This window comes from Leptolyngbya sp. DQ-M1 (genome assembly GCF_039962505.1).
In the GTDB taxonomy this organism is placed as follows: Bacteria; Cyanobacteriota; Cyanobacteriia; order Leptolyngbyales; family Leptolyngbyaceae; genus Leptolyngbya.
Genome location: NZ_JAMPLJ010000012.1, coordinates 1 through 50,458, shown reverse-complemented (window position 1 = coordinate 50,458; position 50,458 = coordinate 1). Strand labels below are relative to the sequence as shown.

Sequence of the window (50,458 nt, the reverse complement as noted above, 5' to 3'; positions counted from 1 at the left end):
GATTCTGCCATTTTTGACCGTGTGTTTTGGCTCGCAACTGGGACAGGAAAGCATGACAGCGAGAAAAACCTAAACATCGCTTATCATTCTATCCTTACTTGTTTAGGACTACCCGCAATGTTAATTGGAGCGAGTAAGCATTTGAGATCGCGATCGCAACTGCTGTCGTTCTATTTGGCTTAAACTCTGGCGCAGCACTGGCAACAGTGGTAGGTGTCTCGATTGAAGTTCCGGTGATGCTAATGCGGGTCGCAGTCTATAAACGGACAGCAGCCTGATTTCCCCGTGAACCCGAAAAAGCGACCCTGCCCCATCTGCGCTGTGTTGGGTCACGCCGCTAGATATGAGACTTCGATTTTGGCGAATCTCGGTCTAGACGTGGTGTACTACTGTTCAACTCCTTGATTGCAGAATCGTTGAATAGGAGCGCAGGAGATTGCAATTGAGCGAGCGGAGCCTGATTTGTTTTTGTGTTGCTTGCGAGTCGATGCGGACAAACTCGTTGCACATAAGCTAAAGCTTTTGGATAGCGGGTATGGTGGATCGATCGCGCTCCATCGATGCCCCACGCTGCTTCAAAACTCATCCCAGGGACTCCATTCCGTTTTTGAATTCCTAAGCGATCGTAGATATCAATTCGCGTTCCATCCTGGGTGTGCGTTGTTCCATCGCCACAGTAATCGGCACGAATCATCCGTACACAAGCTTGATGATACTCTTTGAGCGATTGCCCTTTGATCGTTTGCCAAGGTCTATAGCCTAAGCGAACACACTTTGCTAATGCACCACTTAGGCAGCTAAACGTGATGCGGTTTTCGTTCCCTTGGTAAGTGCCGCTGCGATCCCAGGTTCCTCGAAGTGCAATTGCTTTCGCCGCAAAGTGATCCGTGGCTCGACAGTAGTTTTGCCAAGCCTGGTTTTTGGTTTGATAGAACACGGTGTAAAGGTAAGTTTCTTGCTGTGGATCTTGCGGATCGAGTTCAATACTGCGAATTTGAAACTTCAAGCGATGTCCTTGGGCATCGAAGCCAACGATCGTACTTCCCGGTGCTAGAGCATTGATCGAGGCGGCAGGGTTCGGTTGAGATTTAGCAAAATCAACAATGCCAATGTTAATCGCGATCGACAAACAAAACAGAGAGCTAAACCAAGATTGAAGCATAAGCTAGAACTGCATAAAGCGATTCAGAAGCCCATCCCTAGAATGAATCAAGGGATGGGATTGAGTGATGAGTGTTAAGCCTCAAGCAAATCGCCTGAGACTGAAAACTAGAGGTTAGTCATTTACGGTCGCGTTATCCTGATTCACCGTCTCCTGAGCCTCAAATTGAAGAGACGGCTCGGCATGATCGACAGTAGAACCATCCAATGATGTACCGTTTAGGTTAGAACCATAAAAGTCTGAACTAGCAGGATCTTCAGGTTGAAGAGATGATTCGACACGATCGACAGTAGAACCATCTACCGATGTACCGTTCAAAACGACTCCATAAAAGTCTGAACTAGCAGGATCTTCAGGTTGAAGAGACAGCTGGGCACGATCGACAGTAGAACCATCTACTGATGTACCGTTCAGAGTGACTCCGGCTTTTGCGATCGATGCAAAAGACAAAACACCCAGAGTTGTCAGGATAGCAACAGTGCAGAATTGACGCTTCATAATTGTCCTCTTGTTGTGGTCATAAAGTTGAGATTTAGCGAAGCTTGAATGTAAGCTGTTCGCTTGATGTTTCTCAAGATAGAGAATAATCGGGGAGAACTAGAGGAGAAAAACTAATTTATGCCTGCTCGATTGTTGCGTTCTTGTAAGAATGCTTTAAGACGCGGGATGACCTACCTTACAATCACTTTAGGGTTAGGTGAGCGATAGGTATGAGGGTTTTAGTAGTTGAAGATGATTTGATCGTGACAGATGCGATTATACGATCGCTGAGCGAACACCATTACGCAGTAGACACAGCAGAGGACGGCGCGATTGGGTGGGAATGCGTTGAGAGCACAACTTATGACCTGATCCTGATTGATGTAGGATTGCCTAAATTGGATGGGATCACGCTCTGCCAGAGAATTCGCGATCGCGGTTGTGGAACCCCAATCTTATTGATGACCGCCAAAGATGACAGCACCTATCGGATTCGAGGCTTAGACTCAGGAGCAGATGACTATTTAGCAAAGCCATTCGACTTGGGAGAGCTTCAAGCCCGAGTTAGAGCCTTGTTGAGACGGGGAACGGTAGCAGCAAGCCCAGTTTTGACCATTGGAAAATTACAGCTCGATCCGCGATCGTGCCAAGTCACCTATGCTGAGAAACTACTGCCGCTGACACCGAAAGAGTATAGTTTGCTCGAATTGTTTCTACGCCATCCTAGTCGCGTTTTTAGCTGTGGAGACATCATCGAGCATCTTTGGACGTTTGACGATCCGCCTCAGGAAGAGAGCGTCAAATCTCACATTAAAGGATTGCGGCAGAAGCTAAAAGCAGGCGGTGCAGTCGATTGGATTGAGAACGTGTATGGGTTAGGATATCGATTGCGCGAAGGCATTGAAGCCAATCAGGAACAATCCGCACAGTCCTATGACAATCAGGTTGCACAGCTTTGGGAGCAGTATCGTGGGTTAATGGCAGAACGATTTGCGGTGCTGCAACAATCGGCCCATACTTACCCCTTACCAATTGAACTGCGAGAAGCAGCAGAACGCGCTGCTCATAAATTAGCGGGGGTTTTAGGGATGTTCGATCGAGATGAAGGAACACAGATTGCTCGACAGCTTGAAAAACAGTTTGAAGGACAAGCCGAATTACCAGCGGAAGAAGTGCGATCGCTGGTTCGACGCTTGGGTGATATTCTGAATCTTTCGGCTCCGGTCGAAACGAGTGGAAGCCCCCTAAATCTTCCAAAAATAGATGAGTTTGAATCTGAAGTCCCCCGCGATGGGAAAGATTCTAAATCATCTCTCCGCTCTTGGACGGTTCTGGCAGTCGATGATGATCCGATCGTTCTTGCCACCTTGAAACAGCTTCTTGAACCTTGGGGAATGTGCTTAACAGGAATCGATAATCCACTGCAATTTTGGACGGTTTTATCAGCGATCAATCCCGATCTGCTGATTCTGGATGTCGAAATGCCGCAGATGAATGGGGTTGCACTTTGTCAGGCGATTCGAGCAAATCCAGCTTGGCAAAGTTTACCGATCGTCTTTCTCACTGCTCATCAAGATACTGCAACCGTTCAACAAATCTTTGCAGCCGGAGCCGATGACTATGTTGTCAAACCGATTGTTGGGCAAGAATTACTTTCACGGCTCACCCAACGGTTAGAACGATTGCGACTGCTACAAACACTGAGCACCAAAGATTCGATTACCGGACTGGCAAATCAGTTTTATTCGAGTCAAGCGATCGAAGCTCAATTCCGCAACCATCAAACAACTTACCTTGCAATTCTCTACATTCCCATGCTAAGACAAATCAACATTCAGCAGGGACACACGATTGGAAATCAGATTCTCAAGCAAACTGGGCAATGCTTGCAAGCTAGTTTTTGTAACGGCGAAATTCTCGGCTATTGGAGAAACGGTGAATTTATAATTGCCAGTTCTCAAACCACAAAAGCAAAATTTCAGGAGCAATTATCAGAAGTCATCGCAATGCTGCAACGACAACCGTTTGAAGCTCCGAATCTGATTTATCGTTCTGCCGTAGTGAACTATCCAACCGATGGACTCACGCTACGATCGCTCTATCAAACTGCAAGTCTCTGCTTAGAAGGATCAATTCATGAGTGAAGCACTAACCCCTCAAGCTCAACACCTGCAACGTGAAGACTTAATTACGGTTTTAGAAACCGCTGTGGATTTAATTGGTATTGCTGACGCAACAGGACGCACTCTCTATTTCAACCAGGCTGCACGTCGAGTATTAGGATTTGGGGATACCGAAGACTTATCGCAAAAAACTATTTCAGAATATCATCCGCCCGAAGTCGCTAAAGTTTTGTTGGAAGAAGCTTTTCCGATCGCGCTTCGAGACGGAATCTGGACTGGAGAAACAGTTCTTCTCACACGAGATCAACGAGAAATTTCAGCTTCTCAAATCATTGTCACGCACAAAAATCCAGATGGATCGCTCAAATTTGTCTCCACGATTTTGCGAGATATCACCGAGCAGAAAGCCATTGAAGAACAACTGCGTCGTAGTAATGCTCTACTGAAAGCACAACAAGAAGCGTCGATCGATGGCATCTTGGTGGCAGATGAACATCGCAATATCGTGGACTACAATCAAAAGTTTTGCGAAATCTGGCGACTGCCTCAGATTTTACCAACTCAAAATTCTCGGCAGGTTGCCGAAATGGTTGCAAATCAGCTTGAAGACTCAGACGCTTTTTTAGCACGCATCGAAGCGCTTTATCAAAACTTAGACGAAGTTCTTTACGATGAGCTTTCGTTGAAAGATGGGCGGACGATCGAACGTCACAGCAAGGCCGTCAAATCTTCTACTGGTGAGTACTATGGGCGCATTACCTTCTTTCGAGATATTAGCGATCGCAAGCAAACCGAGGCGGCTTTGCAACGCAGCGAACAGCACTTTCGCAACATTGTAGAAAACGCAAATGATATTTTATTTGTCAATACACCAGAGGGAATTTTTAGCTACGTTTCGCCAAACGTCATCAACGTCATGGGCTACTTGCCTGAAGAAATGATTGGGAAACCATTCCCTCAATTTCTGCATCCTGACGATGCTGAACTGTGTTTTAAGCTGAACCAACAGATGGTCGAGACCCGTGAACCGCAAGCCGGGATTGAATGTCGATCTCTTTACAAAGACGGCAGTTACCGATGGCAAGTCGTCAACGTTGCACCGACTCTTGGAGTGGACGGAGAATTACAAATCATTGGCGTCGCGCGAGACATTCACGATCGTAAATTAACCGAAGAAGCCTTGCGTCTGAGTGAAGCGCGATATCGGGCTTTTGTGACGGCAACGGCTCAAGCTGTTTGGATGACCAACGCGGTCGGAGAAGTGGTCGAAGATATTCCGCTTTGGTGTGCGTTAACTGGACGCAGCCAAGCCAGCGCAAATGGATGGGGATGGCTCGAGAGCATTCACCCAGACGATCGAGCAACGACCGCAGAAGTTTGGCTAGAAGCAGTTCGCTCTGGGAAAGTTTACGAAGTAGAGCAACGCATTCAAGTGGCATCCGGCGAGTATCGATTGTTTTCAGTTCGGGGCGTGCCCATCCTCGATGAGCAAGGCAACATTCAAGAATGGATCGGAACGAAAACCGATATCACGGAACAAAAACAAGCTGAAGCAATATTGCTTCAGCAGAATGGGCTGTTGCAAGCTCAACAACAAGCCTTACAGGAGAAAGAAGCACAATATCGCACGATCTTTGAGGCAATTACTGATGCCTTGTTCATCCTGGATCTTGACACAATCACTGTAGTCGAAGTGAACCCTGCTACTTGCCAAATGCATGGGTACTCATACGAGGAATTTTTAACGTTACATCCATCGGAGTATATTCATCCAGACAGCATATCGGTATTTCATAGCTTTCTCGAAGCAATGACCTTAAAGCAGCCGTTCTGTGGTGAAGCAGTTGATGTTCGCAAGGATGGCAGCCTGGTTGATGTTGAAGTTAAAGGAACCACCTGTTTTTACAATGGAAAACCGCATGTTTTAGCGATGGTGCGAGATATTAGCGATCGTAAAGGTGCCGAAAGAGCGCTGCAACGTCGAGCGAGGTTAGATCATTTACTCAGCTATCTTTCTCGGCAGTTTATTGACCAGGATGCAGAAACCGCGATTCATCTTGCTTTAGAATCGATCGCGCGTCATATTGGCGCAGAACGAGGCACAATCTTCGAGTACAACGCTGACCAGACGAGATGCCAATTAGTGTACGAATGGTGTGGTGATGGAATTACGCCGCTCACTCCCGAAGCAAGAGTGTCGAGCGTGCCTGAGCATCCACATTTGCATCAGCACTTTTTATCGGGACAAGCCTTGCATACGGTTGGTGTTCAGACGATGCCAGAAACACCAGAGCGAGAGCTATTTACCCGTCAGTCGATTCAATCGGTGCTGGGAGTTCCTGTGATCTATCGAGGGCAGGTGACTGGCTTTTTGGGAATAGACACGGTTCATTTTCAGAAAGATTGGAGCCAGGAAGATATCAACTGTCTTAAGCTTGTGAGCGAACTGATTGCGATCGGACGAGCAAGACACAAGGCTGAAACCGATTTACGCATTGCTAAGGAAGCGGCTGAGGCAGCAAATCTAGCAAAGAGTACATTCTTAGCTAACATGAGCCATGAGTTACGCACACCCTTGAATGCAATTCTAGGCTTTTCGCAATTGATCGAACGCGATGCTACTCTTCCTGATCGCCAACGCGATTCTCTTGCCATTATCAATCGCAGTGGTGAACACTTGCTGAATTTAATCAATGATGTGTTAGAGATGTCAAAGATCGAAGCAGGACGAACGACTTTGAATGTGGTTTCTTTTGATCTGCATCATCTTTTACAGACGATACAAGAGATGTTCTTGATTCGAGCGAAAGCAAAGAAACTCGCGCTGAACTTTGCGATCGCGCCCAATCTGCCTCAGTACATTCAAACCGATGAAAACAAACTGCGCCAAGTCCTAATTAATTTGCTGAGCAATGCCCTGAAATTTACAGACAGTGGCAGCATTACGCTAGAAGCTACCGTGCAGTCAGAATTAACGCTGCAATTCAAAGTTCAAGATACGGGACAGGGAATTGCTCCAGAAGAATTCGAGCAGCTATTTCGCCCATTTATCCAAACCAGTAGCGGTTCTCAACTACGAGAAGGCACAGGGCTTGGGTTAACCATTAGTCGGCGATTTGTGCGATTGATGGGCGGAGAGATGCACATTGAATCAACTGTGGGACAAGGATCAACGTTTTCCTTTGAAATTCAAATTGAGATCGCGAATCCAGCAGAAGTTGCACCTACCTCGACTTCAAAGCGAGTGCTGCAACTAGCACCAGAGCAACCCCGATATCGAATTTTAGTTGTTGACGATCGCTCTGAGAATCGAGATTTCGTCGAGCAATTGTTAACAATGGTGGGATTTGAAACCCAATCAGCCGTGAATGGAGAAGATGCGATCGCACAATGGCAGCAATGGCAACCTCACCTGATTTTGATGGATATGCGAATGCCGATCGTGAATGGCTATGAGGCAACTCGGCAAATCCGGGTGCTTGAATCGGCTCAAACTCGACCCAAGATTCTGGCATTAACCGCCAGTGCCTTTGAAGAACAACGCGCTTCAGTTCTGGCGGCTGGCTGCGATGATTTTCTAGCAAAACCCTTTCGAGAAGCTCACTTATTTGAGAAACTCGCGAAGCATCTTGGGGTGAACTATCTGTATGAAGAAGAGAACGAACATCCGATTGATTCATCGCCTGAGTTAACGTTAACTCGTGTAATGCTTGCGACAATGCCTCAAGATTGGATTGCACAACTGCATCAAGCCTCGCTTGCTGTCGATGCTGACCGAATCCTGCAATTGGTTCAGCAAATCCCAGAGACGAATCAACGAGTTGCGATCGCCCTAACGGAGTTAGTTCAAAAGTTTTGTTTTGACGAAATTACTGAGCTTTCTCAATAAACTATCTCGATCGCAACCATCCAGCCGATGTTCCTCCTAGCGAGATTCAGCACGATAAACTGTTTCAACAGTTTTGTCGTAAAGTTGATTGATTTGTTGAAAGAGTGGATTGCTAGGATCGATCGCGGATTTGCAATCTGAAATTTCTTCAACGGTCTGTTTAATAAGGAAGCGGTACAACGTTAAGGATCTTTAATCGGTTCAGCCTTGGTGCTTTGAATCAGAGAGAGTGCTGTGACGGACTGAATCGAGGTTGAAACTACACCGCCGAAGAGTAGCAAACTGATAGTTGCTCAAAGGAAAAGAGAAGCATTCATAATGATTGAATCTGTGGCGATGGATTCAGTGTAGCGATCGCACTCCGATTCATTCGGCTAATACCAGATTGATTTGTGGATGCGACAGATTCTCGCCCCCTAAATCCCCCAGAATGGGGGACTTTGAGTATGATCTGTCGCATTCTATGTTTAATTCGGTATAAGTTGCAGAAATTGCAACATCGACCTAAAAAATGAATGCTAGAACACCGTCCTAGCATTCATGTCTATGCTGCACAGGTTTAAACGTAAGGGTTAAGCACTCCGCCAGCGACGAGCGAATTCAGTTAAAGTAGCCGTCGAAATTTGGGTTTGCAGCCAATCTAAAGCGCGGGTTTGATGCGGCTTTTCAGTCGGATTGTAAGCATCGAACATCTTCCACAAGTAGCGTTGATCGACTAACTTTCTGAGAGTTGCCCAGGTGAGGTTGCCCACAATGCCATCTGCGGTTAAAGCATTGTTACGTTGGAACTGGATCACGGCTGCCTGTGTTTTCGCACCAAAACTACCATCGACAAGCAGCTTCGCTCCGGTTTTATTTAATAATTGTTGCAGATCGTAGACGGCTGCACCTGTGCTATTGAGTCGCAGCACTGGATCAGGAGAAACGGCTTGATTTTCCCACCGTTGAGTGAAAGCGCGAAAAGTCGGATAAGATAGTTGGGTTTCTAACCAGTTGACAGCTCCGGATTGATGCTGGTATTTGAACGGCTCGAAATAGCGGCAAACTGCTTTGAGATCGATCGCAGAGGCTTGTAAGTTCACTTGAGTTGATTCCATGATTTGCTTCCTTGGTGTTGTACACCGGATAGTTGAGTGAATGTGAAAGGACAATAGCGGCTACTTGAGCCAGGACAACGATCGCACAATCTTCGTTGCTTCATTTGGCGTAATCGTATTGCGGCACTGAGCAGATGCACCTTTGTAATAAGACTTCTGCACTATTTCAGCTCCGCTAATGCGATAGAACGGACTCACTCCCGCCCAATCTGTTAATAAATTGGGCTGTGGCGAGTTAAGCTGCTGCGATGAGGGCATTTTGAATTCGCCATTTTGCTGACCAAACAAGAGTGAAGTTTCACCAAATAATTGAGTATTGATTTTGACTTCATATTCGGCTGGAACCCCACCGATACCACCACCGGTGGCTTCGATCGCAAAACAGCGATCTTGTTGCGCGTTACGATAAACAATGCCGTATTGCGGCCCAAATCGACACGTGCCTTTATCCGAACGAGGTGCATTGGCAGGGCAAGGTTTAACCTCGACTTTGCTAACGGTGTAACCCGCAGGGATGAAGCTGGGGACTGCGATCGCGATTCCTAATGACTTCAATGAGGCTTGCTGCTTCGGGGTTAGGCTTCCTGATTGATTCGCAGGCTGACCGAAAGCAATCCCCACGCCCGGAGAAATTTGATCAGCGACGATCGCAGTTCCATTCACGATGGTTCCGGGTGCAACTTCTGGAGCCGTCGAAGGATTACTCGGATAAGCTGAACCATCAAATTTCAAGCTGTGGTAGCTTGGCTTTCCACCCCCGCCTCCGACAAACAGCACGATATCCCGCCAACCTTTCGTTTTTTGGGTGCTAACGACGATCGGGTTATTGACGATCGTATGTCGTGAAATCAGGCTGTAACCCTGTCCCGTTGTTCTGAAAATCAGCATCGTACAGCCACCCGTGCCACAAGTTGTTGATCCAACGAGATATACGATCTTTTCATTGCGTCCATCACCATCTAAGTCGATCGAGTTGTAAAGATAGCGAATAGTCGTAACATCTCCGCTTAGCTCTCGACGAATGGCTTCTTCTAACCCTGGGTGGGATTGAGTTTCTGAAAATTTATAGTTCAACGCTCGAAAGCGAATTCCATTGACGTTTGGCAGAGCTTGCATCGGTCGATTTAAGCGCTGTGCAACCTTAAGCGCATGATTGCCTTCAGAAAGTTGCGCTTGTGCTAAAGCAGGAATTTTTGGAGATTCATTCAAGCCTAAACCAAGCGCAACGGTAAACGACATCAGAAAGCGGTATAGTTTCATAGCGATTTTTAAGAGAGTGCAGAAGGCTTACCGTTTTACTGCTTCAATGATGCTAAGCATTGAGGGTGTTGGGATTACGCGCGTAAGTTCAAAGCCGTTTGATCGTAACAACGATCGATACTCTGCTTCAGTGCGTTCCCGTCCGCCCGTCATCAACAGCATAATCACGTCAATGAGTTTTACTGGAGCAGGTTCATTTCCGGGTGGAATAATGCCTTCAACCAGCAGCAGCTTGCTCTGATCGCTCATCGCGCGATGACAATTTCTCAGAATGATCGAGGACTTTTCATCGTCCCAATCATGAATAATCCATCGCATCAGGTAAGCATCGCCCCCCGTTGGCACAGACTCAAAGAAGTTTCCGGCAACGGGTTGAATATTCTCATCTACACTGACAGTCGCAATGATTTCGGACAGATCAAATAAGATGCCTTTGAGGTGAGGATGTGAGCGCAAAATTGCCGAAATCAAACTTCCTTGCGCTCCACCCACATCGACGATCGTTCTAAATTCAGAAAAGTCATAGCTTGCAGCGACCGCTTCGGCGATCGCAGTCCCCATACTGGTCATCGATTGCGAGAATACCTTCCCCGCCTCAGGATGTTGAGCATAGTAATCCCAGACCGGCATTCCTGCTGCGGCATCAAACGCAACCTCGCCCGTTTTCAGGCTGTGCAACCCGTTGCTCCAGCCTAAAGAATGGTCATCTCCCATCTGTGCCATTGCAGCATATCGCATTGAGCCAGGACTATCGCTCTTGAGTGTTGCACCCAACGGAGTCAGTGCAAAACATTGATCCGAAACTTCGGTAAAGATGCCGACACTGCCCAAGGCGCGTAGGAGTCGGTAGAGCGATCGCGGATCAGTCTGTGTTCCTGCTGCAAGTTGAGCAATCGTTTTCGGCTGATCATCAAACAAATCCGCAACGCCTAACTTTGCAGCAAGATGAATCGATCGAGCAACCCAAAAGCCACCGATCAAACTCAGCATTGTCTCTTGCGGAGCAACTTCTACTCTTTCCATCGTCATCATGATTCTTTTCGCTCCAGTTAATTCCTAAGCTTCAACAAGTTGGGACGCAGCCTGATTCAGAAATGCCTCATAGCTAGCAGCTTGAGCAAATTGCAGGTATTCCTTTGCCATTTCGGGGGTGAGCAATTCGAGCATGAATTTGTTCTCTACCCAAAATTCCATCACTTTAAAGGGACCGCGATCGCACAATCGCACTAGCCATCCTTCGCGATCGGCGATTTGTGTAATCTGTACTTGCGAGACCGAGACCGAAAGTGCAGCATGAACAGACGTAAAGGTTTGAGCAATTCCTGAAGAAAAGCCAACTTGTTCTGACTCGGGAGTCAACTGAGTATCAGCCGGATAAAGCTCGATTCCGGTTCCAAAGCCATCATCGACGATTACGATATAGCTTCCTTCATGGGGAGGAAAGGGAAAACAACGACCCTGCAATACTTCTGCTAGAACATTAGCAACGTGCAACGGATGGTTAACGGCGATTGAAATGTGATGAAACATAGTGACCTCTAATTCCTGGTTGGTTGATGTCCCTTACAGTAGGCAACGATCGAGGAGAAGTCGGGGAATTTTCAACTCGTTTCGTTCATGAATCGGGGAAATCCGTTTTTTTGCTGAGATTACTTTAGAGACTGGTGATCTCACCTTAAGATCTAGTGAGAGTTCCAATGAAATTCTGCAATGCCTGAGCCTACACCAAAAGCCGACATTCTAGTCATTGACGATACGCCGGAAAATCTCAATCTGTTATCAACCCTGCTGATTGAACACGGCTACAAGGTTCGCAGCGTTACGAAGGGTTCGACGGGCATTCGAGGCGCTCAAGTAATGCCGCCGGATTTGATCCTGCTCGATGTGAATATGCCGCAGATGAGCGGATACGAAGTTTGCCAACACCTGAAAGCCGACGATCGTACCCGTGATATTCCCATCATTTTTATCAGTGCTTTAGAAGCCGTGAGCGACAAAGTAAAGGCGTTTCAAGCAGGCGGTGTCGATTACATTACAAAACCGTTTCAGATCGAAGAAGTCTTGGCTCGAATTGAAACCCATCTCACATTGAGACGACTTCAGAATCAACTGCAATCTCAAAACGAACAACTTCAGCAAGAAATTCGCGAACGCTTGCGCGTCGAAGACGAACGCAAACACGCAGAGGAAAAATTTGCCACCATTTTTCAACAAAGCCCTAATCCGATCGCGATCGTGACCGTTCCTGAAGGGCAATTAATTGAAGTAAATCCTAGCTTTCTCAGCATTAGTGGTTACACACGAGATCAAGTCATCGGCAGTTCGATTACAAAGCTACATTTAGGTCACGATTCAGCCACTTTTCTGCGTCGTCTTCAAACCACAGAAACCTTTCATAACTTAGAATTTGAACTGCTTACCCACTCCGGCAATGTTAAAAGTATTTTGCTATCCTTCGATCGCATTGAACTAAACGGAACAACTTGCGCTTTACTGATTGCAAACGACATCACCGAGCGTAAACGTCTCGAAAATGAATTTATTTCCTTAGTCAGCCATGAGCTACGCACTCCTTTAACCTCAATGATGGGAGCGCTTGATTTACTCAGTAGTGGGCAGTTAGGCAGCTTGACTGAGCAAGGGCAGCAAGTTCTCAGTATTGGCATAAAAAATGCAGAACGCTTGATCCGGTTAATTAATGACATTCTCGACCTCGAACGGATTCGCTCTGGCAAAATCACGATGAATCGGCGATCGTGCAATCTCGCTGACTTGATGACTCAGGCAACTGAAGAAATGCAAGCAATGGCGGATCGCTCTGAGATTCAATTGAGTACAGAACCAATGTCGATTTTGCTCAATGCTGATCCCGATCGCATTGTGCAAACCTTGACCAATCTTCTGAGTAATGCAATTAAGTTCTCATCCGCCCAAACAACAGTTCAGATGCGGGCTTGCAGTTCAGATCACGCTTCAAGTGTCTGTATTAGTGTTTGCGACCAAGGGCGAGGCATTCCCTCCCACCAGATCCAGACTATCTTTGAGCGATTTCAGCAGGTAGATGCCTCGGATGCTCGTCAAAAAGGCGGAACCGGACTTGGACTTGCCATTTGTCGTAATATCATCGAGCAGCATGGGGGCAGAATTTGGGTAGAAAGCACCGAGAACCAAGGCAGCACATTCTATATTGAATTGCCACTCAACATTTAATTAATTCAACCGTGTTTCCCCGACTTCTCCCCGATTCAGCGATACCTTATAAGCATTAGGTTGTTAGAGGATTGCGATGCATAAGCAAATTTTGATTGTGGATGACGAAGAAGATGTGCGAGCGATCGCAACACTCGGTCTCCAAATGGGAGCGGGCTGGGAAGTTCTCACTGCTAGCTCCGGAGCACAAGGAATTGCGATCGCAGCTCAACATCACCCCGATGCAATTCTGCTCGATCTGATGATGCCGAATATGGACGGTCGCGCCACTTTACAGCACCTCAAGCAACAACCTGAAACTCAATCCATTCCTGTAATTCTAATGACCGCTAAAGTGCAAGCCTCGGAGCAGCACAATCTCTATGATTTAGACGTTGCAGCTATTTTTACGAAACCCTTTCGTCCGCTTACCCTTGCCCAACAGATTATTGATGCTTTGACTTGGCGCTAAGTCGTTTGAGTGCCTTCGCATACTAACAGCCCGGTTTCGGAATCAGTCCGAAACGACGGGCTTTGTCTGTTTAGCCCCAAATTTCAGTCATCACGACCCTAACCAATCACCCCGATTTCTCCCTGATCTAGCGCTAATCTGTCAGCATTTACTTTCTCAAGGAGTACTGTAATGAACCATGCTGACTTCATGCAAATTGCATTTCAAGCAAGCTCTTTATGGGAGCAATTCAATCATCATTGGGGGCAACCTCCCCTAGACCATCAAACTCAGCAGACCGATGCAATTTTACAACGGTGGTGTGAAACTGCCGCTCAAGGGAATTGGGAAAAGTTTGAGAAACGGTTAGCGTGGGATGGGTTAGACAGCGCAACTGTAAAGGCTGTTTTGGCAGCATCCACAGTCAATCCAAAGGACGAACCAGTAAGCCTCTTACCTAACTCCGGCTGGATAGAAACACTCCAGGCGATCGTCCGAATGGCTTTAGAACAAAGCTTGAACGATCGTAAAACCATCGCACTTCCTATAGAGCCAGAAAAACCGCTCCCGTTTGAAGATATTTTGCTCCCTGTTCTTTTAGCTGCTCGTCAAAAGCTATGGGCACAGATAAACCCAACCGCCATGCAGGTTCTATCCGAAGGTGCTTATCTTCAGATAGAACGCCAATTTTTGCAACAACTAATCGCACTTTGCACTCCTACCTTGGATGCTGAGTTTTCGCGCTTTCGTCCACTCGGACAGACCTTACTGAATCGATTCATCACGCCTCAAGAACAGCTCAGTACAACTTATTACCGTGCCTTTGTTGAAAAGCAGTTATCAGATGGACTGCTCACTCTGTTCCAAACCTACCCTGTTTTAGGGAGATTGATTGCGACAACGGTTGATTTTTGGGTGAGTGCGATCGCGGATTTTCTTCAGCACCTCAATACCGATTGGGCTGATTTGCAACATACCTTCGCAGATTCAGCACCCCTCAGACAAGTGACGCAAGTGGAATCGTCGCTTTCTGATGCCCACCATCAAATGCGAACAGTGATCGCGCTGACCTTTGATTCAGGATTAAAACTAATCTATAAACCGAGAGATCTAGGATTGGAAGTTGCCTATCAACACCTCCTCGCTTGGTGCAATGAACAGAGTGAATTACTTCCGTTCAGAGTGTTGCGCGTTCTCGATCGCACCACTCATGGTTGGGTCGAATATGTAGAGCAGTTACCGTGTCAGGACGAACTTGCTGCCCAGCGTTTTTATCAGCGATCGGGAATGTTGCTCTGTCTGCTCTATGTCTTACGAACGACCGATTGTCACTATGGTAATTTGATCGCGAGCGGAGAGCATCTCGTTTTAGTTGACATGGAAGCATTGATGCATCCTACTGCTGATCCCTTGGTTGAAAGCTGGAACTCAACCAATGCTCAGAATGGCAGTGATCAACGGTTTTGGGATTCGGTGCTGCGAACAGGACTTTTGCCTCAGTGGGAACTCAATAAGCAAAATCGAGTTGCCTTTGATATTAGCGGTTTGGGCAGTGTTGATCCTCAACAAGCACCACGAAAGATGCCTTGCTGGAAAGCAATTAATAGCGATGATATGCGGCTAGTATATGAATTCGTGACCTTGCCGCTAGAAGCAAATGTGCCAGTTTTAAATGGGACACCGCTCTCCCCTAACAATTATCTTCCCCAATTGCTCGAAGGGTTTGAGGAAATGTATCGTTTCTTGCTACAGCAACGCGCATCATTGCTGGATAGTGATTCGCCTTTAAGCAACTTAAAGCACCAACGGGTAAGATTTGTCTTCCGTGCGACTCAAATTTACGATGCGATTAAGCAAAAGTCGCTATCTCCTCAGTTTCTCCGCAACGGCATCGATCGTAGTATTGAACTAGATGTTCTTAGCCGTGCTTTTTTAGTATCACCGACTAAGCCAAAAGCATGGGCGATTCTACAGGCAGAACGGAAATCATTAGAACAGCTTGATATTCCCCATTTTGAAGTAAGAGCAGAAGACGTTGCGTTAATGTCGGGTTCGCAAACTGTTGTAGAACAATACTTTCAGCATTCTAGCTTTAGCGAGGTAGAAGCGCAGCTTCAGCAACTGAGTGAGGGTGATCTAGCGCGGCAAGTAACATTGATTCGGGGTGCCTTTTGTGCGCGAATTGCCCGTGTTCCAAACCGCGATCGCACGTCTCCGATCCAGACGATCAACAATATTGCATCTCCTACGGCTGAATTGTTTTTACGCGAGGCAGAAGCGATCGCAGCGGAAATCGAGAATGCTGCGCTGCTCGAACCAGATGGCAGTGCCAGTTGGATTGCCCTAACCTATTTGCCTGAAGTCGAGCGATTCCAGTTCCGTCCTCTGGGAGACACACTGTACGATGGCAGGAGCGGAATTGCCTTATTTTTGGCGGCAATGAGTATGATAACAGGACGATCGCGGTATCGTTCCTTGGCACTCAGCGCACTAGGATCTCTGCGATCGTGGATGCATCATTCCGATATTGAGCTTTCTCAAAAAGTCGCAAACAGCTTGGGAATCGGTGGCGCAACAGGTTTAGGGTCTTTGATCTACGCCTTAGTTCGGATCAATCAATTCTTGCAAGAACCGACGCTGTTAGAAGATGCAGAGCGGATTGCGCGCTATATCACTCCAGAACTGATCGCAACAGATCATCAACTAGACATTCTTGGAGGTGCGGCGGGTGCAATTTTGGGATTGCTCACACTATACGAGGTCAGTAGCGATCCGAAAGTCTTAGCAGCAGCAGAATACTGTGGTCATCACCTCCTCACGCATCAAGTTAGCATCAATGACTTGCCTAAAAGCTGGAAAACAATTAGTGAAACACCGCTGACTGGCTTTTCTCATGGAGCAGCAGGCATCGCCTATGCTCTGCTAAGGCTTTATCGCGTCACCCGAAATCGCTGCTATTTTGAGGCTGCCCAAGAAGGGATAGCCTACGAGCGGCATCACTTCTCCGCACAGGTGAGAAATTGGGCAGATCTGCGGCACAAGCAGCCCAACTTCATGACGAGTTGGTGTCATGGCGCTCCAGGAATTGGATTGGCTCGGATGGGAAGCTTATTGATGCTAGAAACCGATTCAGAACGGAATGAGGCACAGCAAGAGATTAGAATTGCACTAGAAACGACAATGAACTATCCACAGGCGATCGATCATCTTTGCTGTGGCAATTTTGGTCGAGTTGAGGCACTATTGCTAGCTGAACAACTTGATGCCCGATCAGGCTGGAAAGAGAAAGCTAAGCAACAGGCAGCTTGGACAATCTCAAAATCAGAGCAAGCTGGCGGATATCAGCTATTTTTAGATTTGCCAACGATGTTTAATCCTGGTTTCTTCCAGGGAACGGCTGGGATTGGCTACCAGTTGTTGCGCTTAGCGAATCCAGAAGCATTGCCATCAGCGCTACTGTGGCACTGAACTCAACCAAGTAGCATTTCTTCAAATGACCCGAATAGCAAAGCTATTCGGGTTTTCTATTGCAGTAGTGCTTTCGGGGCTTATTGCCTCCCCCAGAACTACTCTTTTTAACTGAATTATCTCCTCTAGTTCTTCCCTTTCCTTCTCTATTGTTAAAAGCATCGAAGCCAAGAGGTTACGCAACAGACAAAAACCATCTGCAACTCAAACGTTTCGATATTCACTTACACACACATTCTGTACAAGGAGTTTCATCATGGCAAAGAGCCTAGAACAGTTCAATCAAGTTCTTCTGAACGACTCGACGATTCAAGAGCAACTGAAGGTTTCAATTGACCAAGCAGGGTTTGCAAAGCTGATGGTTAAGCTAGGAGCAGAAAAAGGCTATAGCTTCACCGCTGCTGATGTAGAAAAACAGATTTCTGCGGGTCAAGCGCTAGGAGTACGAGATCTCTGCAACGAGGAGTTAGAAGCAGTTGCCGGAGGACTGCAAGCTGCCTATACCGGAGGCTGTGATGGTCGGGGCTGGACAAGTTTGTTTGGTTGGTGCCGCGAAAACTAATTGATCGAAGATCGAGCAGTAGATATCCCTCGATCTTTCCTTTCTCCCCAAGAAGCTTGTTTATCTAATTGACTGACATACCCATTCTGTACAAGGAGTTTCATCATGGCAAAGAGCCTAGAACAATTCAATCAAGTTCTTCTGAACGACTCGACGATTCAAGAGCAACTAAAATTTACGGCTGATCAAGCAGGATTTGCAAAACTCATGGTTGAGCTAGGAGCGGAAAAAGGCTATAGCTTCACCACTGCTGATGTAGAAAAACAGATTTCTGCGGGTCAAACGGTAGAAGTGCGAGATCTCTGCAACGAAGAGTTAGAAGCAGTTGCCGGAGGATTGCAAGCTGCCTATACCGGAGGCTGTGATGGTCGGGGCTGGACAAGTTTGTTTGGTTGGTGCCGCGAAAACTAATCGATCGAAGATCGAGGGGTATCTACTCCTCGATCTCTTCCCAAGAAACCTGCCTATCTATTGGAGACTTAATCGAAGAGGATCTGACCTATGCCCTGCTCTATGGAAGACTATTTAAATGTTGTCGTTCCCTATCTCCCGTCGGAGTTGGTTTCTGCCTCAGCACTCTCTAATATTCGAGCATTATCCAAAGTGCTTCCACCCTTTTCCCTTGCGGGATTTGAGTCACGCTTAGGAACTGCCCAACCTGTTGTAGATCTATTAGTCAGATTTCCTCGATTGAAGTTGCCGCTACCGCAAGCGTTTCTAGCTCATTCTGCTTGGCGATCGCTGCACAATCTCTGTCAAGACTGGGTGCAACCCACCTCTGAACTCTACGATCAACTGCAACACATTTGGTTAGAATTTGACCTTGATCGGCCTGCTGCATCAGTTCCTATTCCCTGCCTATTTCTATCTCTCAGCGATACTGTTCAAGATGCGCGATCGCTCGTTAAGTTAGCTCACCGCCTTCCAGAACACACTATTTCCGCTAGCATTGCTGCAAATCTCACCCGATGCGCTCATGCCTTGCCCACTAATGCCCGAATTGAACATTTAGGAGCAATGTTATCTCGTCCCAACCAGGCAATTCGCGTTGTTGTAAGCGGAATTCGGCTCCAGCAAATCCCAGAGTATCTTACCAAGATTGGCTGGCATGATTCCACAAACCGTTTGACAGCATTAATTTCAAATCTACTGGAACAAGTCGATTCTGTTGCAATCCTTGATCTCGATGTAGGTGAGCAAATCTTGCCAAAAATCGGCATTGAGTGTTTTAATCGTCAACCCTCGCCGCACCCTAGACAACAACAATTTCTAGACTATCTGGTTGGACAAGAACTATGCACCCCGGAGAAACAAGCTGCGATCGCACAATGGACTGGCCTCTCTCAAAACATTCCTCAAAACGATGCTGCACCCAGCAACCTCATGTGGGGAGATTTATTCTTGCGGGGTAAAGCACACAGCATTTTCTGGCGCAGCGTTAGCCATATTAAATTGAGCTATCACCCTGAACAGCCACTAGATGCCAAGGCATATCTTGCTTTTGGTCACAATTGGTTCGATGCTAGCGTCCCCCTCTCTGCCTGAGCTTCAATCTATGAAATACTACAACGTTCGTCAGCATAGCCAGGAAGACTGTGGAGCCGCTTGTCTTGCCTCGATCGCCAAAGCCTACGGTAAAACTTTCACTCTTGCACACGTGCGGGAAGCGGTTGGGACAGGACAGTTGGGAACAACGCTCTTGGGCTTAAAACGGGGTGCTGAAACGCTAGGATTCAAAGCACGAGCTGTTCAAGTCCAACCCGAATCGCTCCGCTCGATCGGAACATTCCCCTTGCCTGCGATCGTGCATTGGAAGGGGTATCATTGGGTGGTGCTGTACCAGCAGCGCGGCAAGCGATTTGTCATTGCCGATCCTGCGGTAGGCATTCGCTATCTTTCCCAATCCGAACTCAGATCGGGCTGGACTGATGGAGTGATGTTACTGCTAGAGCCAGATTTAGAACATTTCTTGGCGCAGTCCGATGATGCAACAGGGAGCTGGAATCGTTTTCTCAAAAATACTTGGGAACATCGCCAGTTGATTGCAACAGTGCTAGTGATGAATCTCTTTTTAGGTATTCTCTCGCTCTCAGCCCCGTTCCTGATACAGATTCTTACCGATGATGTGTTGATGCGAGGAGACCTGAAACTACTCGCGATCGTCGCGATCGCAGTCATTGTTCTCAACTGTATTAGCAGCAGTTTAGGATACATTCAGTCCTTGCTGATTGCTCACTTTACTCAGCGGCTAGAACTGGGGTTAGTGCTAGATTTTAGTCGGCAACTGTTGCGGTTACCTTTGCAGTATTTTGAAACTCGGCGGAGTGGAGAAATTGTGAGCCGCTTGCGCGATATTCAAGAGATTAATCAACTCGTGGGTCAAATTGTTGTGGGGTTGCCAAGCCAGTTATTTATTGCGATCGTCTCTCTGGGATTAATGTTGCTCTATAGTGCAAAACTGACGGCAGTTGCCTTGGGTCTTGCGGTAGTCATGATTCTTTCAACGGTGATGTTAGTTCCACTGTTACAGGAGAAAACGCGCAGTCTATTGGTGCTGGAAGCAGAAAATCAAGGGATTCTTGTCGAAACGTTCAAAGGGGCACTGACCCTGAGAACGCTCAATGCTGCTCCTCAATTTTGGGATGAATTGCAAAGCCGATTCGGGCGACTCGCAAATCTAACATTTCGGACACTTCAAATTGGAATAATTAATCGCGCACTCTCTGGTTTTGTCTCTGCTGTAAGTAGCATCATCTTACTCTGGTTTGGCAGTTCATTTGTAATTGCGAATGAACTAACTATTGGGCAACTCATTGCTTTTAATAGCATGAACACTAATTTCCTCGCATTTATTGCTGCATTGCTGGGAGTGATTCATGCTTTGGTTCAGGCACAAACAGGTGTGCAGCGCTTAACCGAAGTCATTGCAGCCACTCCTGAAGATTTTGATGCGTCTAAAAAACCTGCTGCAACGCTCTCGTCCACAGCAGATATTGTTTGTAGCCATCTCACATTTAACTATCCAGGTCGGCTAGAGCTATTAGAAGATTTCTCACTGACTATCCCAGGCGGGCAAACGATCGCGCTCATCGGCAAATCAGGCTGCGGCAAGAGTACGCTTGCAAAACTGATTGCCGGACTCTATCCAGTGCAATCGGGCAACTTACGCATCGGCTTATACAATCTGCAAGATCTATCGCTCGCCTGTGTGCGGCAACAGGTTGTTTTAGTGCCTCAAGATGCCCATTTCTGGAGTCGCTCCATCTTAGAAAATTTCCGCCTTGCGGCTCCTCAGGCGACCTTTGAGCAGATTGTGCAAGCTTGCCGCATTACCGAAGCCGATCAATTTATCAGTCAACTCCCGGATAAATACCAAACGGTGTTGGGTGAGTTTGGTGCCAATCTTTCTGGAGGGCAACGGCAACGACTCGCGATTGCACGCGCCTTGTTAAGTGATCCGCCGATTTTGATTCTAGATGAATCAACCTCTGGACTCGATCCAGTCAGTGAGTCGCAAGTATTAGATCGCCTCCTGCTGCATCGAACTGGCAAGACGACTATCTTAATTAGCCATCGTTCCAAGGTCATTGATCGCTCAACCTGGATTGTTTTTTTAGAGCAAGGCAAGCTCAAACTGCAAGGCTCACTCAATCGCTTGCGATCCACACCAGGCAGTCATCTAGAGTTTTTATCCTCTGCTGAAAAAAGTATTGAATTGATGAATGGAGTCCTCCGATGACCCAGGAACAATTAAATGAAAAATACAATGGGTTACGACCTGCTTACAGTGACGAATTTCTTCCTCCCATTGCACGATCGCTGAAGTTTGGTGCATTCATATTGCTGGGACTGTTGAGTGTTGCAATCGCTCTAGCAGCAACCGTTAAGTACAGCGTTGCGATCAAAGCTGAGGGAACAGTTGTGCAGCAGAAAACGCGGAGCGCAGGTCAGAGGCCCTCTTCTTTAAGAATCAAAGCTTATATTGCAGCCCAAGATCGCTATGGCGTGGCGGTGGGTCAGGCGGTACAACTGCGGGTGAATGCCTGTCCTTACTCCGACTATGGACTGCTAAAAGGAACAGTTCAGTCGCTATCCTCTGATGAAGTTTCGATTGCACCCCGCAATGCTGAAGAAACTGCTCAACCTAGCTACTTTGAAGTTACGATTCTACCGTCAGCAACTTCTTTGACGCGGCGCAACTCCGTCGAAGTTGTGCAAGCTGCTAGTCGAGCTTGTTCAATTCGATCAGGCATGAAGGTAAAAGCGAGCATTCTAGCCCGTGAGGAGACAATCTTAGAATATGTGATGCGTCGAAATGGGTGGTTCTGAATCTGGTATAGACTCAGAACCTACACCTCATTCTTACCCAACCAATACTTTCCAAAGCAACGCTCGATCGCTCCAGGCAGAGCGCATTAAATTCCAGCGAACTTCATGGGTGGTGTGACCGAATAAGTTCATCATCGTTTGCAACATTTCAGGCGTAGAAAGGGTATTTGCCAGAAAAGCGCTCCACTGAGATCGTGGCAACTGAAAGAAGGAAGCAAAGAAAGCCTGTAGCGTTTGCTCATCAAACCGCATCAGATTTTCTAAACCAAATAAATAGAGGGTGCGTTTACGCATCTCATCGCTTGACCACAGCGTTTGCCATGCAGATGTAGCAATTCTCGCGGGAGGATCGTTCAGATTTTCTACAGCGTGGGCGATCGTCTTCGCGACTCCCGGCGCACGTCGTAGCAGCGCACCCACCATGTACCCGGATGCAGGATGCACCATACTCGCTGCCCCACCGAACCCGATTACTGATTGTTCGAGAGACGGTAACGGCAAATTCATGGGAAACAGACAGTATTCAACGTGCTGTATCTCTTTCACCTGCACATCCCGAAAGGCAAGCCGCTTCTCTAACCGCTGCTGCAACACCTCAAACGTCACAGCAGGACTGTTTGCCAATGAAGTCTCTTCTACAAAAAAGACATCATTTCCTAGATCCATCGCATAAAGGAAGGTAGGAGGCGCTTTTCGTTCATCAGATGACAGGTGATCTGCCCGATAGTCCATCAAGACAAACTGCTGAGATTCGATCGGCGGCGAGGAGAATCTGCCGACGATGCCGTAGGCTGCCTGGTAAGCGATGCGGTCACTTTTGGGTCTTTTTAATAGGGCAGGTTTGTGCCCACTGGCATCAACCACAATTCTGGCGGATAAAGCAATTCCTTCTGGGGTTGTGACACAAGAGCGATCGGCGAAATGCTCCAGAGCGGCAGCAGTACCCTGATGCCAAATCATCTTGCCGCGATCGCAGCGCTCCAACCAGTAGTTTTGAAGTTTGACGTTATCGAATAAGCCATATTCTCGCCCAAGCGCGATTTTTTGTTGAGCTACATAAGCCACACTATTTTGCCAACGGTGACTCAAAAGATGCGTTAAGTTCATCGGCTCTAATTCATCGCACCAAATCCCATAGGTGTTTGACCACGCAACCGGAGGCGGGACGGGCGCTAAACCTGCAACGTTCAACCCTTCATCACAAAGCGCGGCAGCGATCGCCAGTCCTGCGGGCCCAGAGCCAATCACTAAAGCATCAAACACCAAAATTTAACCTCCACTTCCCGGAACAGGGCTACTTCAATATAATTCAAGCTTGCGATACTAAAACTGTGACGGCCGCCGCGCTTGCTTTCGCTCGCTCTCTAGCCTGCTCCACAGTATCGCCCAGCGCCAAAGCAACCCCCATCCGACGATTCCGATAGGCACGAGGCTTGCCGAACAGACGGACTTTACTGGTTGGGATCTGCAGTGCTTCGCTAATTCCGCTAAACCGGGGATTATCGCCCGCCGTATTGGCTAGAATCACAGCCGATGCCGCCGGTTGGATCAGGGTAATCTCGCCGATCGGAAGCCCAGTGATGGCTCGCACGTGCAACTCAAACTCAGACATATTCTGGCTTATCAGAGTCACCATCCCGGTATCGTGGGGGCGGGGACTGACTTCACTGAAGTAAACGGTTTGTGCTGTTTCGCTAGTTCCTTGAATGAAGAGTTCAACGCCAAAGAGGCCCCATCCTCCAAGGGCGGTCGTAATCTTCTCGGCAATCTCCTGACACCGTTCTAGAGTCTGGGGGTGCAGAGCACAGGGTTGCCAAGATTCTCGGTAGTCACCACCCACCTGAATATGACCAATGGGTGGACAGAAGTGAGTGCCAGAAGCCGAACGAACCGTCAGCAAGGTAATCTCGGTGTCAAAGGGGACAAATCCTTCGACAATGACTCGCCCGCCTTTGGTGCGTCCCCCGGCTTGGGCATACTCCCAAGCAGGTTGAATTTCTGCCTCAGTGCGGATGGTACTCTGACCTTTGCCGGAGGAACTCATAACAGGTTTAACGACACAGGGTAAGCCCAACTCTACGATTGCCTGCTGGTATTCGACTTCTGTTTCAGCAAAGCGATAGGGCGAGGTTTTCAGCCCTAGCTCCTCGGCGGCTAGACACCGAATCCCCTCTCGATTCATGGTGAGCTGAGTTGCCTTCGCGGTGGGAACGACTCGCCAGCCTTCCTGTTCTAGCTCAACTAGGGTCGCTGTAGCGATCGCCTCAACTTCCGGCACAATCAGCCCCGGTTTTTCCTGCTCAACAATTCGCCGCACTTGGGTTCCGTCCAGCATATTGATTACATGCGATCGGTGGGCGACCTGCATCGCGGGCGCATTTGCATAGGCATCGACCGCAATGACTTCTAACCCCAGACGCTGGGCTTCAATTGCAACTTCTTTGCCCAGTTCGCCGGAGCCAAGCAAGAGAAGCCGTTGAGCAGTGGGAGTCAGGGATGTACCCCAAGGCGACAGATCGGTCATGATGAAACACTGAAGAAGGTTTGCTTTCTCTTCATTATCTAGTAAAGGGGGAGGTCAGTGGACAATCGCCGCATACGGTTTGAGCAGAATTAGATCGGTGCTGAGGTTTGCTACGCTTTCCGAGCGCGATCGACCATGGCTGGAGACACTCTTAAATTGCAAGTTGTCAGGCTAATCTAAGAGATGAGACTGCCTTTTGTGAGACTGCCTTTTGTAGGCGAAATAGCGACTTAAATCTTTGCTCCTGATTATATAAATCACAATCATTGCGCTAAGAGCAGACAGGATCAAACTCCCAATTAGCAGAGCAGTAGAAAGCTTTGAACTCAGTGCCACCACCATTGCAATTAGAAGCACAACCAGCACACTACAAATTTCAATCAGCAACCACTTTGCCCATTTTCGTCCTTGTAGAACAAAGTACATCACGACAAGCGTAAATAAGATGCGACCAATCGCCCATCGATCCTTTGCCAGGATCACTAAGGCACCATCCAAAATGCAGAGCAGTACGAACATTACGAGTAATCGATTGCGAGCTTGCAGTGCAGGTTGATCAAGCTGGAGCATGGTTTTAGTAACAAAGTGAGGACATTGATCGTTACTGTACGACAGGATGAGTCTCCTGATCGTGCTGCCGATCAAAAATGATCCTTCAGGTGAGTAAAGCGATCGAAATAGCTCAAGTAAGGGATCATCTTGAACATTATGGAATGTGGAGTAGAGCCGAGGAACATCAACTCATACCAAATTGATTTGTGGATACGACAGATTCTTGCTCCCTAAATCCCCCATTCTGGGGGACTTTGACTATCATCTGTTGTGTTCTATGTTTAATTTGGTATCACACAGCTTTACAGCAGTCGGAGTTTAATAGTGCATTCGATCGTTAATTAGTTTTTAGCAAGTTAAATTATGATTCAATTCACCACGCATTTCTAAGCATTCCGTTTGAGCAATGGTCTGAGACGTGTTGCAGAATTCAAACAGTCTTAGAACACCACTACCTGCCACCGTTGACGGTTGACTTAGGCTATATCAAAGGGTAAATCCGATGACAATTGTTAAAAATTAACTCAGAAACTTGATGGTGACTGTCTAATTAACTAAAGTGAAGTTAACGATTCTATGAGCGATTTTGGAGATATGTAAAGTTGTACTGGATACGATAACAAGTAATATTGTTCTCAATATTAGTTTAACCCGATCGCCTCAGGATCATTGCTTCGCGCTTCACCTACAAAAGTGACCTGTGAGATAAGGATTAAATGCTATGAAACATCGAGAAGGAACTCTTGCCGGGTGGCAGGGGGTGAATCTCTATTATCAAAGTTGGCATCCTGACGAACCGAGTCAGGCAGTTGTAACGTTAGTTCATGGATTGGGTGGACACAGTAATGTGTTTCAGACTGCGGTGGAGTATTTACTCCCTCAAGGCTATGAAGTCTATGCTTTCGATTTACGTGGGCATGGACGATCGGCGGAACAACGAGGACATATCAATGCCTGGGCGGAGTTTCGAGAAGACTTACGCATCTTTCTGCGCTTTGTGCGATCGCAGCGTACAAGTTGTCCGCTCATTCTATGGGGACATAGCTTAGGGGGAACGATCGTGCTGGATTATGTCCTGCGCTCTCCCGACGAAATTCAAGGCTTGATTGTGACGGCTCCTGCATTGAGCAAAGTCAGCGTTTCTCGCACGAAGCTCGCGATCGGGCGATTGATGTCGCGATTTGTGCCGAGATTTAGCTTACGGCTTGGGATTCACCACTATGTTGGATCACGCAATCCAAAAGTCGTCGAAGCTTATCGACAAGACCCGTTGCGGCATGAGTATGGCAGCGCTCGACTTGCAACCGAGTATTTCTCAACGGTTCGCTGGATTTATCGTCATGCGTCTGAATTGAAAATTCCGCTGTTGATTCTGCATGGAAGTAGCGATCGGGTCACTTTGCCTGAAGGCAGTCGTCTCTTTTTCCAAGAGGTGATTTTTCCAGATAAAGAACATCGGGAATATCCGGGGAGTTATCACGATCTATTCGTGGATACGGACTATGAACTGGTGTTTTTAGATCTCGAAAACTGGTTGAAGCGGCATTTGATTGGGGCAAAGACCTGTCAGCCGTTTTTAACTGAAGCTTAAGCGTGATTCACTGATGGAGGAGAAGAATTGTTTTCTTCTTGGAGACGATGATTGATGCTGAGAAACTTAATCCAGAAACCGCTCTGTTAGGACATACTTTACCATCATTGTTATCAGATGCCTGCAATCTGCGCCCGAATGCAACTGCCTTAAATCAATGGACAGATGCAGGATGGCGATCGCTCTCGAATCGAGCTTTTCAGATGCAGGCGGAATCTTTAGCGCTGGGCTTGCTCGATCTCGGATTGGAGCGGGACGATCGAGTGGCGTTGTTAATGTCGAGTGATGTGAACTTTGCGATCGCAGATATGGCATGTGCGATCGCCGGATTGATTGATGTCCCGATTGATCTGACTCAAACCCCGGAAACGATTGTTTTAATTTTGAAACAAAGCGGCTCAAAGGCGTTGATCGTTTCAAATCTAGATTTGCTTCAGCAGGTGCTACCTTACCTTGATCCGCTGAAATATATTCTTTTAGCTGAAGTTCCCGAAAACTGGCAATCCAATGATCCACAGCGCCTCTACTCGTTTGATCAAATCAGTTGCGTGACGCATTCGATCGATCGAGTCAATGCACTGTATCGATTGCTTTCTCCCCAAGACTTAGCAACGATCGTGTATGTCCCTGGAGCCGATGGAGAATGGCTCGGAGTCATGCTCACGCATGAAAGCCTTGCTGGAAATGCCTTGGCTGCGTTCGCAGCTTTATCGCGGCTGCAATGGGGAACAGCAGAAATTTCTCTTTCATTTCTGCCTCTAACTCATGTGTTCGCTCGATGCCTGATTTATGGTCATTTTTACTATGGACATACAATTTATTTCTCGACTGCCAATCGCGTGTTTAAACATCTGCAAGAAGTCAAGCCGACGATTCTGGCAACTGTTCCTTTATTGCTAGAGCGGCTTTATAGCAAAACGTTGGAACAGTCGGAGAAATTGACTTCTAAGCGGGAACGAATTGCATTTAAGCTGGCATTGCAGCTAGCAAAACGACATCAGCTTGGACAGTCAAGAATTGATCCGCTCTTGCAGAAATTTGTAGCTCGGTTTGGGTTTTCACGGTGGCGATCGCTGTTTGGAAATCGATTAAAGTATGTACTTTGTGGTGGGGCAGCGTTGAAGCCAGAGCTAGCGACCGTGTTTGCGGCAGCGGGCATTGATATCTATCAGGGGTATGGATTGACACAGGCAAGTGCGGTGGTGAGTTGTAATCGCGATCGTGCGAACCGTGCTGGAACAGTCGGGAAAGTGATTCAAGGCGTGGAAGTCGCAATCGCGCCTGATCACGAGATTCTAGTGCGGGGAGCTTATCTGATGCGCGGGTATTATCAAAATCCCAAAGCAACTGAAGCAGCGATCGATCCTGAAGGTTGGCTACATACGGGAGATTTAGGAACGTTGTCAACCGATGGATTTTTGCAAGTGACTGGACAGAAAAAAGCGCTGTTTAAGTTAGCGAATGGAAAGTATGTTGCACCGCATCCGATTCAGGCACGATTAAAACGATCGCCGTTGGTGAAAGATGCGATCGTGGTTGGAGCAGGACAAAAGGTGTGTGGAGTGCTGATTGTTCCAAACATTGAAGCATTGCAGCATCAGAAATTAGTAGGCGATCCAGCAACATTACTTAAGCATCCTTGTGTGCAGCGATTGATGAGCGCGATCGTCGATGAAGCGAACTGTCATCAGCCTTATTGGGCAGCCGTGAAGCGGTTTCGATTAATCAGTGATGCGACGAATTTAACTGAACTGACCAAAGAAATTCGATTGTTGTACAGTGAAGATAAGACTCAAGACGCTTCAGACTTCAATCTTCAAGAGTTAGACTGTCCGATCCTTGCGGTTGAAGCTTGTCCAACCTTTGCTCGATCGCTGAATCCTCGATTTACAACCTCTTAATCGGGAGAATTTTAATCTTATGTTTCAACCATTCCGAACAGTCGCAGTATTAGGCGCAGGTGTGATGGGAAGTCAGATCGCAGCACATCTGGCAAATATTGGATTATCTGTGCATCTTTTAGATATTGCTGCTCCAACTGGAGCGAAAAATGATGTCGTTGAAGGTGCATTTAAGAAGGCATTGAAACTATCGCCACCGATTTTATTTACGGAAAAGACTGCAAGAAAAATTATGCTGGGTAACTTTGATGAGCATTTCGCTCGACTGCGTTCGGTTGATTGGGTCATCGAAGCCGTGATCGAGGATTTGCAGATCAAGCAACAGTTAATGGAACGCTTAGAATCAATTATTCAGCCCGAAACGATCGTTTCGACGAATACCAGTGGAATACCGATTCGCTGGATTGCCAAAGGACGCTCAGAAGCATTTCGCAAGCGATTTTTAGGAACTCACTTCTTTAATCCACCGCGCTATCTAAAACTGCTAGAACTAATTCCAACTCACGACACGGATGCGGCAGTCCTCGATCGCATGAAATGGTTTGCTGAGTTGTACTTAGGAAAAGGCGTGGTGATTGCCAAAGATACACCGAACTTTATTGCGAATCGGATTGGCATCTTTGTCACGCTGTTGGGATTGAAGGCTTGGACTGAGCAGAGTTATTCGATCGAAGAAATCGACACGTTAACCGGAACCCTGATTGGTAGGCCCAAATCAGCCACATTTCGGACAGCAGATTTAGTTGGGCTAGATACCTTAGTTGCTGTTGCCGATCATCTCTACCAAGCTGCACCCAATGATGAGCATCGCGAGATGTTCCGTGTGCCGGATGTGTTGAGAAAAATGGTTGCAACTGGGACACTAGGCGCGAAAAGTGGACAGGGATTTTATAAAAAGCAGCGGGGACAGATTTTATCGATCAATCCAAAGACGTTTGCTTATGAACCTGCTCAGCCTTTGAATTTGGGTGAATTGGATCAGATTGCAATGTTACCTTTGCACGATCGCATCCGCAGGCTTTATACCAGTCCAGGACGCGCTGGGGACTTCTTCCGACAAAGCACATTAGAGATGCTGAACTATGGCGCACATCGGATTCCTGAGATTGCTGATGATCCGCATGAAGTCGATCGAGCTATGCGCTGGGGTTTTGGTTGGGAGATCGGGCTGTTTGAACTTTGGGATTTGCTTGGATTTGAACCGGTGTTAGCAGATATGCAAGCTGCACAGATGACGATGCCTGATTGGGTTAAACACTCTTTTTATCCAAACGTTGTGATTGAGGAGAAACAACCCGTTTGGCAGAATGCGGAAGCTGCTTTGTTAGACATGGGCGATCGAGTGCTATTGTACGAATTTCGATCGAAAGGAAATACACTAAGCAACAAAGTGCTCGAAGGCTTTGCAGTGGCGCTATCAATGCTAGAGACTACTGACTACAAAGGATTGGTGATCGGGAACAATAGCGATCATTTCTCAGGCGGGGCAAATCTCGTAGAGATGGCAACGATCGCACAAACCGGAAACTGGAGCGCGATCGAGACTTTAATCTCAGGGTTTCAAGCATTGCTTCAGCGAATTCACTACTCGCCGAAGCCGATCGTGGCAGCAATTCAGGGGCGCGTGTTAGGAGGTGGATGTGAGTTAGTGATGGCTTGCCCGAAAGTCGTTGCTGCGGCTGAAACCTACATTGGACTGGTAGAAGTTGGAGTGGGATTGATTCCGGGGGCAGGGGGACTGATGCGAATGGTGAGTCGAGCCGCAGAACGGTCTGCAACAGAAACGCCAAGCCAAGTTCTACCTTTTTTGAGAACCGCGTTTGAAACGATCGCTACAGCTAAAGTTTCCACCAGTGCCGCAGAAGCACAAATGCTAGGTTTCTTGCCGTGTGATGCACGAATTTTAATCAATGGAGAACATCGATTAGAAGTTGCAAAAGCAGAAGTCTTACATCTCGATCGTATTGGCTATGTTCCACCTGCTCAGAACTGTTCAATTTTTGTACTTGGACAAGCCGGACGAGCCGCATTAGAACATACGGCTTATGTGTTTGAACAAGCTGGATATGCGAGTGAATACGATCGCTATTTAGCCTCTCGATTAGCGTTTGTGATGACGGGCGGAGAACTAACTGCACCTGCCTTTGTGTCTGAGGATTATCTATTACAACTCGAACGTGAATCATTTGTGCCGCTGCTGCATCAAGCAAAAACTCAGGCACGAATTGCACATTTGCTCAAAACGAAAAAGCCGCTCCGCAATTGAGGAGAACATTATGCAACCTGCTTATATTGTTAGTAGTGTAAGAACTGCGATCGCTAAAGCACCCCGCGGAAAGCTGCGGAACATGCGATCCGATGACTTGGGCGCGATCGTACTCAAAGCCGCACTCGAAAAAGTTCCTGATCTCGATCTCAATCAGATTGAAGATGTGGTTTTTGGGTGTGCCTTTCCCGAAGCAGAACAAGGATTCAATTTAGGGCGAGTGATTGCTCAACGGGCTGGATTACCTGACTCTGTAGCAGGAGCAACCGTAAATCGATTTTGTGCATCGGGACTGCAAGCGATCGCACTGGCACATCAAGCAATTGTGACCGAACAAGCAGCGGTAATGGTTGCGGGTGGTGCAGAGTCGATGAGCTTAATTCCGATGGGCGGGCATGATTTGTTGCCGAATCCAGCTTTAATGTCAGAGCTACCTGAAGTGTATTGCACTATGGGAGCGACAGCAGAAAACGTCAGACAGCAGTATGATGTTTCTCGCGCCGATCAAGATGCGTTTGCACTGCGATCGCATCAACGCGCCATTCAAGCGACCCAAGCAGGGCGATTTCACGATGAGTTAATTCCGGTTCCCATTCGCGAAACGATTTACCAGGATGGTAAGCCTGAAGTTGTAGAAAGTATTCTGCAAACCGATGAAGGACCGAGACCAGATACGAGTCCAGAAGCACTCTCAAAGTTACCTGCGGTGTTTCGAGCTGGAGGAACAGTCACAGCCGGAAACTCTTCTCAAACTTCAGATGGTGCAGCAGCGACGATTTTAGTCAGTGAAGCGAAGCTAAAAGAATTCAAGCTTCAGCCTTTAGGACGAATGTTAGGATTTGCTGTTGCAGGTGTTCCGCCTGAAGTCATGGGCATGGGTCCGGTCGTAGCAATTCCCAAGGTTTTACAGCAAGTCGGACTGGGATTAGAAGACATCGGATTGATTGAGTTAAACGAAGCGTTTGCTGCACAATCCTTAGCCGTGATTCGCAAGTTAGGGCTGAACGAGGAGATTGTGAATGTGAATGGAGGTGCGATCGCATTAGGACATCCTTTGGGATGTACGGGAGCGAGGGTGACAGCAACCTTACTACATGAGATGAAACGCCGAGGTGTTCGTTACGGATTGGCTTCGATGTGTGTCGGTGGTGGAATGGGCGCGGCGGCAGTATTTGAAAGTTTGTAGCGCCTCTGATTCGGAGAATAAACTATGCTTCTCTTACAATTTGCACTCCTGATTGTCTTGCTACTGACGCTCGGATTTATCGGTGTGCCGCTTTGGGTGTGGTTAGGATATGGCGCGATCGCGCTTTTCATCTTCAATGCATCACTCTGGCTCTCGGGCATTTATGCTGCGATCGGGCTAATTCTAGCAGTGCCTCAAATTCGGCGACGAGTGCTAACAACACCAATCATGAAAGTAATGCGTGTCCCTAAAATTTCGGACACGGAACGTGCCGCGATCGAGGCTGGAACCGTCTGGATTGAAAGAGAATTCTTTTCAGGTGCGCCGGATTTTGAACGCATGAATCAGGCTATCTACCCCGAAGTCACACCCGAATTGCAGACATTTTTGGATACGCAGGTTGAGCAAGTTTGCCGAATGGCGACAGATTGGGACATTCATCAGCGCAAGGATTTACCTGTAGCAGTGTGGGACTATCTCAAGCAGGAGCGATTCTTTGGCATGATGATCCCGATCGAATATGGCGGCTTGGGATTCTCGAACTTTGCCTATAGCAGTGTGATGGCAAAACTTGCTTCTCGATCGTTTATCTATACTGCGACGGTTGGTGTTACGAACTCTCTCGGCCCCGCTAAGCTATTGCTAAATTATGGAACTTCAGACCAAAAAGATTACTACCTCCCTCGACTCGCAGAGGGTGACGAAATTCCTTGTTTTGCTTTAACCGAACCCACTGCTGGATCAGATGCCGCCAGTATCACCGCTAAAGGCATTGTATTTCGAGGAGATGAGGGTCAATTGTGGGTGCGATTGAACTTCCGCAAGCGCTATATTACCTTGGGCACGATCGCAACTTTAATCGGACTCGCCTTTAAGCTATATGATCCAGACAATCTACTCGGCAAAGGTGAAGAGGTAGGAATTACCTGCATTCTGATTCCAGCGAATACAGAGGGCATGATTCTAGGAAAACGACACGATCCGATGGGAGTTCCGTTCTACAATTCCCCGGTTGAGGGTCGAGATGTGATTGTTTCAATTGATCAAATCATTGGAGGTGTAGAGCAAGCTGGACAAGGTTGGAAGATGCTCATGCAAACCCTAGCGGCAGGGCGAGGCATTAGCTTTCCGGCAAGCTGTACGGGAGTTGCGAAGTTAGTTGCTCGTGTCACAGGTGATTATGCCAAAGTCAGACAGCAATTTGGTCGATCGATTGGTCAATTTGAAGGCATCGAAGAACCGCTCGCGAGAATTGGCGGACTGACTTATCTACTAGACGCGACTCGAATCTATACAGCGGGTGCGGTTGATGCGGGTGAAAAGCCAGCAGTTGTTTCTGCGATCGCGAAGTATCAATTCACCGAAATCACGCGCAAATTAGTCAACGACGGCATGGACATTCTTGGCGGCTCAGGTATTTGTCGCGGGTCAAGAAATCTCCTAGCAAACTTCTACATTGCGATGCCGATTCCGATCACGGTCGAAGGCTCGAACATTCTCACGCGCACCTTGATGATCTTTGGACAAGGTGTGATCCGCTGTCATCCTTATCTCTATGCGGAAGTGATAGCAATTGAAGCGGGAGATACGATCGCATTTGATCAAGTCTTGTGGAAACACATCGGTTCGATCGTTCGGAATAAAGCTCGATCAATTCTACTCAGTTTATCTCGTGGCTATCTTGCTCTAGTACCCGGAACCAAATTCACAAAGCGCTACTATCAAAAGCTGGCTTGGTCTTCTGCTATGTTTGCGTTTCTCACTGATCTTTTGTTAATCGGTTTGGGGGGTTCGCTCAAACGCCATGAGAAACTGACCGGAAGGCTGGCGGATTGGCTATCGTGGATGTATCTTAGCATGGCAGCATTAAGACGATTTGCAGCCGAAGGAGAGCAGCCAGCAGATTTGATCTTTGTACAATGGGCAATGAACTATAGCTTTGCTCAAATGCAACAAGCTTTAGAAGGGATTCTAGCGAACTTGCCAATTCCGACGATCGCCCGATCAATCCTCCTGAGCTTTGTTAGAATCAATCCGCTCAGCACAATTCCGACTGATACACTAGGAAGTCAAGTTGCACAAGCACTACAAACGACTGGAGAAAATCGTGACCGCCTCACGACTGGCATTTACATTCCCACGCATCCTGATGAAGCATTAGGACGATTAGAGCAAGCATTTCAGCGTTGTGAGCAGGCTGAAGCCGTGATCAACAAGGTCAAGCAAGCCAGCCGCTCAGGACAGTTACCCCAAGAAAAAGGAGAAACATTATTCGAGACAGCGCTGAAAATCGGAGTGATAACGCAAGTAGAAGCAGACTTAATGCGATCGGCAGAATCTGCACGATTCGATGCCATTCAGGTCGATGCTTTTACCCTGCCGGAATATCAGGGAAATGGCGCAGCATTCGCAAGCGGTTTCTCTTCGCACGTGAAGATCACAGATTCCGCTAAACTTTCACTCACGTAAAGCTGCCGTCTAGCTCCTAAGGCGTTTAGGTTTTACCCAGGCTACATAGCCCAAAATCAAAAGTCCAATTGCAGAAGCAGGTCCCACAAACAAATGAAGTACTTGCTGACTGGTCGCAATCAAAGCAACGCCAAATCCTAGGGCAAACACATTGGAGAAGAGTAGAAACAAAAAGACCCGCCAATCTCGCATCACTACGTACCAGTTATAAACAAAGATGATTGTAGGAATGAGCGAAATGAGTAGCATGAGACTTTTGCTGTCGTTCACCCCATAGCTCAAAGGTACAGCAATCAGGCTAGCAATGAGTAGGACATCCAGGAGCCGAGATTTTCTCAGTCCCAGTGCAATCAGACATATTCCTGCTGTAGTAAATGTGTAGAACAGGTGGTTAAGCGGAGAAATGTGGCTTTTGTAGAGCCAGTCATCGTCAATGTGTTCAGCAATTTCGTAGGACGTAGAGATCGCAAAGCAGGCAAACCCGCAGTAGATGAGCGGTAGTGATCTCAACTTAACGACGGTTCTATAAAATTCGCTGCGTCGAGAAAAGATCCAAATATTGATGGCAGCCACCAAATAGATAAGAAAATGCGCCGCAATGATGGCAACTTTCAAAGCTATGGACATGGATTAACCTCCTAACCTCGCGAAATTCTCCCAAAAATGCACATAATAAAGCCCCAACTAGAGATATTTACAAAAGGCTTCTGATAATCAGTGTGAAGAACAGTGATGTTCTGAGTTAGTACAGCTAAAGCAGAGGAGATGCAAAGCTATCCATCATTGTAAAGGACTTTTAGGTAAAGGACTTTTAGGAACCGCAAGATTAATTTATGCCCTTCATTGAAGTTGGTATGACACTATCGTTGCCCGGAGTGATCACGCAAGCAGAAGCAGACTTAATGCGATCGGCAGAATCTGCGCGATTCAATGGTATTTAGGTCGATGCTTTTACACTGCCGGAATATCAAGGAAATGGTGCAGCATTCGCAAGCGATTTCTTGCCTATTTACAAATCGCTGGTGTAGCTGTTCTCGGTATCGTTTTGCACTGAGTGCATGTTGCTACCGCTAACGGTTTTTAGACTCAATTCTACCGATCGACAACAATAGCTCTGCCCAATTACAGACCAAGCTGCTAAATCAAGTGCGTTAGGCTTTACAAAAGTTTATACAACGCCTTTCATTTTATGAATCCGAATTTGTTAGAAGCAACGCATGAGTACTGGCACAAACTGAATGAACTCGAAGCCGCTTACCAACGAGGGGAAGTCCCGATTGAAGAAGTCGATGCCAAAGTTAAAGGATTGATGGCGGAGTTGGGGCAATCGCGACGAGCAGCGTTCAGCCATTTTTTCAGCGGAGTTCGTCGGCTGTGGGATGAGCAGCGAGAGACGATCGTGGGCGTTTTGGGATTGGGCGTTTTGACTTACGGGTGGATTGTTGCGCGCTAAAAGGCTGGCGATCGCAAATAGCAGACTTCTGACACCAGATTTCTGACATAAGGGGGATGAAGAAAGTGAGCCTAGTTGCGAATGATTAAACGGCTACCGTTTGAATCCACCTCCCAGGCTCTTTGCTGAATGACCAACTCAAATCAATACGTTCGCTACTCCCACGATGTAGAAGTCAAGCAATCGGATGAAGATAAACTCATCCGCCAAATTATGAACTCCGTTGCTCGGCAAGGACAAAAGGTGTTCGACAAACATCGTCATGCCATGCGCGGTGCTCATGCGAAAAGTCATGGCGGACTGAAGGGGGAACTGCAAATTTACGACAACTTACCCCCTCATCTTGCTCAAGGGTTGTTCCGTGAACCCCGCACTTATCCGGTGATGATTCGCTTCTCAAGTGTTCCGGGTGATATTCTACCGGATAGTCTTTCGACCTTTCGGGGCATGGCAATTAAGGTGATTGGTGTAGAAGAACCGAAGCTTCTTGCTACTGAACCCGATGCTGTGACTCAAGATTTTCTGATGCTCAGCAGTCCGGTTTTTCCGTCAGGAAATCTTGCTCGCTTTCTCCCTGAACAGTTGCTTCAGGAAAAGGTAGTGGTCAGTGCTCCAGAGGAGGCGCAACAACTGCTAGGACTGACTGCCCGAACCGTGAATGCAGTCACTCAGAAAGTAGGCATCAACCTTTATCCGACTGCATTGGGGATTACGCAACCTGAAACTCATATTTTAGGAGAGACGTACTATACCTCTGCTGCCCTGCGCTATGGAGACTACGTTGCTAAGTTAAGCGCAGTTCCCCTCTCTGCAAGTCTCCAGATGCTGATCGACAAAAGAATTGAGATGCAGAGTGCTTCTACTCTGCGCGATTTGATTGTGGAGTTCTTTCGAGAACAGTCGGCTGAGTATGAGTTGCGTGTCCAGCTTTGCACTAATTTGAAGACCATGCCGATCGAAGATACTTCGGTGCAGTGGTCAGAGCAGGACAGTCCTTATCAAGCGATCGCTAAAATCACGATTGGGATGCAGGAAGCTTATAGTCCAGCCCGTCAGGTGTATGTAGATGAAGTGCTGTCTTTCAGCCCCTGGCATACCATTGCCGAGCATCAACCGCTAGGAGCAATTCAGCGCCTTCGCAGGGAGGTTTATGAGGCTTCAAGTCGTTACCGACATGAGATGAACCAACAGCCAAAGGGAGAGCCACGTAGTATTGAGGAGATGCCCGATTAGAAAGGATGCCTTCGAGGGATTACTTTGATTGGCGATCGCACCTGGACTTTCCTGTAACAACAATCCTGCAAACTCCGACGACCTTGAAAAGAACACATTCAAAGCTCAAGCAGCAGTTATCGTTGGCTGGATGGGATGAGTAATGGATTAGGTGTTCAGCTTGTATCAGACACGGCACATGGTGCATTTTGGCAACTAGAACAAATTCAGGGTGGGCACCGCATCAGATCCTTGAACAACAATTTCCGCAACAACAATTTTCGATGGCTTGACGGCGCAAGCAATGGTAAGGAGGGCTGGGGTACAATGTAGAGACTCCCATCCCTTCTCGTATGAGTGAAACTGTTTACATCGAAACCAGTATCTTAGGCTACCTCACCGCCCGACCAAGCAGGGATCTTGTCGTGGCTGCCAATATTGAGGTAACGAGAGAGTGGTGGGACACGCGCCGCAGTGATTTTCAACTCTATTCCTCTCAGGCGGTTGTAAAAGAAGCCTCGCAAGGAGATACTGAAATTGCATCTCGACGGCTAGAAATCCTGCGCGATTTTTCGTTGTTAGACCTGAATCAATCTGTACTCGATTTAGCAGAACAATTTTTAGGGCGCGGTAACCTTCCCACAAAAGCTGATGTTGATGCTGTTCATATTGCAGCCGCAACCGTTCACGGCATAGATTACTTGCTGACATGGAATTGCAAACATATTGCCAATGCTCAAATTCAGTGGAAGTTAGCGGCGATTAGCCTTGACTTTGGGTACGAGTTGCCAATTCTTTGCACACCCTATGAACTCCTCGGAGGTTGATCATGTATCAGGATGAGATTGTAGAAGAGATCCACAAAATTCGTGAAGAGTATTCCCGGTCATTCAATCATGACTTGAAAGCAATCTTTGCAGATTTACAAAAGCAGCAAGCCGAAAGCGGTAGAGAGGTTGTCAGTTTGTCGCGAAAGCGCGGTCTAACAACACGTTGGAGCGGACGGGCGAGAGATCTGGGTGGGGATACAAAAGATATTAGCCGCTCAACTTAGCCGTTAATACGATCGCACCCCACCTTTCTAAAAATCCACTTTCCACTGAGTGAGGGTCACTTCGAGAATGAGGTCACTTTGCTCCTAGAGTCAGTGAGGTTCACTTCAGCGGTGAACACAGTTCACCGCTGAAGTGAATTAAGATCGCTTCTGGAAAGAAGGTCGGTTCGCCTCCCGCATCAGTGACGTTCAATACTGGAACTAACTCAGTTCACCCTTGTCCTGAAGTCGGTTTATTGCTGAAGTCAACCTAGTTCACTTCCAACATGAGTCCAGTTCACTGCCGAGGTGAGTGAGAGTGATCTCTAAAATGAGTAGGGTTCATTTCCAATGGGAGTCCGGTTCGCTGCCGAAGTCTTTCTGATCAAGGTCGCACCAAACCCTCGCCCTTTGTAAACCCTGCAATCTGCTAAGCAATGTTCTCTTCACGATCGCACCTGGGCAAGCTGAAAGCAGTCTCGCAATCAACTTCTACAGTATGTCCACGAGAAAAAGCACCAATGGTACAAGTAATGGCAATGGGTCTGGGGTTCCTGCGAAGTTGCGCTCTGCGCTAACCACATCCACCCCAGTCACCTTTCTATCTGAAACCTCTCTGTCTGCTGACGTAAGTTCCTTGAGTCAAATCAACCGCGATGAAATTCTGCAACTGCTCACACTCCTGCGAGACAAGTTACCCCCCTTGCGCGATCTCACCGCAGAAGAACGTCGATCGCTCTCCGGCATGGGCGACAAAAACCGCAGCTTTGCGGGCAAAGTCCTAGAAGTGATTCTGCAAGACCCGGACTTCTTGCCCCGCTCCTTTGATGTGAATCAGTATCAACGCGATTTGGCAACCTTCGATGATCTCTCAACGATCGCGCTTGCCCTCACCCGATTGCTCGATCTGGTCAACGCGACTGCGACCGCAATCGGTTCAGAAGTCTACGATGATGCCCTGTCTGCCTATCGCTATGCCAAAGCCAGTGGTCAAGGGGCAAGCCTAGAAGCCATGATGACCGAGATGAAGCAACGGTTTGCCCAACAAGGCAAGAAGAAAGACAAAGAAGCTGAAAAACCAAAAGTCAAAGAGTGAGCGCGAACATCCAGAGCACCGCGATCGCACACTTACATTATTTGGAGGAGCCAGAAACTGATCCCTGGCTCCTTTTTGTTGGAACTGCGATTACCCGAAGGGGAACTTGCTTCGCAAACGCGATAGATCATACTCAAAGTCCTTCAGAATGGGGGATTTAGGGGGCGAGAATCTGTCTCATCCACAAATCAATCTGGTATCAAATTGTGGGATGTACCCATGCCAAGCTAATTCATCTTTTCATTCAGTAACGCCGCAAAATTAGATAGGAATGGCGATCGTCATCCCAGCGCGGCGCAATCGTTCTGCTAAAACATTTCCTAGACCTGTCGCTGGCGTGAGAATGCCTCCTCTCGACAAACCGCCAGGTAACTCATCGATCTGAAGCGCCAGACTCAAAGCAGCTTCACATACGAATTTGACAGTCGCTCGATTGCCAGGGTCGCCCTGATCGCGAATGGTGCCCCGCACTTTGCGCCCATCAGATGCAGTGCCGACTAATTCACAAGAAAACCATCCCTCGTTCATCGTTTGCTCAGAGGGCCCACTTCCCGGCTGAGGCAAAATCGGTTGGATCAACGATCGTAGAGCAGATTGCTGCACTGCTCCCATCAATAACGCAAACCCTGTCGTCAAACCAACTGCTTTCAGCCCTGCGAGGGGTTCGTCCAGTTTGAGATACTCTTGATAAGCGAAATCGGCACCATAAGGTTCTTGCCACTCCTCAAGCAAAGCGCAACTCCGACGAACAATGCGGGTGTTGACAGGTGCCATAAAGAAGGGAGCAATCCAAGTGTTGAGATCTGGATCAAAAGAGGGAAGTTGTGGGTCACGATTGCGCTCGATCTGAGGTTGAGTCTGATTTTGAGATGGATTCAGCAAGAAGGGTTCATTCATCTGTGTTAGCCTTCGTGAATCATAGAGGTTGAACGCAGACGCTAGTGTGCCTCCATTGAAGCCTCCAAACGCCTGAAAGTAAGCGTTCACCTGCTGACAGGGCAGATGCAATACCTGTTGGATGTAGCGAACAATCAAGTAAGTGCCCAAATCGGATGGGACAGAATCAAAGCCACAGCAGGGAATAATGCGGGTGCCATCGAGTGCGGCTTGAGCATGGTAGCGATCTATGAGCGTTCTCACCCAAGGCGTTTCTCCGGTAATGTCAACATAGTGCGTTTTGAGTCGCACACACGCATCCACCAGGGCATTCCCGTAGAGTGCAAAGGGGCCAGCCGTGGTAAGAACGACCCGTGTTTGAGATGCGATCGCATCAATTGCCTGCTGATCTTGACTGTCAGCAATTAGCACATCCACAGTTACGCCGATTTCATCTCGAACTGCTTCTAACTTTTGACGATTTCGCCCTGCGATCGCCCAGCGTACCGATTCAGAAGTGGCATACCTGGCAAAATATTGCACGGTCTGTTTGCCAACAAATCCACTTGCACCATACAGAACAACATCATAGGAACGTTCAGACATCGCAAAAACCCTCAGCAGCAGGACTTCAAATTATAAAGGTGGCGCTAGATCAGGCAGCGACTCAAGAAACGAGAGCGGTCGACTCATCTGCTTCGCAAACCCCAGAATTGCCTGATCTCGATGTTCATAAAGCAACTGACCCTGAGTATCAAACAAAAACGTTGCACCGCGCTGCGTGAGATATGCCGAGTTAGGGACATAAGTTTTCCAATGGCTCAGCACTTCTGTCATATTTCGCAGTCGCAAAGTAGCGAGTTCAAACGGACGCTGGAAACCGCTACCCCCCGCCCATCGAAAGGTAGAGCCTTTAAGCGGTGGAAGCGGTGGCGCTTTGACAGTCTCTTCATCTGCGATCAATTGTGGGGCTTGTCGATCGCCTCGATAGCCTCGAAAGACTTCCGCTAGGGTTCCAGGGCTACCTATGCCAGCACACATCAGCCATAGATTGAGCCAAGCGTTTTGTGATGGAGAGAGCCAGGAAAGCTTGAGCGATAATCCAGGGGATAGCTCAAGTTGCTGATGTAGTTCCGCCGTCGGATCGACAAAGAGGCAATCGGGAGAAAAACCTGTATACGCACAGAACTTCTCGCCGGATTTGAGATCACCGATTCCAACAGCGCGAACCACGATTCCGGCTGTTTGGAGTAATTGCGCCCCTCGCTGGATCCACCAAGCGTATTCGAGGCTGTCGAAATCCCCCAGTTGTGACCAGAGCAACACAAGTGTTCGAGGAGTGGAATCACATCCCTCTAGGATCGGAACAGTAGCTCCATCACTGATGCGTTGGCGTTTGGTTTGGCTCAAGCGATCGTATAAGTCCATAGTGAGCAAATAACAGTGCGTTAAGTCGTCAGAGAAACCTCTTCACTCGCCTAATCTTGGCACTTAGGCAACCAGGGAGACTTTTTTAATCGGTAGATCGGCAAGTGGAACTTTAATTGCTTCTGAAAAAATTGCCTACTGATCCAGCATCATCGACGGTTCTGCATCTCCTCGCTCCCATTAACGTAACGATGGTCGGACTCATGAGCAGTATTATCGCCTGTCTCACCCAGTTCGGTCTTCCTCTTTCTGTTAATTCCGCCTCCTTGCCCAGCGGAATTTAGAGCAGTCGCTAGAATTCTTGACTAGAATTCTTGAGATAAGGGAAGGTGAGAGATTGTCAACCTACGATCGTGCTAAGGCAGTTCGCTGAAGAATTTGATCCAGCCCAATATGTAGATATAGCAATCCTAAATGAATTATAAATGCGGCTTTGTCGCTCCGTTTCAGTATGCTTCTGCCCCCTAAATCCCCCATTCTGGGGGACTTTGAAACTCAACGCCTCTTGCTCAAAGTCCCTCACTCGTGGGGGATTTAGGGGGCGCGATCAACTACGCATCTCACAAATGACTTAGGATTGCTATGTATAGTAAATCGGTAAGTTCTAATGCAGGCGAAGCCTCTATATCGCTGCGTTGAGAGGAAATAAAGATGGCTGTGATCGACAAACTTGAAATCAGGATTGCGGATATTACTAAACTCGAAGTTGATGCGATCGTGAATGCTGCAAATAGCTCTCTTTTAGGCGGCGGTGGCGTTGATGGAGCGATTCACCGCGCCGCAGGTTCACAATTGGTTAAAGAATGTCGGATGCTGAAAGGCTGTCAAACTGGGCAAGCTAAGATCACCAAAGGCTATCAACTGCCTGCAAAGTTTGTGATTCATGCAGTCGGCCCTGTTTGGCAAGATGGCAGAAAGGGTGAACCAGAACTCCTAGCCTCTTGCTATCGTGAAAGCCTGAAATTGGCAATTCAACATGAAGTGAGAACGATCGCATTTCCGGCGATTAGTTGTGGCGTTTATGGCTATCCGATTGAGCAAGCTTGTGAGATTGCACTCCGAGAAACAATCAGCTTTCTGCATGAGAATGACGCGATCGAGAAAGTAGTTTTCGCTTGCTTCAGCTCCGAAGTCTACAGCGCGTATCAAACTGCTTTGACTACGATCGAGTAACTGGTCTATCTTTTCAAAGCACTTGTCAGAAACATCACAATTAAAGCAGAAAGAGCCAGAGAACTAGCTCGATTGCAGATCCGCCAATAGGAGGTTTATTCGCTCTGCTACATCTGCTTTACCTTCTGCTGGAGCATCGCGCAGAAAAACATCAATAATAAACCAGCGACATAAGAGCGGATCGACCGACACAAGATGTAGCATCACCTGATTGAGAACTTCGGTGAGTAGTGCATCCGGCAGACGACGCAGTTCATTGCGAATTACGATCGCTTCTTCCAGGTTTTGGCTCTGACCCACTTTCAGCACAGCTTTGACGACAGAATCGACTAAGCGATTGAAATCTTCGGCGTTGGGTTCTTGGTTGAGCGACTGACCTTTCAAAAGCTGATTCCTTTCTTCGTTAAATTAGCAGGATCTAGGCTATCAATTTAGCGAAATGCTAAGCGAGACGCTACACTCCTCCCTGAGAAAACTTTAACTGATAGCAGGAAGTTATCCTCTATCTAAGGATAGAGAACAAGATAGAAAGCAGCAAAAACTACCTCTATTGGTAGAGGTCATATATAGACATGGAAGATGGATAATGAGTTCGGAATACGTCTCTGGTATCGAATTGAGGCAGAGAAAATTCTGATTTTGGCTTAAACTACCTGCCTACCTTGCCATGACAACCGCACCTCTCACCAGCGAACCGGATAATCTTGACCTTCAGCAGCTTCTCAGAACGCTGGTTGAAGTGAAAAAGGGCAACTTCTCCGTCCGAATGCCGATCGACCAAACCGGAATTGCAGGGAAAATTGCCGATACGCTCAATGACATCATCGAGATGAATGAGCAAATGGCAACCGAGCTAGAACACATCAGCACCGTGGTTGGCAAAGAAGGCAAAATTAGCGAACGTGCTGCGATCGAGAATGCGCGGGGAGCATGGAAGGCATCGATCGGCTCTGTGAATACGCTGATCACAGACTTAGTGCAGCCTATGACCGAGACGACGCGGGTGATTCGGGCGGTAGCAACCGGAAATTTGACTCAAACGATCGCGACTGAGATTGAGGGCAGACCCTTACAAGGGGAATTTCTGCAAACGGCTCAAATCGTCAACACCATGGTCGATCAGCTTAATTCCTTTGCTTCGGAAGTAACGCGGGTGGCGCGGGAAGTGGGAACCGAAGGAATGTTGGGGGTGCAAGCAGATGTGCCCGGAGTCGCGGGTACATGGAAGGATTTGACCGATAGCGTGAACTCGATGGCGGGCAATCTCACGGCTCAAGTACGGAATATTGCAGAAGTGACGACTGCGGTGGCAAATGGCGACCTATCCAAAAAGATTACGGTCGATGTCAAAGGTGAAATCCTAGAGTTGAAAAACACGATCAATACGATGGTGGATCAGCTTAATTCCTTTGCTTCGGAAGTGACGCGGGTGGCGCGAGAAGTGGGAACCGAAGGAAAGTTGGGCGTGCAAGCAGATGTCCGAGGGGTTGCTGGGACGTGGAAGGATTTGACCGATAGCGTGAACTCGATGGCGGGCAATCTCACGGCTCAAGTGCGGAATATTGCTGAAGTGACGACTGCGGTGGCAAATGGCGACCTATCGAAGAAAATTACGGTCGATGTCAAAGGTGAAATTCTAGAGTTGAAAAACACCGTTAATACAATGGTGGATCAGCTTAATTCTTTCGCTTCGGAAGTAACGCGGGTGGCGCGCGAAGTAGGAGCAGAAGGAAAGCTTGGCGGTCAAGCGCAGGTCAAGGGAGTTGCCGGAACTTGGAAGGATCTCACTGATAGCGTGAACTTTATGGCGGGGAGTTTAACCGCGCAAGTGAGAAACATCGCAGAAGTGACGACTGCGGTGGCAAATGGCGACCTATCGAAGAAAATCACGGTCGATGTCAAAGGCGAAATTCTTGAACTGAAGAATACCATCAACATCATGGTGGATCAGCTCAATTCTTTTGCTTCGGAAGTGACGCGGGTAGCGCGGGAAGTGGGAACTGAAGGGAAGTTAGGGGTGCAAGCTCAAGTGCGTGGCGTTGCCGGAACCTGGAAGGATCTCACTGATAGTGTGAACTTCATGGCAGGTAATTTGACCGCACAGGTAAGGAACATTGCTGAAGTAACCACAGCCGTTGCAAATGGAGATCTGTCCAAGAAAATCACGGTCGATGTCAAAGGCGAAATTCTCGAACTTAAGAACACGATCAACACAATGGTGGATCAGCTTAGTTCATTTGCCTCAGAAGTAACGCGGGTGGCGCGGGAAGTGGGTTCCGAAGGAAAACTTGGTGTCCAGGCAGATGTACGTGGCGTTGCCGGGACGTGGAAAGATCTCACCGACAGTGTGAACTTCATGGCGGGGAGTTTAACCGCGCAAGTGAGAAATATTGCAGCCGTGACGACTGCGGTTGCAAATGGTGACCTATCGAAGAAAATCACGGTCGATGTCAAAGGTGAAATCCTAGAGTTGAAGAACACCGTTAATACAATGGTGGATCAGCTTAATTCTTTTGCTTCAGAAGTCACCCGCGTGGCGCGGGAAGTGGGATCAGAAGGAAAACTAGGCGTACAAGCAGAAGTCAAGGGCGTTGCAGGGACGTGGAAGGATCTCACCGATAGCGTGAACTTTATGGCGGGGAGTTTAACCGCGCAAGTGAGAAACATCGCTGAAGTGACCACTGCGGTTGCAAATGGCGACCTATCGAAGAAAATTACGGTCGATGTCAAAGGTGAAATCCTAGAGTTGAAAAACACGATCAATACGATGGTGGATCAACTTAACTCGTTTGCTTCGGAAGTGACACGAGTGGCGCGAGAAGTGGGAACCGAAGGAAAGTTGGGCGTGCAAGCCTATGTCCGAGGGGTGGGTGGCACCTGGAAGGATTTGACCGATAACGTCAATTTGATGGCGGGCAATCTCACAGCACAGGTACGGAACATTGCAGAAGTGGCAACTGCGATCGCGAATGGCGATCTATCCAAAAAGATCACTGTCGATGTCAAAGGTGAAATCCTCGATCTGAAAAACACCATCAACACAATGGTCGATCAGTTGAGTTCCTTTGCCTCGGAAGTGACACGGGTCGCCCGTGAAGTAGGGACTGAAGGGAAGTTAGGCGGTCAAGCGCAAGTCGTTGGAGTCGCTGGAACCTGGAAGGATTTGACCGATAACGTGAACTCGATGGCAAGCAATCTCACAGCTCAAGTGCGAGGCATTGCAAGAGTGGTCACTGCGGTTGCTAACGGAAACTTGAAACTCAAGTTAATGCTCGATGCCAAAGGTGAAATCGAAACGTTAGCCGACACGATCAACGAAATGATTGATACGTTGGCAACGTTTGCAGAACAAGTGACCACCGTAGCGCGAGAAGTAGGAAGCGAAGGCAAACTGGGAGGACAAGCGAAAGTTCCGGGGGCATCGGGGACGTGGCGCGATTTGACCGACAACGTGAATGAACTCGCAGCCAATTTGACAACGCAAGTAAGAGCGATCGCTGAAGTCGCAACGGCGGTTACGAAGGGAGATTTAACGCGATCGATTTCCGTTGAAGCAAAAGGAGAAGTCGCGGTTCTCAAAGACAACATCAACCAGATGATCGCTAACCTGCGCGAAACGACGCAAAAGAACACTGAACAAGACTGGCTCAAAACCAACTTGGCGAAGTTCACTCGAATGCTGCAAGGTCAGCGCGATCTGGAGACGGTCTCCAAACTGATTCTGTCGGAGTTGGCTCCCTTGGTTTCGGCGCAACACGGGGTCTTTTATCTGATGGAAGCGAGCGAAAATCATGCGCCTTATCTCAAGCTACTCAGCACCTATGCTTATCGAGAACGCAAGCACTTAGGCAACCGCTTCCAACTGGGAGAAGGACTCATCGGACAATGTGCGTTAGAAAAAGAGCGCATTTTGCTCACCGAAGTCCCGCCCGAATACATCAAAATTAGTTCGGGGTTGGGCGAAGCGTCTCCATTCAACGCAGTTGCGCTACCTGTGTTATTTGAAGGGCAGGTGACGGCTGTGATCGAGCTTGCCTCGTTCTCTCGGTTTAGCGATATTCACTTGACCTTCTTCGACCAGTTAACTGAGAGTATTGCGATCGTACTCAATACGATCGCGGCTAGTATGCGAACCGAGGAACTCCTCAAACAGTCGCAATCTTTGGCAGAAGAACTCCAAAGCCAACAGAAAGAACTCACAGAAACCAATCAACGATTAGAACAACAAGCACAATCGCTGAAAGCTTCTGAAGAACTCCTCAAGAATCAACAGGAGCAACTCCAACAAACCAATGAAGAACTCCAGGAAAAAGCAGAACTGTTAGCGGTACAAAACCGAGAAGTTGAGCGCAAAAATCAAGAGATTGAGCAGGCGCGTCGATCGTTGGAAGAAAAAGCCGAACAGCTCGCCCTGAGTTCTAAATACAAGTCTGAGTTTCTGGCGAATATGTCACACGAGTTGCGAACGCCGCTCAACAGTCTATTAATTCTTGCCCGTCTCTTTGCCGATAACACTGAGGGCAATCTAACGGATAAGCAAATCGAGTATGCCCGAACCATTCATTCTTCTGGAAACGATTTGCTGGGGCTAATTAATGACATTCTGGATCTAGCGAAAATCGAATCGGGAACAATGTCGCTCGATCCAGAACCAATGACATTTACTGACCTGCGTAACCATCTCGATCGCACCTTCCGGCAAGTTGCCCAAGATCGCAGTCTTGATTTCCAGATGCACTTTGATCCGCAGTTGCCACGCAGTTTGTACACCGATGCGAAACGGCTGCAGCAAGTGCTGAAAAACTTGCTCTCGAATGCCTTCAAGTTTACTGAACAAGGTCAAGTGAGCTTCAGAGTAAGTCTTGCATCTGGGGGCTGGAGTTTTGATCAAGACACCCTGAATCGTGCCGATCGTGTGATTGCCTTTGCCGTTTCTGACACTGGAATTGGCATCGCTCCGAACAAACAACAGGTGATTTTTGAAGCATTTCAGCAGGCAGATGGGACGACCAGCCGCAAGTACGGCGGTACAGGCTTAGGCTTATCGATCAGTCGGGAAATTGCTCGATTGTTAGGTGGCGAAATTCGATTGCAAAGCGAACTAGGGCGGGGGAGTACTTTTACGCTATATCTACCCCAAAGTGATAGCGGACGTTGGGATTCATCCAGGTCTGAGTCAGCGCTCTCCGCTTCCCAACCTTCGGTAGCTCGGTCTACGGCAATGCGATCAGCCTCCGAAGCTCCAACCCCTATCAGCAATCAGTCAGAAACAGCGATTACGGTGTTTGAGCGTGCGATCGAAGATGACCGAGACAGCATTCAGCCGGAAGACCTGACCCTGCTGATTATCGAAGACGATGTGAATTTTGCTCGAATTCTACTGGATTTAGCACGGCAGCAAGGCTTCAAAGGCATCGTTGCAACACGCGGCAATGTTGGTCTAGAACTAGCACAACAGTTCAAACCTACGGCAATCATGCTCGACATTCGCCTGCCCGTTCTGGATGGATGGATGGTGTTAGATCGGCTGAAGCACCACAATGACACTCGCCATATTCCCGTTCACATCATGTCCGTTGAGGAGGGCTTACAACGGAGCTTACGGCAGGGTGCGATCGCTTACCTGCAAAAGCCAGTGAACAGTGAATCTCTACTCAATGCTTTGGCAAGCATCAAAGAATTCGTCGAGCGACCAATGAAGAGTTTGCTCGTTGTGGAAGATGATGACGTGCAACGTCGAAGCATTGTCGAGTTGATTGGCAGTACGGATGTAGTCAGTACGGCTGTAGCAACTGGGGCAGAAGCGCTAGAAATGCTGCGATCGCAACGCTTTGACTGTCTTGTTCTAGATCTAGGGTTGCCCGATATGGATGGATTTGCCTTCCTTGAGCAAGGCAAGCAAGAACAGAGCCTCGCCCATTTACCCATTATCATTTACACCGGAAAAGAGCTTACTGCTCAAGAAGAACGAGAACTGCGGCGCATTTCAGACACAATTATTCTCAAGGATGTGCGATCGCCAGAACGCTTGCTTGATGAAACTGCCTTGTTCCTGCATCGCGTGCAAGCGAACTTACCGGAAATGCAGCGACAGATGCTAGAGCGATCTCAGCAACAGGATACTACACTTGCAGGCAAGAAAATTCTCATCGTGGATGATGATATTCGGAATATCTTTGCCTTGACGAGTGTACTAGAGCGTTATCAGATGGCAATTCTCTACGCAGGAAATGGTCGAGAAGGCATTACGATGCTGCAAGAGCATCCAGATGTTGATTTAGTGTTGATGGATGTGATGATGCCGGAAATGGATGGCTATGAAACAACACGAGCGATTCGACAGGTCAACCAGTTTCGAGACTTGCCGATCATTGCGCTGACTGCAAAAGCGATGCGGGGCGATCGAGAAAAATGTATGGAAGCCGGAGCATCAGACTACATCACTAAGCCTGTCGAAACTGATCAACTCCTCTCCGTACTTCGAGTTTGGCTTCAGCGCTAGTTCTATTCTTTCCGTGAAACTTCCCTATGTCTCCTGCACTCATACACTAGGAAAAACAAAGACAGACAATAAAAATAACTAAAGCGATCGCTTGTCCTGTTCTCATAATGGTTTTTCCTATTCGGGTTGTTCTTTTCGAGCAGGACAGGTAGGGGTTAGGGGTTGATCGATCGACCAAATCGGCAATTGATTAACCTGCTCTATAAAAAACCAACGACCCTACTACAGTGGCAAGCAAAAATGGCACACACTCAAAGCTCAAGTCGTCGTAGACTATCTCAGTGAACTGATTGTCTGTACTGCGTTTGGCAAAGGGCGACAGCATGATTTCCGTTCATTGCAGCACCCAGCAATCGCAACGAGGCGCCCCTGTTGAAGACCGCCCTGCCACAAGTCACCCGCATCGCTCAGCAGGTCGGACTCGACCTGAACCAGATGATCGTCAGCTTGGATAGCGTTTACGATAGCCGAGCCAACCGCAAAGCCATTTTCAATCGCGGCAGGGTTCCGAATATTCCTGCAAATCCGCGCAGCAGAAAAATTCCGAAGCGGGCACGCAAACCGATTTTCGACCCAGCCATCTTTCAGGAGCGCTTTCGCACCATTGAGCGCATCTTTGCTTGGGAGGATAAGTTCAAGCGCTTACTGCTACGTTTTGAACAGAGACCCAGAATGGTCATGCCTTGAAATCAGAAATATGGGCAAAAGTAGCAGGAAGCCGATCCCAATCGATCGTTCTGTTCCTGTGAAAGCTCAATCTGACCTTGCGATTCAATCTCTCCTGTTAACTTTTATGCAAAATCCGCAACCAGTTGAAGGACAAGTGAAAGGAGTTCACAAAGAGGACAGTGTGTCTCAAGCGAGATTCATCGAAGAAATCTTTGGAGTGAGCGCTTAAGAAGTGAGCGCTTAAGATAACGTGAGTTCGACGCAAATTCTTGACTACGTTTAGATCTGCGCGTTGCCCCCTAAATCCCCCACGGGTGGGGGATTTAGGGGGCAGGATCGAGCCTAAACGCAGCGAGGAAATCCGTCGAGCTGACGTTAAGATAATACGATTGGTACAGTTCGTTACAGAGATGATATTAAGCGCATGAATTCAAAGCCCCCCTTTCGAGAACTCGGACGGAAATCCCAAAAGCACAAACTCAAGTCTGGAATTAAACAACGATTCAACGGAGCCTGT

General features: G+C 47.8%; 36 protein-coding genes and 2 pseudogenes. 26 read left to right on the top strand and 12 right to left on the bottom strand.

Features of this window, described 5'->3' with window-relative positions; genetic code table 11:
* Window positions 1-111 precede the first annotated feature (111 nt).
* A pseudogene (locus NC981_RS22905) lies at window positions 112-278 on the top strand (arsenical-resistance protein); the annotation flags it as partial.
* A 59-nt stretch (window positions 279-337) separates the two neighbouring features.
* Here NC981_RS22905 and NC981_RS22900 read toward each other — a convergent pair.
* Together NC981_RS22900 and NC981_RS22895 are read right to left on the bottom strand one after the other, a co-directional pair.
* Entirely contained in the window at window positions 338-1,162 is an 825-nt protein-coding gene (locus tag NC981_RS22900) for an ADYC domain-containing protein (protein WP_348245013.1), read from the bottom strand.
* Window positions 1,163-1,276: 114 nt separating this feature from the next.
* The gene (locus NC981_RS22895; protein ID WP_348245011.1) at window positions 1,277-1,660 is read right to left on the bottom strand and encodes a hypothetical protein; all 384 of its coding nucleotides are present in this window, start codon (window positions 1,658-1,660) and stop codon (window positions 1,277-1,279) included.
* 212 nt (window positions 1,661-1,872) lie between these two features.
* Between NC981_RS22895 and NC981_RS22890 the strand changes: the two genes are divergently transcribed.
* Together NC981_RS22890 and NC981_RS22885 are read left to right on the top strand one after the other, a co-directional pair.
* Window positions 1,873-3,786: a response regulator gene (locus NC981_RS22890; protein WP_348245009.1), complete on the top strand. Its 1,914-nt coding sequence runs from the start codon at window positions 1,873-1,875 to the stop codon at window positions 3,784-3,786.
* Window positions 3,779-7,654, top strand: coding sequence for a PAS domain S-box protein (locus NC981_RS22885; protein WP_348245007.1), 3,876 nt, complete (start codon window positions 3,779-3,781; stop codon window positions 7,652-7,654). Before NC981_RS22890 ends, NC981_RS22885 begins: the two co-directional genes overlap by 8 nt.
* Before the next feature lie 572 nt (window positions 7,655-8,226).
* Here NC981_RS22885 and NC981_RS22880 read toward each other — a convergent pair.
* From NC981_RS22880 to NC981_RS22865, 4 genes are read right to left on the bottom strand one after another with little or no spacing between them, the layout of a single operon-like run.
* Entirely contained in the window at window positions 8,227-8,751 is a 525-nt protein-coding gene (locus NC981_RS22880; protein ID WP_190375326.1) for a peptidoglycan-binding protein, read from the bottom strand.
* A gap of 60 nt (window positions 8,752-8,811) precedes the next feature.
* Window positions 8,812-10,011 (bottom strand): hypothetical protein, encoded by a 1,200-nt coding sequence (locus NC981_RS22875; protein WP_348245005.1) that lies wholly within the window; start codon window positions 10,009-10,011, stop codon window positions 8,812-8,814.
* Window positions 10,012-10,038: 27 nt separating this feature from the next.
* Window positions 10,039-11,043, bottom strand: coding sequence for a methyltransferase (locus tag NC981_RS22870; protein WP_348245003.1), 1,005 nt, complete (start codon window positions 11,041-11,043; stop codon window positions 10,039-10,041).
* A gap of 24 nt (window positions 11,044-11,067) precedes the next feature.
* Complete coding sequence (locus tag NC981_RS22865) at window positions 11,068-11,541, bottom strand: hypothetical protein (protein WP_348245002.1); 474 nt, start codon at window positions 11,539-11,541, stop codon at window positions 11,068-11,070.
* A 180-nt stretch (window positions 11,542-11,721) separates the two neighbouring features.
* Here NC981_RS22865 and NC981_RS22860 point away from each other — a divergent pair, with 180 nt between their 5' ends.
* The 8 genes from NC981_RS22860 to NC981_RS22825 all read left to right on the top strand — a co-directional run bounded on the left by NC981_RS22860 (window position 11,722) and on the right by NC981_RS22825 (window position 22,010).
* Window positions 11,722-13,221 (top strand): ATP-binding protein, encoded by a 1,500-nt coding sequence (locus NC981_RS22860; RefSeq protein WP_348245001.1) that lies wholly within the window; start codon window positions 11,722-11,724, stop codon window positions 13,219-13,221.
* Between the two features lie 76 nt (window positions 13,222-13,297).
* Window positions 13,298-13,672, top strand: coding sequence for a response regulator (locus NC981_RS22855; protein WP_190375322.1), 375 nt, complete (start codon window positions 13,298-13,300; stop codon window positions 13,670-13,672).
* Between the two features lie 171 nt (window positions 13,673-13,843).
* Window positions 13,844-17,119, top strand: a complete 3,276-nt coding sequence (locus NC981_RS22850; protein ID WP_348245000.1) for a type 2 lanthipeptide synthetase LanM family protein — start codon at window positions 13,844-13,846, stop codon at window positions 17,117-17,119.
* A 256-nt stretch (window positions 17,120-17,375) separates the two neighbouring features.
* Window positions 17,376-17,681: a Nif11-like leader peptide family natural product precursor gene (locus tag NC981_RS22845; protein WP_348244999.1), complete on the top strand. Its 306-nt coding sequence runs from the start codon at window positions 17,376-17,378 to the stop codon at window positions 17,679-17,681.
* Window positions 17,682-17,786: 105 nt separating this feature from the next.
* Entirely contained in the window at window positions 17,787-18,092 is a 306-nt protein-coding gene (locus tag NC981_RS22840) for a Nif11 family protein (protein ID WP_190375319.1), read from the top strand.
* A gap of 90 nt (window positions 18,093-18,182) precedes the next feature.
* Window positions 18,183-19,226 carry a hypothetical protein gene (locus NC981_RS22835; RefSeq protein ID WP_348244998.1) on the top strand — a complete coding sequence of 348 codons (1,044 nt, stop codon included), beginning with the start codon at window positions 18,183-18,185 and terminating at the stop codon, window positions 19,224-19,226.
* A 10-nt stretch (window positions 19,227-19,236) separates the two neighbouring features.
* Window positions 19,237-21,420, top strand: coding sequence for a peptidase domain-containing ABC transporter (locus NC981_RS22830; protein WP_348244997.1), 2,184 nt, complete (start codon window positions 19,237-19,239; stop codon window positions 21,418-21,420).
* Window positions 21,417-22,010 carry a hypothetical protein gene (locus NC981_RS22825; RefSeq protein ID WP_348244996.1) on the top strand — a complete coding sequence of 198 codons (594 nt, stop codon included), beginning with the start codon at window positions 21,417-21,419 and terminating at the stop codon, window positions 22,008-22,010. The genes NC981_RS22830 and NC981_RS22825 overlap by 4 nt, the downstream gene beginning before the upstream one ends.
* A 33-nt stretch (window positions 22,011-22,043) precedes the next feature.
* Here NC981_RS22825 and crtL read toward each other — a convergent pair whose 3' ends face one another.
* Entirely contained in the window at window positions 22,044-23,273 is a 1,230-nt protein-coding gene (gene crtL, locus NC981_RS22820; protein WP_348245017.1) for a lycopene beta cyclase, read from the bottom strand.
* Between the two features lie 46 nt (window positions 23,274-23,319).
* Entirely contained in the window at window positions 23,320-24,534 is a 1,215-nt protein-coding gene (gene purT / locus NC981_RS22815; RefSeq protein WP_348244995.1) for a formate-dependent phosphoribosylglycinamide formyltransferase, read from the bottom strand.
* Between the two features lie 1,273 nt (window positions 24,535-25,807).
* Between purT and NC981_RS22810 the strand changes: the two genes are divergently transcribed.
* The 5 genes from NC981_RS22810 to NC981_RS22790 are packed head-to-tail and all read left to right on the top strand — an operon-like array spanning window position 25,808 to window position 34,499.
* On the top strand, window positions 25,808-26,677 hold the full coding sequence (locus NC981_RS22810) for a lysophospholipase (RefSeq protein ID WP_348244994.1): 870 nt from the start codon (window positions 25,808-25,810) through the stop codon (window positions 26,675-26,677).
* Between the two features lie 47 nt (window positions 26,678-26,724).
* Window positions 26,725-28,578: an AMP-binding protein gene (locus NC981_RS22805; protein ID WP_348245015.1), complete on the top strand. Its 1,854-nt coding sequence runs from the start codon at window positions 26,725-26,727 to the stop codon at window positions 28,576-28,578.
* A 19-nt stretch (window positions 28,579-28,597) separates the two neighbouring features.
* Window positions 28,598-30,844, top strand: a complete 2,247-nt coding sequence (locus NC981_RS22800; protein ID WP_348244993.1) for a 3-hydroxyacyl-CoA dehydrogenase/enoyl-CoA hydratase family protein — start codon at window positions 28,598-28,600, stop codon at window positions 30,842-30,844.
* Between the two features lie 10 nt (window positions 30,845-30,854).
* The gene (locus NC981_RS22795; RefSeq protein ID WP_348244992.1) at window positions 30,855-32,030 is read left to right on the top strand and encodes an acetyl-CoA C-acyltransferase; all 1,176 of its coding nucleotides are present in this window, start codon (window positions 30,855-30,857) and stop codon (window positions 32,028-32,030) included.
* Window positions 32,031-32,054: 24 nt separating this feature from the next.
* The gene (locus tag NC981_RS22790; RefSeq protein WP_348244991.1) at window positions 32,055-34,499 is read left to right on the top strand and encodes an acyl-CoA dehydrogenase; all 2,445 of its coding nucleotides are present in this window, start codon (window positions 32,055-32,057) and stop codon (window positions 34,497-34,499) included.
* A gap of 9 nt (window positions 34,500-34,508) precedes the next feature.
* Here NC981_RS22790 and NC981_RS22785 read toward each other — a convergent pair whose 3' ends face one another.
* Window positions 34,509-35,126 carry a hypothetical protein gene (locus NC981_RS22785; RefSeq protein WP_348244990.1) on the bottom strand — a complete coding sequence of 206 codons (618 nt, stop codon included), beginning with the start codon at window positions 35,124-35,126 and terminating at the stop codon, window positions 34,509-34,511.
* 562 nt (window positions 35,127-35,688) lie between these two features.
* Here NC981_RS22785 and NC981_RS22780 point away from each other — a divergent pair.
* The 5 genes from NC981_RS22780 (at window position 35,689) to NC981_RS22760 (ending at window position 39,293) form a co-directional block, all read left to right on the top strand.
* A complete protein-coding gene (locus NC981_RS22780) occupies window positions 35,689-35,952 on the top strand; it encodes a hypothetical protein (RefSeq protein WP_348244989.1) in 264 nt (87 codons plus the stop codon).
* Window positions 35,953-36,081: 129 nt separating this feature from the next.
* The gene (locus tag NC981_RS22775; RefSeq protein WP_348244988.1) at window positions 36,082-37,185 is read left to right on the top strand and encodes a catalase family protein; all 1,104 of its coding nucleotides are present in this window, start codon (window positions 36,082-36,084) and stop codon (window positions 37,183-37,185) included.
* Between the two features lie 332 nt (window positions 37,186-37,517).
* Window positions 37,518-37,991: a type II toxin-antitoxin system VapC family toxin gene (locus NC981_RS22770; protein WP_348244987.1), complete on the top strand. Its 474-nt coding sequence runs from the start codon at window positions 37,518-37,520 to the stop codon at window positions 37,989-37,991.
* 2 nt (window positions 37,992-37,993) lie between these two features.
* Complete coding sequence (locus tag NC981_RS22765) at window positions 37,994-38,218, top strand: hypothetical protein (RefSeq protein ID WP_348244986.1); 225 nt, start codon at window positions 37,994-37,996, stop codon at window positions 38,216-38,218.
* Window positions 38,219-38,696: 478 nt separating this feature from the next.
* Window positions 38,697-39,293: a hypothetical protein gene (locus tag NC981_RS22760; protein WP_348244985.1), complete on the top strand. Its 597-nt coding sequence runs from the start codon at window positions 38,697-38,699 to the stop codon at window positions 39,291-39,293.
* 261 nt (window positions 39,294-39,554) lie between these two features.
* Here NC981_RS22760 and NC981_RS22755 read toward each other — a convergent pair whose 3' ends face one another.
* Both NC981_RS22755 and NC981_RS22750 read right to left on the bottom strand, forming a co-directional pair.
* Window positions 39,555-40,775, bottom strand: a complete 1,221-nt coding sequence (locus NC981_RS22755) for a saccharopine dehydrogenase NADP-binding domain-containing protein (RefSeq protein WP_348244984.1) — start codon at window positions 40,773-40,775, stop codon at window positions 39,555-39,557.
* Between the two features lie 30 nt (window positions 40,776-40,805).
* Window positions 40,806-41,597 (bottom strand): peroxiredoxin-like family protein, encoded by a 792-nt coding sequence (locus tag NC981_RS22750; RefSeq protein WP_348244983.1) that lies wholly within the window; start codon window positions 41,595-41,597, stop codon window positions 40,806-40,808.
* A 651-nt stretch (window positions 41,598-42,248) separates the two neighbouring features.
* On the opposite strand from NC981_RS22750, the gene NC981_RS22745 reads away from it, so the two are divergent.
* On the top strand, window positions 42,249-42,770 hold the full coding sequence (locus NC981_RS22745; RefSeq protein WP_348244982.1) for an O-acetyl-ADP-ribose deacetylase: 522 nt from the start codon (window positions 42,249-42,251) through the stop codon (window positions 42,768-42,770).
* Between the two features lie 63 nt (window positions 42,771-42,833).
* Here NC981_RS22745 and NC981_RS22740 read toward each other — a convergent pair whose 3' ends face one another.
* Complete coding sequence (locus NC981_RS22740; RefSeq protein ID WP_348244981.1) at window positions 42,834-43,154, bottom strand: hypothetical protein; 321 nt, start codon at window positions 43,152-43,154, stop codon at window positions 42,834-42,836.
* Between the two features lie 283 nt (window positions 43,155-43,437).
* Here NC981_RS22740 and NC981_RS22735 point away from each other — a divergent pair, with 283 nt between their 5' ends.
* From NC981_RS22735 to NC981_RS22720, 4 genes and pseudogenes are all read left to right on the top strand, one after another.
* Window positions 43,438-49,272: a HAMP domain-containing protein gene (locus NC981_RS22735; protein WP_348244980.1), complete on the top strand. Its 5,835-nt coding sequence runs from the start codon at window positions 43,438-43,440 to the stop codon at window positions 49,270-49,272.
* A gap of 211 nt (window positions 49,273-49,483) precedes the next feature.
* A pseudogene (locus tag NC981_RS22730) lies at window positions 49,484-49,606 on the top strand (IS5/IS1182 family transposase); the annotation flags it as partial.
* 38 nt (window positions 49,607-49,644) lie between these two features.
* Window positions 49,645-49,959, top strand: coding sequence for a hypothetical protein (locus NC981_RS22725; RefSeq protein WP_348244979.1), 315 nt, complete (start codon window positions 49,645-49,647; stop codon window positions 49,957-49,959).
* A 58-nt stretch (window positions 49,960-50,017) separates the two neighbouring features.
* Entirely contained in the window at window positions 50,018-50,170 is a 153-nt protein-coding gene (locus NC981_RS22720; protein WP_348244978.1) for a hypothetical protein, read from the top strand.
* Window positions 50,171-50,458: the final 288 nt, after the last annotated feature.

Excerpts from the sequence above, each read along its gene's own strand:
- purT (WP_348244995.1), bottom strand. The coding sequence starts at position 24,534 with ATGACCGATCTGTCGCCTTGGGGTACATCCCTGACTCCCACTGCTCAA.
- NC981_RS22750 (WP_348244983.1), bottom strand. The coding sequence starts at position 41,597 with ATGGACTTATACGATCGCTTGAGCCAAACCAAACGCCAACGCATCAGT.
- NC981_RS22895 (WP_348245011.1), bottom strand. The coding sequence starts at position 1,660 with ATGAAGCGTCAATTCTGCACTGTTGCTATCCTGACAACTCTGGGTGTT.
- NC981_RS22865 (WP_348245002.1), bottom strand. The coding sequence starts at position 11,541 with ATGTTTCATCACATTTCAATCGCCGTTAACCATCCGTTGCACGTTGCT.
- NC981_RS22770 (WP_348244987.1), top strand. The coding sequence starts at position 37,518 with ATGAGTGAAACTGTTTACATCGAAACCAGTATCTTAGGCTACCTCACC.
- NC981_RS22900 (WP_348245013.1), bottom strand. The coding sequence starts at position 1,162 with ATGCTTCAATCTTGGTTTAGCTCTCTGTTTTGTTTGTCGATCGCGATT.
- NC981_RS22890 (WP_348245009.1), top strand. The coding sequence starts at position 1,873 with ATGAGGGTTTTAGTAGTTGAAGATGATTTGATCGTGACAGATGCGATT.
- NC981_RS22880 (WP_190375326.1), bottom strand. The coding sequence starts at position 8,751 with ATGGAATCAACTCAAGTGAACTTACAAGCCTCTGCGATCGATCTCAAA.
- NC981_RS22735 (WP_348244980.1), top strand. The coding sequence starts at position 43,438 with ATGACAACCGCACCTCTCACCAGCGAACCGGATAATCTTGACCTTCAG.
- NC981_RS22795 (WP_348244992.1), top strand. The coding sequence starts at position 30,855 with ATGCAACCTGCTTATATTGTTAGTAGTGTAAGAACTGCGATCGCTAAA.
- NC981_RS22875 (WP_348245005.1), bottom strand. The coding sequence starts at position 10,011 with ATGAAACTATACCGCTTTCTGATGTCGTTTACCGTTGCGCTTGGTTTA.
- NC981_RS22760 (WP_348244985.1), top strand. The coding sequence starts at position 38,697 with ATGTCCACGAGAAAAAGCACCAATGGTACAAGTAATGGCAATGGGTCT.
- NC981_RS22780 (WP_348244989.1), top strand. The coding sequence starts at position 35,689 with ATGAATCCGAATTTGTTAGAAGCAACGCATGAGTACTGGCACAAACTG.
- NC981_RS22800 (WP_348244993.1), top strand. The coding sequence starts at position 28,598 with ATGTTTCAACCATTCCGAACAGTCGCAGTATTAGGCGCAGGTGTGATG.
- NC981_RS22790 (WP_348244991.1), top strand. The coding sequence starts at position 32,055 with ATGCTTCTCTTACAATTTGCACTCCTGATTGTCTTGCTACTGACGCTC.
- NC981_RS22775 (WP_348244988.1), top strand. The coding sequence starts at position 36,082 with ATGACCAACTCAAATCAATACGTTCGCTACTCCCACGATGTAGAAGTC.
- NC981_RS22845 (WP_348244999.1), top strand. The coding sequence starts at position 17,376 with ATGGCAAAGAGCCTAGAACAGTTCAATCAAGTTCTTCTGAACGACTCG.
- NC981_RS22785 (WP_348244990.1), bottom strand. The coding sequence starts at position 35,126 with ATGTCCATAGCTTTGAAAGTTGCCATCATTGCGGCGCATTTTCTTATC.
- NC981_RS22855 (WP_190375322.1), top strand. The coding sequence starts at position 13,298 with ATGCATAAGCAAATTTTGATTGTGGATGACGAAGAAGATGTGCGAGCG.
- NC981_RS22745 (WP_348244982.1), top strand. The coding sequence starts at position 42,249 with ATGGCTGTGATCGACAAACTTGAAATCAGGATTGCGGATATTACTAAA.
- NC981_RS22830 (WP_348244997.1), top strand. The coding sequence starts at position 19,237 with ATGAAATACTACAACGTTCGTCAGCATAGCCAGGAAGACTGTGGAGCC.
- NC981_RS22885 (WP_348245007.1), top strand. The coding sequence starts at position 3,779 with ATGAGTGAAGCACTAACCCCTCAAGCTCAACACCTGCAACGTGAAGAC.
- NC981_RS22835 (WP_348244998.1), top strand. The coding sequence starts at position 18,183 with ATGCCCTGCTCTATGGAAGACTATTTAAATGTTGTCGTTCCCTATCTC.
- NC981_RS22870 (WP_348245003.1), bottom strand. The coding sequence starts at position 11,043 with ATGATGACGATGGAAAGAGTAGAAGTTGCTCCGCAAGAGACAATGCTG.
- NC981_RS22805 (WP_348245015.1), top strand. The coding sequence starts at position 26,725 with ATGATTGATGCTGAGAAACTTAATCCAGAAACCGCTCTGTTAGGACAT.
- NC981_RS22755 (WP_348244984.1), bottom strand. The coding sequence starts at position 40,775 with ATGTCTGAACGTTCCTATGATGTTGTTCTGTATGGTGCAAGTGGATTT.
- NC981_RS22840 (WP_190375319.1), top strand. The coding sequence starts at position 17,787 with ATGGCAAAGAGCCTAGAACAATTCAATCAAGTTCTTCTGAACGACTCG.
- NC981_RS22810 (WP_348244994.1), top strand. The coding sequence starts at position 25,808 with ATGAAACATCGAGAAGGAACTCTTGCCGGGTGGCAGGGGGTGAATCTC.
- NC981_RS22825 (WP_348244996.1), top strand. The coding sequence starts at position 21,417 with ATGACCCAGGAACAATTAAATGAAAAATACAATGGGTTACGACCTGCT.
- NC981_RS22765 (WP_348244986.1), top strand. The coding sequence starts at position 37,994 with ATGTATCAGGATGAGATTGTAGAAGAGATCCACAAAATTCGTGAAGAG.
- NC981_RS22860 (WP_348245001.1), top strand. The coding sequence starts at position 11,722 with ATGCCTGAGCCTACACCAAAAGCCGACATTCTAGTCATTGACGATACG.
- NC981_RS22850 (WP_348245000.1), top strand. The coding sequence starts at position 13,844 with ATGAACCATGCTGACTTCATGCAAATTGCATTTCAAGCAAGCTCTTTA.